At 71.1% G+C, this 56,241-nt stretch carries 59 protein-coding genes, 1 pseudogene and 1 riboswitch (2 of these 61 cut by a window edge); of the genes and pseudogenes, 42 read left to right on the top strand and 18 right to left on the bottom strand.

Annotated elements, in window-relative coordinates; genetic code table 11:
- The 7 genes from pgeF to ileS all read left to right on the top strand — a co-directional run.
- A protein-coding gene (gene pgeF, locus CLV43_RS15585; protein ID WP_106188253.1) for a peptidoglycan editing factor PgeF crosses the window boundary here: on the top strand, window positions 1–464 show its 3' portion. It extends 244 nt beyond the left edge of the window; 464 of the gene's 708 nt are visible here — the last part of the coding sequence; its start codon lies off the left edge, out of view; it ends in the stop codon at window positions 462–464.
- Complete coding sequence (locus tag CLV43_RS15580) at window positions 451–1,158, top strand: YggS family pyridoxal phosphate-dependent enzyme (protein ID WP_106187882.1); 708 nt, start codon at window positions 451–453, stop codon at window positions 1,156–1,158. Before pgeF ends, CLV43_RS15580 begins: the two co-directional genes overlap by 14 nt.
- Before the next feature lie 69 nt (window positions 1,159–1,227).
- Window positions 1,228–1,872, top strand: a complete 645-nt coding sequence (locus CLV43_RS15575) for a cell division protein SepF (RefSeq protein WP_106187881.1) — start codon at window positions 1,228–1,230, stop codon at window positions 1,870–1,872.
- A 19-nt stretch (window positions 1,873–1,891) separates the two neighbouring features.
- A complete protein-coding gene (locus CLV43_RS15570; RefSeq protein ID WP_106187880.1) occupies window positions 1,892–2,176 on the top strand; it encodes a YggT family protein in 285 nt (94 codons plus the stop codon).
- Between the two features lie 46 nt (window positions 2,177–2,222).
- Entirely contained in the window at window positions 2,223–3,047 is an 825-nt protein-coding gene (wag31, locus tag CLV43_RS15565) for a DivIVA-like cell division protein Wag31 (protein WP_106187879.1), read from the top strand.
- A gap of 39 nt (window positions 3,048–3,086) precedes the next feature.
- Entirely contained in the window at window positions 3,087–3,632 is a 546-nt protein-coding gene (locus CLV43_RS15560; RefSeq protein ID WP_106188252.1) for a hypothetical protein, read from the top strand.
- A gap of 339 nt (window positions 3,633–3,971) precedes the next feature.
- Window positions 3,972–7,091 (top strand): isoleucine--tRNA ligase, encoded by a 3,120-nt coding sequence (gene ileS / locus CLV43_RS15550; protein WP_106187877.1) that lies wholly within the window; start codon window positions 3,972–3,974, stop codon window positions 7,089–7,091.
- A 55-nt stretch (window positions 7,092–7,146) separates the two neighbouring features.
- On the opposite strand, the gene CLV43_RS15545 is transcribed toward ileS, so the two are convergent.
- The 3 genes from CLV43_RS15545 to CLV43_RS15535 all read right to left on the bottom strand — a co-directional run bounded on the left by CLV43_RS15545 (window position 7,147) and on the right by CLV43_RS15535 (window position 8,834).
- Window positions 7,147–7,677 (bottom strand): YbhB/YbcL family Raf kinase inhibitor-like protein, encoded by a 531-nt coding sequence (locus tag CLV43_RS15545; RefSeq protein WP_245886482.1) that lies wholly within the window; start codon window positions 7,675–7,677, stop codon window positions 7,147–7,149.
- Window positions 7,678–7,784: 107 nt separating this feature from the next.
- Entirely contained in the window at window positions 7,785–8,207 is a 423-nt protein-coding gene (locus CLV43_RS15540) for a MarR family winged helix-turn-helix transcriptional regulator (protein ID WP_106187875.1), read from the bottom strand.
- Between the two features lie 51 nt (window positions 8,208–8,258).
- Complete coding sequence (locus tag CLV43_RS15535; RefSeq protein WP_106187874.1) at window positions 8,259–8,834, bottom strand: RNA polymerase sigma factor; 576 nt, start codon at window positions 8,832–8,834, stop codon at window positions 8,259–8,261.
- On the opposite strand from CLV43_RS15535, the pseudogene CLV43_RS50320 reads away from it, so the two are divergent.
- Both CLV43_RS50320 and CLV43_RS15530 read left to right on the top strand, forming a co-directional pair.
- Window positions 8,735–9,052 (top strand): annotated as a pseudogene (locus CLV43_RS50320) (TetR/AcrR family transcriptional regulator); the annotation flags it as partial. The gene CLV43_RS15535 and the pseudogene CLV43_RS50320 overlap by 100 nt on opposite strands.
- A complete protein-coding gene (locus CLV43_RS15530; RefSeq protein ID WP_245886609.1) occupies window positions 9,053–9,469 on the top strand; it encodes a TetR/AcrR family transcriptional regulator in 417 nt (138 codons plus the stop codon).
- A gap of 335 nt (window positions 9,470–9,804) precedes the next feature.
- Here the strand turns inward: CLV43_RS15530 and CLV43_RS15525 are convergent, their stop codons facing one another.
- Window positions 9,805–10,761, bottom strand: coding sequence for a M28 family metallopeptidase (locus CLV43_RS15525; protein ID WP_245886478.1), 957 nt, complete (start codon window positions 10,759–10,761; stop codon window positions 9,805–9,807).
- 258 nt (window positions 10,762–11,019) lie between these two features.
- On the opposite strand from CLV43_RS15525, the gene CLV43_RS15520 reads away from it, so the two are divergent.
- The 4 genes from CLV43_RS15520 to CLV43_RS15505 all read left to right on the top strand — a co-directional run bounded on the left by CLV43_RS15520 (window position 11,020) and on the right by CLV43_RS15505 (window position 15,557).
- A complete protein-coding gene (locus CLV43_RS15520; RefSeq protein WP_425445758.1) occupies window positions 11,020–12,510 on the top strand; it encodes a potassium/proton antiporter in 1,491 nt (496 codons plus the stop codon).
- Between the two features lie 48 nt (window positions 12,511–12,558).
- Window positions 12,559–12,672, top strand: a riboswitch (SAM riboswitch).
- Window positions 12,673–12,706: 34 nt separating this feature from the next.
- The gene (locus CLV43_RS15515; RefSeq protein ID WP_106187871.1) at window positions 12,707–14,041 is read left to right on the top strand and encodes an aminotransferase class V-fold PLP-dependent enzyme; all 1,335 of its coding nucleotides are present in this window, start codon (window positions 12,707–12,709) and stop codon (window positions 14,039–14,041) included.
- Window positions 14,042–14,064: 23 nt separating this feature from the next.
- A complete protein-coding gene (gene lspA, locus CLV43_RS15510; protein ID WP_106187870.1) occupies window positions 14,065–14,631 on the top strand; it encodes a signal peptidase II in 567 nt (188 codons plus the stop codon).
- A complete protein-coding gene (locus tag CLV43_RS15505) occupies window positions 14,628–15,557 on the top strand; it encodes an RluA family pseudouridine synthase (RefSeq protein WP_106187869.1) in 930 nt (309 codons plus the stop codon). Before lspA ends, CLV43_RS15505 begins: the two co-directional genes overlap by 4 nt.
- A 12-nt stretch (window positions 15,558–15,569) precedes the next feature.
- On the opposite strand, the gene CLV43_RS15500 is transcribed toward CLV43_RS15505, so the two are convergent.
- On the bottom strand, window positions 15,570–16,397 hold the full coding sequence (locus tag CLV43_RS15500) for an AsnC family protein (RefSeq protein WP_170155852.1): 828 nt from the start codon (window positions 16,395–16,397) through the stop codon (window positions 15,570–15,572).
- 394 nt (window positions 16,398–16,791) lie between these two features.
- Between CLV43_RS15500 and CLV43_RS15495 the strand changes: the two genes are divergently transcribed.
- The 11 genes from CLV43_RS15495 (at window position 16,792) to CLV43_RS15445 (ending at window position 29,036) form a co-directional block, all read left to right on the top strand.
- Window positions 16,792–17,055: a hypothetical protein gene (locus CLV43_RS15495; RefSeq protein WP_146174776.1), complete on the top strand. Its 264-nt coding sequence runs from the start codon at window positions 16,792–16,794 to the stop codon at window positions 17,053–17,055.
- On the top strand, window positions 17,052–17,927 hold the full coding sequence (locus CLV43_RS15490) for a hypothetical protein (RefSeq protein WP_146174775.1): 876 nt from the start codon (window positions 17,052–17,054) through the stop codon (window positions 17,925–17,927). Before CLV43_RS15495 ends, CLV43_RS15490 begins: the two co-directional genes overlap by 4 nt.
- 2 nt (window positions 17,928–17,929) lie before the next feature.
- On the top strand, window positions 17,930–18,742 hold the full coding sequence (locus tag CLV43_RS15485; protein ID WP_170155851.1) for an ESX secretion-associated protein EspG: 813 nt from the start codon (window positions 17,930–17,932) through the stop codon (window positions 18,740–18,742).
- Between the two features lie 26 nt (window positions 18,743–18,768).
- Window positions 18,769–20,082 (top strand): pentapeptide repeat-containing protein, encoded by a 1,314-nt coding sequence (locus CLV43_RS15480; protein WP_146174774.1) that lies wholly within the window; start codon window positions 18,769–18,771, stop codon window positions 20,080–20,082.
- A gap of 120 nt (window positions 20,083–20,202) precedes the next feature.
- The gene (gene dnaE / locus CLV43_RS15475; RefSeq protein WP_106187863.1) at window positions 20,203–23,733 is read left to right on the top strand and encodes a DNA polymerase III subunit alpha; all 3,531 of its coding nucleotides are present in this window, start codon (window positions 20,203–20,205) and stop codon (window positions 23,731–23,733) included.
- Between the two features lie 108 nt (window positions 23,734–23,841).
- Window positions 23,842–25,068, top strand: coding sequence for a cytochrome P450 family protein (locus CLV43_RS15470; RefSeq protein WP_106187862.1), 1,227 nt, complete (start codon window positions 23,842–23,844; stop codon window positions 25,066–25,068).
- Window positions 25,055–26,308 (top strand): adenosylmethionine--8-amino-7-oxononanoate transaminase, encoded by a 1,254-nt coding sequence (locus CLV43_RS15465; RefSeq protein WP_106187861.1) that lies wholly within the window; start codon window positions 25,055–25,057, stop codon window positions 26,306–26,308. The genes CLV43_RS15470 and CLV43_RS15465 overlap by 14 nt, the downstream gene beginning before the upstream one ends.
- Window positions 26,309–26,383: 75 nt before the next feature.
- Complete coding sequence (bioD, locus tag CLV43_RS15460) at window positions 26,384–27,097, top strand: dethiobiotin synthase (RefSeq protein ID WP_106187860.1); 714 nt, start codon at window positions 26,384–26,386, stop codon at window positions 27,095–27,097.
- Between the two features lie 79 nt (window positions 27,098–27,176).
- Complete coding sequence (bioB, locus tag CLV43_RS15455) at window positions 27,177–28,205, top strand: biotin synthase BioB (protein ID WP_106187859.1); 1,029 nt, start codon at window positions 27,177–27,179, stop codon at window positions 28,203–28,205.
- A complete protein-coding gene (gene bsaP / locus CLV43_RS15450; protein WP_106187858.1) occupies window positions 28,202–28,399 on the top strand; it encodes a biotin synthase auxiliary protein BsaP in 198 nt (65 codons plus the stop codon). The genes bioB and bsaP overlap by 4 nt, the downstream gene beginning before the upstream one ends.
- 37 nt (window positions 28,400–28,436) lie before the next feature.
- Complete coding sequence (locus CLV43_RS15445) at window positions 28,437–29,036, top strand: DUF2567 domain-containing protein (protein WP_106187857.1); 600 nt, start codon at window positions 28,437–28,439, stop codon at window positions 29,034–29,036.
- A 490-nt stretch (window positions 29,037–29,526) separates the two neighbouring features.
- On the opposite strand, the gene CLV43_RS15440 is transcribed toward CLV43_RS15445, so the two are convergent.
- The 5 genes from CLV43_RS15440 to CLV43_RS15420 all read right to left on the bottom strand — a co-directional run bounded on the left by CLV43_RS15440 (window position 29,527) and on the right by CLV43_RS15420 (window position 34,493).
- Window positions 29,527–30,375 carry a chitosanase gene (locus tag CLV43_RS15440; RefSeq protein ID WP_281262161.1) on the bottom strand — a complete coding sequence of 283 codons (849 nt, stop codon included), beginning with the start codon at window positions 30,373–30,375 and terminating at the stop codon, window positions 29,527–29,529.
- Window positions 30,376–30,581: 206 nt separating this feature from the next.
- Entirely contained in the window at window positions 30,582–31,337 is a 756-nt protein-coding gene (locus CLV43_RS15435) for a putative hydro-lyase (RefSeq protein ID WP_106187856.1), read from the bottom strand.
- Window positions 31,334–32,611: an MFS transporter gene (locus CLV43_RS15430; RefSeq protein ID WP_106187855.1), complete on the bottom strand. Its 1,278-nt coding sequence runs from the start codon at window positions 32,609–32,611 to the stop codon at window positions 31,334–31,336. The genes CLV43_RS15435 and CLV43_RS15430 overlap by 4 nt, the downstream gene beginning before the upstream one ends.
- Before the next feature lie 487 nt (window positions 32,612–33,098).
- Window positions 33,099–33,779, bottom strand: coding sequence for an LON peptidase substrate-binding domain-containing protein (locus CLV43_RS15425; protein WP_106187854.1), 681 nt, complete (start codon window positions 33,777–33,779; stop codon window positions 33,099–33,101).
- Between the two features lie 9 nt (window positions 33,780–33,788).
- Window positions 33,789–34,493: an NUDIX hydrolase gene (locus CLV43_RS15420; RefSeq protein WP_106187853.1), complete on the bottom strand. Its 705-nt coding sequence runs from the start codon at window positions 34,491–34,493 to the stop codon at window positions 33,789–33,791.
- Between the two features lie 68 nt (window positions 34,494–34,561).
- Here CLV43_RS15420 and nadA point away from each other — a divergent pair, with 68 nt between their 5' ends.
- The 3 genes from nadA to nadC all read left to right on the top strand — a co-directional run bounded on the left by nadA (window position 34,562) and on the right by nadC (window position 38,153).
- Window positions 34,562–35,581 carry a quinolinate synthase NadA gene (gene nadA, locus CLV43_RS15415; protein ID WP_106187852.1) on the top strand — a complete coding sequence of 340 codons (1,020 nt, stop codon included), beginning with the start codon at window positions 34,562–34,564 and terminating at the stop codon, window positions 35,579–35,581.
- The gene (locus CLV43_RS15410) at window positions 35,578–37,197 is read left to right on the top strand and encodes an L-aspartate oxidase (RefSeq protein WP_106187851.1); all 1,620 of its coding nucleotides are present in this window, start codon (window positions 35,578–35,580) and stop codon (window positions 37,195–37,197) included. Before nadA ends, CLV43_RS15410 begins: the two co-directional genes overlap by 4 nt.
- Window positions 37,198–37,322: 125 nt before the next feature.
- Window positions 37,323–38,153: a carboxylating nicotinate-nucleotide diphosphorylase gene (gene nadC, locus CLV43_RS15405; protein WP_245886583.1), complete on the top strand. Its 831-nt coding sequence runs from the start codon at window positions 37,323–37,325 to the stop codon at window positions 38,151–38,153.
- Between the two features lie 52 nt (window positions 38,154–38,205).
- Here nadC and CLV43_RS15400 read toward each other — a convergent pair whose 3' ends face one another.
- Both CLV43_RS15400 and CLV43_RS15395 read right to left on the bottom strand, forming a co-directional pair.
- Window positions 38,206–38,778, bottom strand: coding sequence for a hypothetical protein (locus tag CLV43_RS15400; protein WP_106187849.1), 573 nt, complete (start codon window positions 38,776–38,778; stop codon window positions 38,206–38,208).
- Between the two features lie 97 nt (window positions 38,779–38,875).
- The gene (locus CLV43_RS15395; protein ID WP_106187848.1) at window positions 38,876–39,655 is read right to left on the bottom strand and encodes a carbon-nitrogen hydrolase family protein; all 780 of its coding nucleotides are present in this window, start codon (window positions 39,653–39,655) and stop codon (window positions 38,876–38,878) included.
- 30 nt (window positions 39,656–39,685) lie between these two features.
- Between CLV43_RS15395 and CLV43_RS15390 the strand changes: the two genes are divergently transcribed.
- Window positions 39,686–40,315, top strand: a complete 630-nt coding sequence (locus CLV43_RS15390) for a GntR family transcriptional regulator (protein ID WP_106187847.1) — start codon at window positions 39,686–39,688, stop codon at window positions 40,313–40,315.
- Here the strand turns inward: CLV43_RS15390 and CLV43_RS15385 are convergent.
- Window positions 40,276–41,607 carry an MFS transporter gene (locus CLV43_RS15385; RefSeq protein ID WP_211304373.1) on the bottom strand — a complete coding sequence of 444 codons (1,332 nt, stop codon included), beginning with the start codon at window positions 41,605–41,607 and terminating at the stop codon, window positions 40,276–40,278. The genes CLV43_RS15390 and CLV43_RS15385 overlap by 40 nt on opposite strands.
- 44 nt (window positions 41,608–41,651) lie before the next feature.
- On the opposite strand from CLV43_RS15385, the gene CLV43_RS15380 reads away from it, so the two are divergent.
- The 3 genes from CLV43_RS15380 to CLV43_RS15370 are packed head-to-tail and all read left to right on the top strand — an operon-like array spanning window position 41,652 to window position 45,122.
- A complete protein-coding gene (locus CLV43_RS15380; protein WP_106187846.1) occupies window positions 41,652–42,323 on the top strand; it encodes a DUF2848 domain-containing protein in 672 nt (223 codons plus the stop codon).
- Window positions 42,324–42,357: 34 nt separating this feature from the next.
- Complete coding sequence (locus CLV43_RS15375) at window positions 42,358–43,932, top strand: ABC transporter substrate-binding protein (RefSeq protein WP_106187845.1); 1,575 nt, start codon at window positions 42,358–42,360, stop codon at window positions 43,930–43,932.
- Window positions 43,929–45,122, top strand: coding sequence for an aminotransferase class V-fold PLP-dependent enzyme (locus CLV43_RS15370; protein WP_106187844.1), 1,194 nt, complete (start codon window positions 43,929–43,931; stop codon window positions 45,120–45,122). The genes CLV43_RS15375 and CLV43_RS15370 overlap by 4 nt, the downstream gene beginning before the upstream one ends.
- Here the strand turns inward: CLV43_RS15370 and CLV43_RS15365 are convergent.
- Window positions 45,103–46,389, bottom strand: a complete 1,287-nt coding sequence (locus CLV43_RS15365; protein WP_106188248.1) for a M14 family metallopeptidase — start codon at window positions 46,387–46,389, stop codon at window positions 45,103–45,105. The genes CLV43_RS15370 and CLV43_RS15365 overlap by 20 nt on opposite strands.
- 154 nt (window positions 46,390–46,543) lie before the next feature.
- On the opposite strand from CLV43_RS15365, the gene hisD reads away from it, so the two are divergent.
- From hisD to CLV43_RS47790, 4 genes are read left to right on the top strand one after another with little or no spacing between them, the layout of a single operon-like run.
- Window positions 46,544–47,860: a histidinol dehydrogenase gene (gene hisD, locus CLV43_RS15360; RefSeq protein WP_106187843.1), complete on the top strand. Its 1,317-nt coding sequence runs from the start codon at window positions 46,544–46,546 to the stop codon at window positions 47,858–47,860.
- Complete coding sequence (locus CLV43_RS15355) at window positions 47,857–48,999, top strand: histidinol-phosphate transaminase (RefSeq protein ID WP_106187842.1); 1,143 nt, start codon at window positions 47,857–47,859, stop codon at window positions 48,997–48,999. The genes hisD and CLV43_RS15355 overlap by 4 nt, the downstream gene beginning before the upstream one ends.
- Window positions 48,996–49,595 carry an imidazoleglycerol-phosphate dehydratase HisB gene (gene hisB / locus CLV43_RS15350; RefSeq protein ID WP_106187841.1) on the top strand — a complete coding sequence of 200 codons (600 nt, stop codon included), beginning with the start codon at window positions 48,996–48,998 and terminating at the stop codon, window positions 49,593–49,595. The genes CLV43_RS15355 and hisB overlap by 4 nt, the downstream gene beginning before the upstream one ends.
- Window positions 49,595–49,750, top strand: coding sequence for a hypothetical protein (locus CLV43_RS47790; RefSeq protein ID WP_170155850.1), 156 nt, complete (start codon window positions 49,595–49,597; stop codon window positions 49,748–49,750). Before hisB ends, CLV43_RS47790 begins: the two co-directional genes overlap by 1 nt.
- 1 nt (window position 49,751) lies before the next feature.
- On the opposite strand, the gene CLV43_RS15345 is transcribed toward CLV43_RS47790, so the two are convergent.
- Both CLV43_RS15345 and soxR read right to left on the bottom strand, forming a co-directional pair.
- On the bottom strand, window positions 49,752–50,285 hold the full coding sequence (locus CLV43_RS15345; protein ID WP_106187840.1) for an RNA 2'-phosphotransferase: 534 nt from the start codon (window positions 50,283–50,285) through the stop codon (window positions 49,752–49,754).
- Window positions 50,286–50,328: 43 nt separating this feature from the next.
- Entirely contained in the window at window positions 50,329–50,790 is a 462-nt protein-coding gene (gene soxR, locus CLV43_RS15340; RefSeq protein WP_106187839.1) for a redox-sensitive transcriptional activator SoxR, read from the bottom strand.
- A gap of 53 nt (window positions 50,791–50,843) precedes the next feature.
- Between soxR and CLV43_RS15335 the strand changes: the two genes are divergently transcribed.
- The 6 genes from CLV43_RS15335 (at window position 50,844) to CLV43_RS47785 (ending at window position 54,682) form a co-directional block, all read left to right on the top strand.
- A complete protein-coding gene (locus CLV43_RS15335) occupies window positions 50,844–51,524 on the top strand; it encodes a thiamine pyrophosphate-dependent enzyme (protein ID WP_106187838.1) in 681 nt (226 codons plus the stop codon).
- Complete coding sequence (locus CLV43_RS15330; protein ID WP_106187837.1) at window positions 51,524–52,420, top strand: transketolase family protein; 897 nt, start codon at window positions 51,524–51,526, stop codon at window positions 52,418–52,420. The genes CLV43_RS15335 and CLV43_RS15330 overlap by 1 nt, the downstream gene beginning before the upstream one ends.
- Window positions 52,421–52,429: 9 nt before the next feature.
- Entirely contained in the window at window positions 52,430–52,942 is a 513-nt protein-coding gene (locus CLV43_RS15325; RefSeq protein ID WP_146174773.1) for a hypothetical protein, read from the top strand.
- Between the two features lie 9 nt (window positions 52,943–52,951).
- The gene (gene hisH, locus CLV43_RS15320) at window positions 52,952–53,584 is read left to right on the top strand and encodes an imidazole glycerol phosphate synthase subunit HisH (protein ID WP_106187835.1); all 633 of its coding nucleotides are present in this window, start codon (window positions 52,952–52,954) and stop codon (window positions 53,582–53,584) included.
- Window positions 53,585–53,594: 10 nt separating this feature from the next.
- Window positions 53,595–54,329 (top strand): bifunctional 1-(5-phosphoribosyl)-5-((5-phosphoribosylamino)methylideneamino)imidazole-4-carboxamide isomerase/phosphoribosylanthranilate isomerase PriA, encoded by a 735-nt coding sequence (priA, locus tag CLV43_RS15315; RefSeq protein ID WP_106187834.1) that lies wholly within the window; start codon window positions 53,595–53,597, stop codon window positions 54,327–54,329.
- Between the two features lie 188 nt (window positions 54,330–54,517).
- Window positions 54,518–54,682: a hypothetical protein gene (locus CLV43_RS47785; protein ID WP_170155849.1), complete on the top strand. Its 165-nt coding sequence runs from the start codon at window positions 54,518–54,520 to the stop codon at window positions 54,680–54,682.
- 8 nt (window positions 54,683–54,690) lie between these two features.
- Here the strand turns inward: CLV43_RS47785 and CLV43_RS15310 are convergent, their stop codons facing one another.
- Both CLV43_RS15310 and CLV43_RS15305 read right to left on the bottom strand, forming a co-directional pair.
- A complete protein-coding gene (locus CLV43_RS15310; RefSeq protein ID WP_106187833.1) occupies window positions 54,691–55,428 on the bottom strand; it encodes a Clp protease N-terminal domain-containing protein in 738 nt (245 codons plus the stop codon).
- 32 nt (window positions 55,429–55,460) lie between these two features.
- Entirely contained in the window at window positions 55,461–55,841 is a 381-nt protein-coding gene (locus CLV43_RS15305; RefSeq protein ID WP_106187832.1) for a PPOX class F420-dependent oxidoreductase, read from the bottom strand.
- 175 nt (window positions 55,842–56,016) lie between these two features.
- On the opposite strand from CLV43_RS15305, the gene hisF reads away from it, so the two are divergent.
- Window positions 56,017–56,241, top strand: the 5' portion of a protein-coding gene (hisF, locus tag CLV43_RS15300; RefSeq protein WP_106187831.1) for an imidazole glycerol phosphate synthase subunit HisF. 549 nt of this gene lie beyond the right edge of the window; only the first 225 of its 774 coding nucleotides appear in the window; the start codon lies at window positions 56,017–56,019; the stop codon falls past the right edge of the window.

Raw genomic sequence — 56,241 nt, 5'->3', positions numbered from 1 at the left:
TGACGGGGGAGGCGGGGTTGGCGTTGGTGGTGTTGACGGCCGACTGCGTGCCGGTGCTGATGGGGGATCCGGTGGCCGGGGTGGTCGGGGCCGTGCATGCCGGGCGGGTGGGGGCGCGGGTCGGGGTGGTGCCCGCGGCGGTGGAGGCGATGGTGGGGTTGGGGGCGCGGGTCGAGCGGATCGAAGTGCTGTTGGGGCCCGCGGTGTGCGGGAAGTGCTACGAGGTGCCGGCGGCGATGATGGCGGACGTCGAGAAGCACCTGCCGGGCAGTGCGTCGAAGTCGCGGGCGGCGAAGCCGGCGTTGGACCTGCGGGCCGGGTTGTGGGCGCAGCTCGCGGGGCTCGGGGTGGGGAAGCTGGGGATGGATCCGCGGTGCACGTTCGAGGAGCGGTCCCTGTTCAGCCACCGGCGGGAGCCCGGTACCGGTCGGTTGGGAGGGGTGATCTGGGTTGACCCGTCGTGAGGAGCTGAGCGAGAACCTGCGCGAGGTGCGGGAACGCGTCAAGGCGGCGTGCGAGGCCGTGGGGAGGTCGCCGGAGGACGTGGAGCTGCTGGCGGTCACGAAGACCTTCCCCGCGTCGGACGCGGCCCTGCTGAGCGATCTGGGACTGGTGGCGTTCGCGGAGAACCGGGACCAGGAGGCGTCGGCCAAGGTCGTGGAGTTCGCGGAGCTGCGGCCGGAGGCGTCGGTGCGGTGGCACATGGTGGGCAACGTGCAGCGCAACAAGGCGCGGTCGGTCGTGTCGTGGGCCGACCGGATGGACACGCTGGACTCCGTGCGGCTCGCCGACGCGTTGGCGAAGGCGGCGAGCGGGCGGGAGCGGCCCCTGGAGGTGCTGCTCCAGGTGAGCATCGACGGTGACCCGGCCCGCGGGGGCTGTCCGGTGCCGGAGCTCGCGGGGCTGGCTGAGCATGTCGCACGATCGAGTGAACTTGCCCTGAGGGGTGTGATGGCTGTCGCACCCCTCGGAATGAACCCGCGGGACGCGTTTTCCGTGCTCGAAGAGGTGGTATCCCGGTTGCGCCGTGATCATCCCGCTGCGACTGTTGTTTCAGCGGGGATGAGCGGGGACCTGGAAGATGCGATAGCGCGCGGTTCGACCTGCGTGCGTGTCGGAACGGCGCTGCTGGGAGGCCGAAGGCTAGCCTCGCCGTAACTGTATGGAACCTCAGGGGTGGCCGCACCGTCCTTGCTGGTGGGTGTCGCGGAGGAAGGGTCCCTGGCAATGAGCGGATTTCACAAGCTGAAGGCCTACTTCGGGATGGTGCCCGCCGAATACGCGGACGACCCTGGGGCGTACGAGGACGAGCGGGGCCGCTACCAGGCGGACTACCGGTCCGAGTACGGCGCGGAAGCCGAGGAGTACGACCCGTACCCTGAGCGCGGGGGCCGTCGCCGCGTGTTCAGCGGGACGAGGTCGGAGTACCGGTCGGAGCTGGACGAGTCCGACGACTTCGAGCCGGAGACCCGCTCGCGGAGCACTCGCCGCAGCTGGAACACGGACGCACCCGTCCACGGTGCGCTGGCTGTCGAGCCGGTGCGCGAGCCGATCAGCAGGCCCAGGCCTGCGGCAGAGCAGACGGGCCACCCCTTGGGGCGCATCACGACGCTGAACCCGCGCAGCTACAACGAGGCGCGGACCATCGGCGAGCACTACCGCGACGGCACCCCGGTGATCATGAACCTCACCGAGATGGACGACGCGGACGCGAAGAGGCTGGTCGACTTCGCCGCCGGACTGGCCTTCGCGCTGCGCGGCTCCATCGACAAGGTCACCAACAAGGTGTTCCTTCTCTCACCGCCCAACATCGACGTCACCGCGGAGGATCGCAGGCGTCTCGCCGAGGGTGGGTTCGGAAGTCTCACCTGAGTGGTGGCACAGTTGAGGGGTGGAAGCCCTCCTGTTCGTGCTGTACTACCTGCTGTTCTCGTTCTGGCTGCTGCTCACGGCGCGAGTCGTGGTCGAGCTCGTCCGGTCGTTCGCCAGGGAGTGGCGTCCGGCTGGAGGGGTCGCGGTGGCCCTGGAGACCGTGTACACAGTGACCGATCCACCGATCCGCTTGTTCCGCCGGGTCATACCGACGGTGCGGATCGGGGGCATCGGGCTGGACTTGTCCATTATTGTGCTGTTGCTGCTCGTTATCATTCTGATGCGAACGGCAGATCCCAGGTGACGGGGACCAGGGATGCCAACAGCCCAGGAGTGCGTGAGGTGATCTGATGCCGTTGACCCCCGCTGACGTGCACAATGTTGCATTCAGCAAGCCGCCGATTGGCAAGCGGGGCTACAACGAGGACGAGGTGGACGCGTTCCTCGACCTGGTTGAGGGCGAGCTCGCCCGCCTGATCGAGGAGAACAACGAGCTGCGTCAGCAGGTCGAACAGCTCGACCAGCAGGTCGAGACTGCTCGTGCCGACCTCGATGACGCCCGTGCCAAGATCTCGGCCGGTCCCGTCGGCCCGACCCGTGTCGTGGAGGAGCCCCGTCGCCTGGCGCCGGTGCCGCCCCCCTCGGTCATGGAGCAGACATCCCCTGGCGGCGGTGGTGACCACCACGTCCAGGCGGCGAAGGTGCTCGGTCTCGCCCAGGAGATGGCGGACCGGCTGACCGGTGAGGCGAAGGCCGAAGCCGACGGCATGCTGTCGGAGGCCCGGACCAAGTCCGAGCAGCTGCTGTCCGAGGCGCGGGCCAAGGCGGACACCATGGTCAACGAGGCGCGCACGCGTGCCGAGACCATGCTGAACGACGCCCGGACGCGTTCGGAGACGCTGGAGCGCCAGGCCCGTGAGAAGGCCAGTGCGCTCGACCGGGACGCCCAGCGCAAGCACGCCGAGGTGATGGGCAACATCACGTCGGAGAAGAACGCGCTGGAGAAGCAGATCGACAAGCTGCAGACGTTCGAGCGCGAGTACCGCACGAGGCTCAAGACCATGCTGGAGTCCTCCCTGCGCGACCTCCAGGACCGCGGCCCCGCCGCGCCGTCCGACGGTCGGGCCGGTGGCCAGCAGGGCTACTCGTTCGGGGCGCGCGCCGAGGCGGGCTGATCCACGTTCGACGTACCGCGCTGAACTAAGGTGCGGGACGTGCTCTACATCGTCCTACTGCTGGTGCTGGCAGCCCTCGGGTTGCTCGTCCCCGCGCTCACCACGTCCCAGCACGTCTGGGCGTGGCTGTCCGTGGGAGCGAGCGGAGCGGCCGCGTTCGTCCTCGTGCTCGACTGGTGGCTGCGCCGCCGCTCGACCGACGACCGACCGGCCGCTCCGACGGCTGTCAGCACCACCGCGGTGGTCGCCGACCCCTCCGATCTTGATCACCAGGTTAGCGCCGATGATCACGACAGGCCGGACCAGGGGGGTGTCGACACCCCCGTTTCGCCCGATCAGGGCATCGAGCCGCCCGAAGAGGACACCGACGCGGCCGACCTCCTCATCGTCACCGACCTGACGGCCGAGGTCCGGGTGCTGGACGAGCGCCCCCGGTACCACCTGGCCGCGTGCTCCTGGCTGGGCTCCCGCGCCTCCCTGGCGCTGCCCGTCGACGAGGCTCGCCGGCTCGGCTTCACCCCGTGCGCCACCTGCCGTCCGGACAACACCCTCGCCGAGGCGCACCGGACCTCCATCGACTCCTGAGTCCCGTCGTGGGCCCACCTGCCTTTCCGCGTGTTCGTGGTGAACACGGTTCCGGGGCGCGGTCGGTTCACCCGACGTGCGAACTCCCCCGCGGGCACCTCCGGGAACAACTGGTTTGCACCTGAGCGTTACGCTTGGACCAAGAGCGACGATCCGGCCATCACCGGGGAGCCTCCGGAAGAACGGGCCCGCGAGGGCCCCAGTAGAACCGGACGGGTGCGGCCCGTCACAGCCGTTGACGAGTGGCCGTCGCGCGAGCGTCGGCAAGCGGGGTGGTACCGCGGTGCGCCTGTCCGGCGCGTCGTCCCCGTGAGCCGGACGACCGCGAGGAGTTGCACGATGGCCTATCCCAAGGCGGGCGAGGGTTCGGTCCCGTCCCAGCCGTCCTTCCCGAAGGTCGAGGAACAGGTCCTCGACTACTGGAAGACCGACGGCACGTTCCAGTCCAGCGTCGAGCTGCGCCCCGCCGGGGACAACGGCGCGAACGAGTTCGTCTTCTACGACGGCCCGCCGTTCGCGAACGGCCTCCCGCACTACGGGCACCTGCTGACCGGCTACGCCAAGGACGTCGTCCCGCGCTACCAGACCATGCGCGGCAAGCACGTCGAGCGCCGGTTCGGCTGGGACACGCACGGCATGCCCGCCGAGATCGAGACCGAGAAGCAGCTGGGGATCACGCACAAGAGCGAGATCGAGGCGATGGGCATCGCCGAGTTCAACGACGCGTGCCGCGAGTCCGTGCTCCAGTACACCGACCAGTGGCGCGACTACGTGACGCGCCAGGCCCGGTGGGTCGACTTCGACAACGACTACAAGACCCTCGACCTGGACTACATGGAAAGCGTCATGTGGGCCTTCAAGTCCTTGTACGACAAGGGTTTGATCTACGAGGGCTTCCGGGTGCTCTGGTACTGCTGGCGGTGCGAGACGACCCTGTCCAACACCGAGACCAAGATGGACGACGTCTACCGCGACCGGCAGGACCCGGCCGTGACCGTCGGCCTGCGCCTGGAGACCGGTGAGCTGGCGCTGGTCTGGACGACGACCCCGTGGACGCTGCCGAGCAACCTGGCCGCGGCCGTGCACCCGGACGTGGATTATGTGGTCGTCGAGTCTCGTGTCGTTCCTGGCGAGCGCTACCTGCTCGCCGAGGCCCGCGTGGCCGCGTACGCCCGCGAGCTGGGCGAGGAGCCGCCGGTGGTGGCGCGGGTCAAGGGCTCCGACCTGGTCGGCCGCAAGTACACGCCGCCGTTCGACTTCTTCCTGGGCCGCGAGAACGCCCACCAGGTGCTGGCGGCGGACTACGTCACCACCGAGGACGGCACGGGCATCGTGCACATCGCCCCCGCCTTCGGTGAGGAGGACAAGGTCGTCACCGACGCCGCGGGCATCGAGGTCGTCGTCCCGGTGGACTCGCGCGGCGAGTTCACCGAGGAGGTCCCGCCCTACCGGGGCGTGCACGTCTTCGAGGCGAACAAGACGATCATCCGCGACCTCAAGGCCGCGGGTCTGCTGCTGCGCCACGAGACCTACGACCACCCGTACCCGCACTGCTGGCGCTGCGACAGCCCGCTGATCCAGCGCGCGGTGTCGGCGTGGTTCGTCGCGGTCTCGCAGTTCAAGGACCGGATGGTCGAGGTCAACCAGCAGATCAACTGGGTGCCCGAGCACATCAAGGACGGCCAGTTCGGCAAGTGGCTGGAGAACGCGCGCGACTGGAACATCTCGCGCAACCGGTTCTGGGGTTCCCCGCTGCCCGTGTGGGTGTCGGACAACCCCGAGTTCCCGCGCGTCGACGTGTACGGCTCGCTCGACGAGCTGGAGCGCGACTTCGGCACCCGCCCGACGGACCTGCACCGCCCGCACATCGACCTGCTGACCCGCCCGAACCCGGACGACCCGTCCGGGGAGACCACGATGCGCCGGGTGCCCGAGGTGCTGGACTGCTGGTTCGAGTCCGGCTCGATGTCGTTCGCCCAGGTCCACTACCCGTTCGAGAACGCCCAGTGGTTCGACGACCACTTCCCCGGCGACTTCATCGTCGAGTACAACGGCCAGACGCGCGGCTGGTTCTACACGATGCACGTGCTGGCCACGGCGCTGTTCGACCGGCCCGCGTTCACCAACGTGCTGGCGCACGGGATCGTGCTGGGCGACGACGGGCAGAAGATGTCCAAGTCGCGCAAGAACTACCCGGACGTCAACGAGGTGTTCGACCGCGACGGCTCGGACGCCATGCGGTGGTTCCTGATGTCCTCGCCGATCCTGCGCGGCGGCGACCTCGTGGTGACCGAGCGCGGCATCCGCGACGCGGTGCGCCAGGCCGTGCTGCCGCTGTGGAACTCGTGGTACTTCCTGGCCCTGTACGCGAACGCGGCCGGGCACGAGGGCGTGTCGCGGGTCGATTCCGAACACGTGCTCGACCGCTACGTCCTAGCAAAGACGCACGACCTGGCCCGCGACGTGCAGGCGGCCATGGACGTCTACGACATCTCGGGGGCGTGCGCGCAGATCCGCGAGTACCTGGAGGTCCTGACCAACTGGTACGTGCGGCGCTCGCGCGACCGCTTCTGGGCCGGTGACGTCGACGCGATCGACACCCTGCACACCGTGCTGGAGGTCGTGACGCGGCTGGCCGCGCCGCTGCTGCCGCTGACGACCGAGGTCGTGTGGCGGGGGCTGACGGGTGGACGTTCGGTGCACCTGACCGACTACCCGGACGCCGCCTCGCTGCCCGCGGACGCGGCGCTGGTGACGGCGATGGACCGGGTGCGGCAGATCGCGTCCACGGCGTCGTCGCTGCGCAAGGCCAACAAGCTGCGGGTGCGGCTGCCGCTGGCGAAGCTGGTCATCGCGGCCGACGAGGTGGCGTCGCTGGAGCCGTTCGCGGGGATCCTCAAGGACGAGGTCAACGTGAAGGCGGTCGAGCTGACCACCGACGTGGACGCGCACGGCCACTTCCAGCTCGCGGTGAACGCGCGCGCGGCCGGTCCGCGGATCGGGCGCGAGGTGCAGACCGTCATCAAGGCCGTGAAGGCCGGTGACTGGACGACCACCGAGTCCGGCGCGATCGTCGTCGCGGGGATCGAGCTGTTCCCCGAGGAGTACGAGCAGCGGCTGGTCGCCACCGACCCCGCGGCCACGGCCGCCCTGCCGGGTGGCGGCGGCCTGGTCGTGCTCGACACGGTCGTCAGCCCCGAGCTGGCCGCCGAGGGCGTCGCGCGCGACCTGGTCCGCGTGGTCCAGCAGGCCCGCAAGGACGCCGGTCTGGACGTGTCCGACCGGATCGTGCTGACCGTGCAGGTGCCGGAGGAGACCGGTGACGCGGTGCGGACGCACGAGGCGTTCATCGCGGGCGAGACGCTGGCGGAGTCCGTGGTCCACGGCGACGTGGAGGACGGGTCCGACGGGGTCGTCGGCGACGGCGTGAAGGTCCGGGTCCTGGTCGCCAAGGTCTGATCGAACGCCCGACAAGGGGCCTCCTCCGGTTTCGGCCGGGGGAGGCCCCTTTCGGCTACTCGCCCGCGACCGGCACGAGCGTCGCCCGTGCCAGGGTGTGCGGCAGGAGGGCGACCGAGAGCATGGCGGGCGTCGCCGTGGCCGGGAGGCCCAGCGTCTCCACGTCGACCGCGTGCACCACGACGAACAGCCGGTGCACGCCGGTTCCGGGCGGCGGCGCGGCGCCGACGTAGCGGGGCATCCCCGCGTCGTTCGGCAGCTGGAAGGCCCCCTTGGGGAGGTCGCCGTCGGGCGCGCCCGCGCCGGTGGGCAGCGAGGTCACCTCCGCCGGGACGTCCACCACCGCCCAGTGCCAGAAGCCGCTGGGGGTCGGGGCGTCGGGGTCGTACACGGTGACCGCGAAGCTCCGCGTGCCCTCCGGGAAGCCGGACCAGGAGAGCTGCGGCGACACGTCGGCGCCGCCCGCGCCGAAGATCCCGCTGTGCTGGGCCGTCGGGACCTGCCCGCCGTCGCCGACGTCGGTGCTGGTCAGGGTGAACGACGGCACCGGTGGCACGCGGTCGTACGGGTTGTGGGTGTGGGGCACAGGACTTCCTCTCGCGCGGCTGGGTGTGCCCACAACGTACAGTCTTACTGTACAGCATTGCTGTATAAATCGATCGAGTGTGACGCCCGTCATGGTCGGGGGGGTGGTTACGGCTGGAGCTTGCGCAGGACCTCGGGGATCCGCCGGACGATCTCGCGCTCCTCGTCGTCGAGGTCGTCGGCCAGCGTGCGGGCGATGTTCGAGGCGCGCAGCCGCCGCACCTCCGCGATCCGCCGGGCCCCGGTGTCGGTGATCGTGACGACGACCTGCCTGCGGTCGGCCTCGGCGGCCTGCACGGTGACGAGCCCCTGGTCCTTGAGCAGGCCGACCGTGCGCGCCATGGACTGGTGCTTGACCTGGTCGAGGCGGGCCAGCTCCGCGATCGACAGCGGCCCCGTCCGGTCGAGGTACCCGAGCGCGGCTGCCTGGCCCGGCGGCATCGAGTGGTGCACGAGGACGCGGCGCACGAAGTCGCCGACGGCGGCGCGGAGGTCCTCGGCGGCGGACAGCAGGTCGGGGTCGTCGGTCACGGGGCAATCATTCCCCAGGGGGCGCCCCGGTCGTTCTCGGGCGAACCCCCGTCAGCCCTGTTCCAGCTCCGTCCGCAGGTTCTTCAGGCACCGGCCCCGAGTGGGCCCGATGCTCCCCCTCGGCATGGTCAGGGCGGCGGCCACGGCCTCGTACTGCGCGCGCCCCTCCAGCACCGTCAGCCTCAGCAGCTCCTGGCACCGCCGCGGCAGCCGCCCGAACGCGGCCCACAACGTCCGGTCCCGCTCGTCCCGCAGCGCCTCCGGTTCCGGCAGCCCGAAGTCCGACGGCACGTCCTCGGTGGTCTCGGCCGAGACCCGCTTGGCCTCGGGCCAGGTCCTCCGCGCCTCCCGGCGGGCCGTCACGATCAGCCAGGCCACCAGCGCGCGGGGCTCGCGCATCCGGTGCAGGTGCCGCAGGAAGCCGAGCCAGACGTTCTGGGCGACGTCCTCCGCCGCCTGCCTGTCCAGGCCGTTCCCCCTGGCCACGTGCCAGATCAGCGGTGTCAGGTCGGACACCAGGGCGGCCAGTGCCTTGCGGTCCCCGTCGCGGGCGGCCAGCAGGCAGGCCGCGTGCCGGTCTGTCCCGGTCAGGTCTTCCCACGGGGTGTCGGGGTTGTTCTCGATCAACGTCCACCACCATCCGAACGGCGCCGTGCGGAGCCGACCGTACGGTAGCGTATGGACTTGTGGCCGAGCGCAGACGACGGACTCGGGACGACTGGACCCGAGCGGCGCTCGACGCGTTGGCCGAAGGCGGAGTGGCCGCGGTCGCGGTAGAACCGCTGGCAGCGAGGGTCGGGGCGTCCAAGGGCAGTGCGTATTGGCATTTTCCCAATCGTGATGCGTTGCTGCTGGCGACGGTCGAACGCTGGGAACGCGAACACCTCGAGGAGATGGCGGAGCTCGTCAGCGGCGAGAGCGACCCGGTCGGCAGACTGCGGCTGATCTTCGGGCGGGTGCTGGAGGAGTGGGGCGGAGGGTGCTCGGTGGAGTCGGCGCTGCTGGCGGCCGCCGACGACCCGATCGTGGCGCCGGTGCTGAAGAGGGTGACGGACGGGCGGCTGCGGTTCCTGGAGGAGCTGTTCGAGGCGCTGGGGTTCACGCGGGAGGCTAGTTGCCGGAGGGCTGTGCTGGCCTATTCGGTGTATTTGGGGCAGGCGCAGTTGAGGGCTACTACGCCTTATGTGGTTTGTGAGCATCGGGCGTTGTTGGACGACACGTTGGGGGTGTTGAGTTCGGGTGGGGGTTTCGTTGTGGGGTAGCCGAGGGTAGAGCTGGGTGTCGCTGCCGAGGTGAGCTGGGTGTCGCCGTCGAGGTAAGCGGGGTGTCGCTGCGGCCGTGGGGGGTGCGGCCGGCTTGACTTGGGGCCCCTTTTTTGGGCTTCGTCGGGCGAAAAAGGGCAGGTGGTAGAGCCTGCCCGCCGCCGCAAGTCTAAGCCCAAAAACCCCAAGTCAAGCCGGCCGCTGGCGGACGAGCTTGCTCGCTTCCAACTTCGTTGCTCGGTTTGCTCGCTTTCAGCTTTGGTGAGCGGCTTGTTCGCTTTCAGCTTTGTTGTTTATTGCCTGTTGCTGGTTGTTGGTTCTTCTTTGTTTTGGGTTTAGGCGCCTAGGGTCCAGACGGTGTAGGCGATGGCGTCTGCTTGGCGGTCCAGTGAAGTGGCGTTGATGTTGGACGTGGTGTCGCAGGAGCGGTGGTAGCAGCGGTCGAAGGCGGTGCCGGAGGTGCCGCCCCACTTGGCTGCCTGTGCTGCTGTCTTGATGACCTCGGCGCCGCTGAACGTGCCTCCGGTGGCGATGCCGGCGCGGGCGAAGGCGGCGTGGTCGGAGCGGCCGCCGACCTCGGTGAGCTCGGTCTGGACGCCGATGGAGGTGAAGTAGCCGGTGAGGGTCTGCTGCACGGCGACGGAGCCGGTGGGTTGGCTGGCGCCCGAGTAGACGAAGTAGCCGGGGTTGGGGGAGCCGGTCATGTCGAAGTTCAGGTAGGTCTTGATCTTCGACTTCTCGGTGGAGGACAAGGAGTTCACGTAGAACGTGGAGCCGACCAGGCCGAGCTCCTCGGCGCCCCACCAGCCGAAGCGGAGGTGCCTGGTGAAGGCGACGCCGCTGGCCTTGGCGGCGAGGGCGACCTCGAGGATGGAGGAGGAGCCGGAGCCGTTGTCGTTGATGCCGGGGCCGGCGGTGACGCTGTCGAGGTGGCCGCCGGTCATCAGGATGTTGTTGGTGTCGCCGCCGGGCAGGTCGGCGATCAGGTTGTAGCCGGTGGCGCCGCTGCTGGTGAACGTCTGGACGCGGGTCGTGAAGCCCGCGGCGTCGAGCTTGCCCTTGATCCAGTCGACGGACGCCTTGTGGCCGGGGCGGCCGTGGGCGCGGTTGCCGCCGTTGGCGGTGGCGATGCTCTGCAGCTGGGCGAGGTCGGCCTGGACGGCGGCGACCGAGATGTTGGGGGCGGCCAGTGCGGCGGGGGCGGGTGCCGCGGTGGCGGAACCGGTGCCGATCAGGGTGCTGGTGATCATCAGGGCCGGGATCGACCGGCCGAGGAAGGGGCGCAGCTTCACTGTGTCAACTCCATGCAGGGAGGAGTGGGTGGAACGGGTCGCCGCCGGACAGGGTGTGGCGGGTGGCCCGCTGATCAACATGCCCTGTCTCACATGGGTGCCGCTAGGTTCGTTCGGCTGGTTCGTCCCCCGCGGTGGGTTCGTCCGTGACGCTGCGCACTGAACGTCGATCAGTTCACCTGTCTGATTAGTCCAATTCGGTGGCGGCAGGGGAGAATGGCGTCACCGTCGAGTGCCGTCCGGGAGGTCGCGTTGGGAATCACGGCCATCCTCGGCCTCGGCGCGGCGGTGTTGCTCGTCTCGGTCATCGCGGTCCGGGTGTCGACCAAGGTCGGGTTGCCCTCGCTGCTGCTCTACCTCGGCATCGGTGTCGTGCTCGGCGAGAGCGTGCTGGGCATCCAGTTCGACGACGCCGACCTGACCCGCTCGCTCGGCACGGTCGCGCTGGTCCTGATCCTCGCCGAAGGTGGTCTCACGACCCGGTGGACCGCGGTGAAACCCGCGCTGGGCCTGGGGATCGCACTGTCCACAGTGGGCGTCTTCGTCAGCGTGGGGGTGACCGGGGCGGCGTTGCACCTGCTGCTGGGCCTGGACTGGCGGATGGCGCTGCTGTGGGGCGCGGTGCTGTCGTCGACGGACGCGGCGGCGGTGTTCAGCGTGCTGCGCGCGGTGGGCGTGAGCAAACGGCTGACCGGTGCGCTGGAGCTGGAGTCCGGCATCAACGACGCGCCGGTGTACATCGCCGTCGTGCTGCTGGCCTCACCCGACCCGATCAGCTGGACCGCCCCGCTGCTGCTGGTCTACGAGCTGCTGGTGGGCGGCCTGATCGGCGTCGCGCTGGGCTGGCTGGGCGCCGCGGCGCTGCGCCGGGCCGCGCTGCCCGCCACCGGCCTGTACCCGTTGGCGACGGTCGCGGTCTGCGTGTTCGCCTACACGGCGGGCGACCTCGCGCACGCGTCCGGGTTCCTCGCCGTGTACACGGCCGCGCTGGTGCTGGGGAACTCCCGGCTGCCCCACCGCTCGGACACGCTGTCGTTCGCCGAAGGGCTCGGCTGGCTGGCCCAGATCGGGCTGTTCGTGCTGCTCGGCCTGTTCGCCTCGCCCTCCAGCGTGCTGCACGCGCTGGTCCCGGCGCTGGTCGCGGGCGCCGTGCTGGTGCTGCTGGCCAGACCGCTGTCGGTGGCGCTGTCGGCGATCCCGTTCAAGGTGCCGTGGCGGGAGCAGGTGTTCGTCGCCTGGTCCGGGCTGCGCGGCGCGGTGCCCATCGTGTTCGCGCTGATCCCGGTCATCCAGGGGGTGCCCGGCGCGCAGGACCTCGTCGACGCGGTGTTCGTCCTCGTGGTGGTGCTGACGCTGTTGCAGGGCAGCACGCTGCCCGCGTTGGCCAAGCTGCTCGGCCTGGTGCGGTCGGGCGAGGCGCAGGAGGTGCAGGTGGACTCGGCTCCGCTGGATGAGCTGGGCGCCGAGCTGCTCCAGGTGCGGATCCAGCCGGGGTCGAAGCTGCACGGCGTGTACCTGTCCGAGCTGCGGCTGCCGCCCGGCGCCACGGTGAGCCTCGTCGTGCGGCTGGACAAGGGGTTCACGCCGCAGCCGACGACCCGGCTCCAGGTCGACGACCAGCTGCTCGTGGTGGCGACCGAGCAGGCCCGCGACGCGACCGAGAAGCGCCTGCGGTCGATCGACAAGGCCGGTCGGTACGCCCGCTGGAAGGGCGAGGACGGCGGCAAACCCGCGTTTCCCACCATCTGAGCGGGGCTCGACGGTGGTCGGAGACGTCCGCTACCGTCGTCTGCGAAAGGTCATGAGCGCCAGCGCGAAGCCCGTGCTAGCTGGCCGGCAACCCTCCTCCGCGGTGGGGTGCCCACGGTGAGGACCTGGCCCGGCGCCACCGCGTTCGGGCAAGCGCGGGCCCCGTGGGGTCCCTCGGACCCGAAGGGCCGTTGTCATGACGATCGCCATCCCCCGCAGCACCACCCCCGCCGTCCCCGGTGTCGTCGGCGCCTCGCTGCGCGTGCCGCTGGTGACCGGTGAGCGGGTGGAGTACGCCAACCTCGACCACGCGGCCAGCGCCCCCTGCCTCGAACAGGTCCGCGACGCGGTGGACGAGCTGCTGCCCTGGTACGCCAGCGTGCACCGCGGCGCCGGCTTCGCCTCCCAGGTGTCCACGCGGGTCTACGAGCAGGCCCGCGACTCCGTGCGCCGGTTCGTCAACGCCCGCGCGAGCGACGCCGTCGTCTTCACCCGCAACACCACCGACGCCCTGAACCTGCTGGCCCGCAGCGTGCCGAAGCACACGGCGGTGCTGCTGTTCGACGCCGAGCACCACGCGGCGCTGCTGCCCTGGCGCGGGCCGAACGTGCGGCGGATCGCCACGCCGTCCTCGGCCGCCGCGGCGGTGGCCGTGCTCGACCGCGAGCTGGCCGCCAGCCCGGTCGGCCCGCGGCTGGTCGTGGTGACCGGCGCGTCGAACGTGACCGGCGAGCTGTGGCCCGTCGCCGAGCTGGCGCGGGTGGCGCGCGGGCACGGGGCGCGGATCGCGCTGGACGCGGCGCAGCTCGCCCCGCACCGGCCGGTGGACCTGCGGGCGCTGGACGTGGACTACGCGGTGTTCTCCGGGCACAAGGTCTACGCGCCCTTCGGCGCGGGCGTGCTGGTCGGCCGGTCGGACTGGCTGCAGGCCGCCGAGCCGTACCTGGTCGGCGGCGGGGCCACGAAGAAGGTCATCGACCACGGCGACCGGCTGGGCGTGGCGTGGTCGGCGGTGCCGGAGCGGCACGAGGCGGGCTCGCCCAACGTCGTCGGCGTGCACGCGCTCGCGGTGGCCTGCGACGTGCTGGGACGGCACTGGGAGCAGACCGTCGAGCACGAGCGGGTGCTGCTGGAGCGCCTGCGCGCGGGCCTCGCGACCGTCCCCGGCCTGCGCGAGCTCAGCCTGTTCGGCACCGACCACGAGCGGGTCGGCGTGGTCAGCTTCACCGTCGGCGGCCACGACGCCGGCTACCTCGCGGCCGCGCTGTCGGCCGAGTACGGCATCGGCGTGCGCGACGGGGCGTTCTGCGCGCACATCGCGGTGACCCGGCTGCTCGGCGAGGTCGGCGCCCACGAGGAGCGCGCGCTGCGGGCGAGCCTCGGCCTGGGCAGCACGGTCGACCACGTCGACCGGCTGGTCGCGGCGCTGCGGACCCTGGTGTCGGAGGGGCCGAAGTGGAACTACGTCCAGCGCGACGGCCGCTGGGTGCCGGAAAACGACGAGCGCCCGCTCCCGCCGTTCCTGTCCTGAGCAGGTACTGGGACAATGGCCGGGTGAGCACCGAGCACGACACCGAGCCCTCCGTGCCGGAGGCACCCGCGACACCCCCGCCCCGGCGGGTCGTGCTGCTCGCGGTGGTGGCCGTGCTCGTGCTCGCGGCCGACGTGTCCAGCAAGATCGCCGCCGTCGCCGCGCTGGAGGGCCGCGAGCCCGTCGAGCTGCTCGGCGGCGTGCTCTACCTCCCGCTCATCCGCAACCCCGGCGCCGCCTTCGGCCTGGCCGAGGGCGCGACCGCCGTGCTCGCGCTGATCGCGCTCGGGGTGGTCGCCTTCATCATCTGGATCGCGCGCAAGCTGCGGTCGGTGGGGTGGGCGGTCGGGCTGGGGCTCGTGCTCGGGGGCGCGATGGGCAACCTGGGCGACCGGATCTTCCGGGCGCCGGGGCCGTTGCGCGGGCACGTCGTGGACTTCCTCTCGCTGTTCGACCCCTACGGCCGGGTGTGGCCCGTGTTCAACCTCGCTGACTCCGCCATCTGCGTCGGCGGCGCGCTCATCGTGCTGATGGCGTTGTTGCAGCGCGACTACGACGGCACCCGTGCCGTGAAGAAGGACAAGAAATGAGCGGGTATCGCACCCTGCCCGTGCCGGACGGCCTCGACGGGATGCGCGTCGACGCCGGGTTGGCCAAGCTGCTGGGCCTCTCGCGGACCGCGGTGGCCGCGCTGACCGAGTCCGGTGACGTGGTGCTCGACGGGCAGCCCGCCGGGAAGTCCGACCGGCTGGTCGCGGGGATGACCCTGGAGGTCACCCTGCCCGCGCCGCCGCAGCCCGTGCAGATCCAGGCCGTGCACGTCGAAGGCCTCGTCGTCCTCCACCAGGACGACGACATCATCGTGGTGGACAAGCCGGTCGGCGTGGCCGTGCACCCGAGCCCCGGCTGGACCGGGCCCACCGTCGTCGGCGGGCTCGCGGGGGCGGGGATCCGGATCGCCACGTCCGGCGCGGCCGAGCGGCAGGGCGTCGTGCACCGGCTCGACGTCGGCACCACCGGCGTGATGGTGGTGGCGAAGAGCGAGCACGCGTACTCGGCGCTCAAGCACGCGTTCAAGGAGCGGACCGTCGACAAGCTCTACCACGCGCTGGTGCAGGGGCACCCGGACCCGATCAAGGGCACCATCGACGCCCCCATCGACCGGCACCCGAAGCACGACTACAAGTTCGCCGTGATGGCCAACGGGCGGCCCAGCATCACGCACTACGAGGTCGTGGAGGCGTTCCGCGCGGCGTCGCTGCTGGACGTGCACCTGGAGACCGGGCGCACCCACCAGATCCGGGTGCACTTCTCGGCGCTGCACCACCCGTGCGTCGGCGACCTCACCTACGGCGCCGACCCGACGCTGGCGAAGCGGCTGAACATCACCAGGCAGTGGCTGCACGCCCGCACGCTGGGCTTCCACCACCCGGCGGACGGGCAGTGGGTGTCGTTCACCAGCGAGTACCCGGCTGACCTCGCCAACGCGCTGGAGAAGCTGCGCACCGAGGACTGAGGGCGGGCCCGGTCAGTCGTCGATCGTCCACACCAGGGTGTTGAGGTCGATCTCCGGCCGGGCGCTCCAGCGCACGGCGGTGATCGACGTGTCCTCCGGCAGCACGTACACGGTGTGCCCGCCCGCCGTCTCGCCCGGCTGCACGCCGATCTTGTGCGGCGGCCGGGACGACAGCGACACCGGGGCCTTCGCCACCGGCTCGCCGGTGCGCGCCATCAGCACCAGGTACATGTCCGGCAGCGAGTTGAACGGGATCGCCCCCGTGTTCGTCAGCTCCGTGTGCACGACCACCGCCCGCTCGCCGTCGGCCAGCTTGTAGCCCGCCGCGGTGAACAGGAAGTCGGCCGGGTCGACCACCTCGATCAGCTGGATCGAGAACGTCGCCCCCTCCAGGCCCTCGGTCTCCAACGAGGTCCCGATCTTGCCCGTGCGCTGCCCGCTGGCGCCCTTGCTGCCGCCGAACATCGGCTGCTGGTCGCCGCGCGCCCAGCCCGCCGTCTGCGGCGGCCCCCACGTCTGCTGGGGCTGCTGGGCGGCGGGCTGCGCCGGGAACGGCACGCTGGGCGGGGCCTGGTAGGGCGGGTACTGGCGCTGCGCGGCGGGCGGCGGACCGTTGTAGTTCCCCCACGCCATGCTGTTGGCCAGCGCCTTCCGGATGCCGTTGGGGTCGCACTCCACCCCCACCAGCAACGGCAGCCCGCTGCCCGACAACGTGATCAACCTCGCCGCCGCCTCCCGCGGGTCCATGCCCAGTCTTGCGGCGACCTCGTGCACGGCGGCGCGACCCATCTCCGCGATCATGGCGAGGAGGCGGGCGTCAACGGGATCAGGCGATACCACGTCTCGAACGCTACCTGGCCTGGGCGATCACCGGGGCGGCGCCACCCCGGCCGCGGGCCCGGTGGTCTTCGCCGCGCGACACGGCACCGCGTCTCGTGATCTGGATCACCAGTACCGGGATCGGGCGGCCCTGTTCTTGGACCTGTCGGCAGAGGTTGTGCGAGGTAGACCGCTGGTGTCCGTGAATTGGGTTAGAGAACATTTTCTTGATCATTTCGAGTGTGGTGCCAAGTTGTCTTGAAGTTGGTCGGCTTATCGTTCTGGTGCGGTTACGCTTCGGCTCCCCTTTCAGGACATGGATCTCAGGAGTGCATTGGTGCACCACCAGGACGGCTCTGACGGTTACGGGGTCGACCTCGACGACTTCGATGGTTTCGCGACTTTTTGGCGATCCTTGGTCGACCCGATCGACCAGGTCCGATGGCTGGGCAAGTGGGCGGGCGAGATCGTCATCCCCGCCAGGGACCAGGTCTCGACCCAGTTCCGGGACGTGCTGTCGTACATGGCCGACAACGGCCCCGGATCGCTCACTTTCGCTCTGGCGCAAGCGATCGTGGTGGTCAACCGGCACGCGGCCCTCATCGAGGCGACCGGTCGGAGCTACCGCGCCGACCAGGAGTCCGTTCGCGACACCTTGAGGCGCGAGGAGGGCCGATGAACCCGTGGCGGCCGTACGGCATCGAGCCGACGAGGTGGGAAGGCGTTTCCCACGAGAAGATCTTCAAAGATCTGAATCCTGAACATGGGGATTCCTCAAGATTGCACGCTGTCGGTGCGGAGTGGGCGATGATGGCCGACCTCCTGGACCAGTTGGTCAAGGAGGGGAAGGAGAAGCTCGCCGCTTTCTCCCGCAATAATGCGGGAGAGGCGGTCAACCTTCTGCGAATTCGTCTGAACCAATTCCTGGAATGGCTCGAACGCGTGGCCTCGACATGCCGCGACGCGGGCAACGTCGTCTACCAGAGCGCGGAGCAGTTCGACGACCTGCGCAGGCGGGTAGACCCCGCTGTCGTCGCGCAGAGCGGGGACGGCGGGCGTGCTTCGTTGGGCTGGATGTACGCCGCGGCGGCCGAAGGGCGTGAGCACGACGCCAGGGACCTCCAGCAGCGCGCACGGGACATCATGCGCCAGTGGGAGTCGTCGGCGAGCAACATCACGCGGTCCATCCCCACCTTCCCGACACCGCCGGACGTGACCGGAACGCCGGTGGCGCAGTCGGCGGGTCCCCCGGCGCCCGTCCCGGACGCGGTGGCGCACCACCCCGTCCCGGTCGACGACCAGACCGCGATCCGGCCGGGCGCGGGGGCGGGAATCATGCCGGGGCCGTCGCAGCAGCAGGCCCAGGACGTCGAGCACCACCGGCGCGGGCCGACGGAGGAATCCGCATGGGTCGGGCCCGACCCGATGGCGCCGACGGAGTTCCTCGAGCAGCCGGAACGCCAACCCGACTGGCTGGGGGCGGCCGAGGCGTTGCCGCCGTCGGTGATCGGTGATGACGACCAGCGGTCGCCATCGGCCTGGAGGGGGTAGTCGTGCTGCTGGCGAAGCACCAGAAGCAGCTCTGGCGGCCGATCTCCGAGGATGCTTTCGACGTGCTGTGGCGGTACCGGTACGGGCAGGCCAGGCCGAAGCCCGTGGTGCTGGAGTGCCCGTCCAGGGGCACCACGGAGGCCGAGCGTCGCGAGATCGAGAGGGTGGCCTGGGACGAGCTCGCGTTCGCGGGCTTCGGCAGACCCAACAGTCTGTCCCCGCGTGTGGCGGACGCGCTGGCGATGCTGCTCGACGCGGACATGGAGCTCGACCTGAGGGCCGTGAGCCGTGGTCGGACGTTGAGGGCGCTCGCCGTCGCCGAACGTGACGTCGGCCTCCTCGCCGTGCTCTCCGACGGGAGGTACACGCTGGTCGGCACGTCCAGGTGGCAGCTGGCGCAGGACCTCGTCGCGCTGCTGCCCGCGCACCGCCCCGGCAACCCCAAGCAGAGGTCCGTGCCCGTCGCGGTGCTCGCCCAGGCGGACACCGCTCTGCGCACCGACCGGGTCAGGGTGGCCGACCAGCCGTTCACCGCGGTCACGGCCGCGCTCGCGGCTGCGGGCTGCCAAGGCGACGCGACGCGCGCTTGCGCGCGGCTGGTCGAGCAGCCTCCGCTGGGACGCGCCGAACTGGGCGGTGCGCTGAGGATCCGCGGCGAGCGGAAGCGGCACAACTGGTTCCTGACCGTGCACGACACGCCCACCGAGCGCTACCTGGTGACCCATCGCGTGGAGGACGTGACAGTGGTCGGTGCCACCCCGGAGGTGATCGTGGCCGCGTTGCAGGAGCTCGTGCGGTCGCGGGCGCCGTGGTGACGGCCGCCGTGTTGCCCCCGCCCGGGATGGTGATCACGACACTGCTCACGTCGGCGGCCATCTGCGTCGTGCTGCTCGTCGCGGTTCTTGGCACGTGGGCCGTCAAGCGGACGTGGCTGACCGCTCAGAGCCTGCTGCTGGTGTGCGCCGCGTTGCTCGCGGTGATCGCGATGTCCGGCGCGACCGCCTGGCTGCTGTGGGTGGACGGCCCACGCGGCCCCGGTGAGGCGCTCAAGAGCGGCGCGCTGACTGCGGGGGCCGTGCTCGCCCTGTACGGACTGTGGCTCAACCACCGCAGGCACCAAGTGGAGGAGGACCGTCGGGACACCGAGCGCGCTCGGTACGAACTGGAGGCGCTGCGCAGCGACCACGACCGGGAGCGCGGTGCGGCGGAGCGCTTCGCGCGTGCCATCGAACTGCTGGGCGATGACGCCGACCAGGTCAGGGTGGGTGCCATGCACTCGTTGGTCGGGTTGGTCAGGGGATGGCCCGACCTCACCCAGACGGTGCTCGACGTGCTGTGCTCCTACCTGCGCAGGCCGTTTGACCACCCGTCCCTGGTCAGCGCGGGCGGGCGGGTCAGGGACTGGAGCGACCCGGAGCACGTCGAACTGGCCGATCGCGAGCGCCAGGTGCGGCTGACGGCGCAGCGGCAACTCCAGGAGGTCCTCTCCTTCCGCGCCGATGAGGAGGCGGATGCCCGTTCACTGGACCTGACCGGTGCGACGCTCGACCAGTTCACCCTGCGCGACGTCCACATCGGTTCGCTGCTCGCCGACGGGTCGCGGTGGTTCGGGGGCACCGTCCTGGAGCTGGTGCGCGCGTCCGGATCGGTGTCCCTGCGCCGGGCCGCGGTGACGGGCCACTTCGCCATGCTCGCGTGCCTGGCGACCGCCACGGTCCTGGACGACGCGGAGTTCGACCGGGTCGACCTCACCGACACATCGCCTGGCAGGCTGGCCGCGGTCGACACCAAGGTCCGCGGCGAACTGGTGGCGGACCGCGTGCGCTGCGCGGGCGAGGCGCACGGTCAGCTCTTGGTCGAGGGGCGCACCAGCTTCCGGGACGCTGTGTTCGTCGGCCCCGTCAACCTGTCGGGCAAGTTCGAGGGCCGGGTGGACTTCGAGCGCGCGCAGTTCCACAACGCCCTGCGCTTCGACGACTTCAAGGCTCACGGAGGCCTGCGGTTCCGGCCCGCCCGGCTGCCCCAGGACTTCAACCCGACCCGCTTCTTCGCGATGTCCGGCCAGGAGGCCGTGCTGCCCGACGGGTTCGAGCTGCGCCCGATGGGCCCGGGGATCGGGCTCGGCAGGGTCCAGCGGACGGTCGTGCGCAGGTGACGGTGGTGAGACCGGACACGGGCGCGCCCGCGTGAGAACGCCGGATCGGAGGACTAGGCTGCTTGCTCTCGGGCGGTGTCCCGCTCAGCCCAGGCCGTCCGCGATCTCCAGGGGGTTTGTGTGTCTGACTCGTTTGTGCACCTCCACGTGCACACCGAGTACTCGATGCTCGACGGTGCGGCGAAGCTCAAGGACATGTTCGCCGAGTGCGAGCGACTTGGCATGCCCGCGGCGGCGATCACCGACCACGGGAACATGTACGGCGCGTACGACTTCTACCGGCAGGCCACCGCGGCCGGGGTCAAGCCGATCGTGGGCATCGAGGCGTACATGGCGCCGGAGTCGCGCTTCAACAAGAAGCGCGTGCTGTGGGGTGAGCGCCACCAGAAGGCCGACGACGTGTCGGCGAGCGGCGCGTACACGCACCAGACGATCTGGGCGCGCGACAGCGACGGCCTGCACAACCTGATGAGGGTGTCGAGCAAGGCGTCGACCGAGGGGCAGCTGGGCAAGTGGCCGCGGATGGACGCGGAGCTGCTGGCCGAGCACTCGAAGGGCCTGATGGCGACCACCGGGTGCCCGTCGGGCGAGGTGCAGACGCGGTTGCGGCTCGGGCACGACGACCTGGCGCTCGAGGCGGCCGCCAAGTGGCGGGACATCTACGGGGCCGACAACTTCTTCGTCGAGATCATGGACCACGGCATCGAGATCGAGAGCCGGGTCCGCGACGGCCTGCTGGTGATCGCGGACAAGCTGAAGATCCCGTTCGTGGTGACGAACGACTCCCACTACACGTACAAGGAGGACAAGGAGGCCCACGAGGCGCTCCTGTGCGTGCAGACGGGCAAGACGCTGCAGGACCCGTCGCGGTTCAAGTTCGACGGGACCGGCTACTACCTGAAGTCGCCCGACGAGATGCGGGCGATCGACTCCTCGGACGCGTGGCAGGAGGGCTGCCGCAACACGCTGGTCATCGCCGAGAGGGTCGACACGACCGGCATGTTCGCGTTCCAGAACCTGATGCCGCGGTTCCCGGTGCCCGAGGGCAAGACCGAGAACGAGTTCTTCCGCGAGCAGGTCTGGGCCGGCATGAAGCGCCGGTTCCCCGGTGGCGTCGACGACGTGCACACCAAGCAGGTCGAGTTCGAGATCGACGTCATCCTGCAGATGGGCTTCCCCGCCTACTTCCTGGTGGTCGCGGACTTCATCAACTGGGCCAAGGCGAACGGCATCCGGGTCGGTCCCGGCCGAGGCTCCGCCGCGGGGGCGCTGATCGCGTACGCGATGGGCATCACCGACCTCGACCCGCTGGCGCACGGCCTGATCTTCGAGCGGTTCCTGAACCCCGACCGCGTCAGCCCGCCCGACATCGACATCGACTTCGACGAGCGCAGGCGCGGCGACGTCATCCGGTACGTGACCGACAAGTGGGGCTCCGACAAGGTCGCCCAGGTCATCACGTTCGGCACGATCAAGGCGAAGGCCGCGATCAAGGACTCCGCGCGCGTGCTCTACGGCCAGCCCGGCTACGCCGTCGCGGACCGGATCTCCAAGGCCATGCCGCCCGCCGTGATGGGCAAGGACATCCCGCTGTCCGGCGTGTTCGACCCGCAGCACAAGCGGTACACCGAGGCCTCCGAGGTCCGCGCGCTCTACGACACGGACCCGCAGGTCAAGGAGATCATCGACACCGGTCGCGGCCTGGAGGGCCTGATCCGCAACGCGGGCGTCCACGCCTGCGCGGTGATCATGTCCGCGGAACCGCTGATCGACCACGTGCCGGTGTGGATGCGCCCGCAGGACGGTTCGATCATCACGCAGTTCGACTACCCGACCTGCGAGACGCTCGGCCTGCTGAAGATGGACTTCCTGGGCCTGTCCAACCTGACCACGATCGACGACACGATGCGCAACATCGAGCTGAACGGCAAACCGCCGGTCGACCTGGACGCGTTGGAGCTGACCGACAAGAAGACCTACGCGCTGCTGTCCAAGGGCGACACGCTCGGCGTGTTCCAGCTGGACGGCGGGCCCATGCGCGACCTGCTGCGGCTGATGCGACCCGACAACTTCGAGGACATCTCGGCGGTCGGCGCGCTCTACCGGCCGGGTCCGATGGGCGCGAACTCGCACACGAACTACGCGCTGCGCAAGAACAAGCAGCAGGAGATCACGCCGATCCACCCGGCGCTGGCCGACGCCCTGGAGGAGATCCTGGGCAAGACCTACGGCCTGATCGTGTACCAGGAGCAGGTCATGGCGATCGCCCAGCAGCTCGCCGGGTACACGCTGGGCCAGGCCGACCTGCTGCGCCGCGCGATGGGCAAGAAGAAGAAGGAGATCCTCGACAAGGAGTACGAGGGTTTCGCGGCGGGCATGAAGAACAACGGCTTCCCGCCGGACGCCATCAAGACGCTGTGGGACATCCTGGTCCCGTTCGCGGACTACGCGTTCAACAAGGCGCACTCCGCCGCGTACGGCCTGATCTCGTACTGGACGGCGTTCCTCAAGGCGAACTACCCGGCCGAGTTCATGGCCGCGCTGCTCACCACGAACTCCGACAACAAGGACAAGTCCGCGATCTACCTCGCGGAGTGCCGCCGGATGGGCATCACCGTGCTGCCCCCCGACGTCAACGAGTCCGAGCGCGAGTTCGCCGCCATCGGGCAGGACATCCGCTTCGGCCTGGGCGCGATCCGCAACGTCGGCGCGAACGTGGTCGACTCGATCATCAAGTCCCGCAAGGAGAAGGGGAAGTTCGTCGACTTCTCCGACTACCTGCGCAAGGTGGACGCCGCGGCCTGCAACAAGAAGGTCGTGGAGTCGCTGGTCAAGGCGGGCGCGTACGACTCGCTCGGCCACCCGCGCAAGGGCCTGCACATGATCCACGTCGAGGCCGTCGACGCGATCATGGACACGAAGAAGGCCGAGGCCATCGGCCAGTTCGACCTGTTCGGCGCCGGTGACAGCACCGGCGAGTCGACGGGCGCCTTCGACGTGAAGATCCCGGACGAGCAGTGGGAGTCCAAGCACCAGCTGGCGCTGGAGCGGGAGATGCTCGGCCTGTACGTCTCCGGGCACCCCCTCAAGGGCGTCGAGCACGTGCTGGAGTCCTACTCGGACACCTCCATCGCGCGCATCCTGGAAGGCGACGTGCCGGACGGCACGCAGGTCACGCTGGGCGGCATCCTCGCGTCGGTCACCAGGCGGGTGAACAAGAACGGCGAGCCGTGGGCGTCCGCGCAGCTGGAGGACCTCGCCGGTGGCATCGAGGTGCTGTTCTTCCCCAAGAGCTACATCGTGCACGGGATGTCGGTGATCGAGGACGCGATCGTGCTGGTCAAGGCCCGCGTGGCAAAGCGCGACGACCGCACGTCCCTGATCGCGAACGACCTGGTGGTGCCGGACCTCAGCGAGATCGGCAACCAGGCCATGCGGCTCAAGGTGTTCGCTGCCAAGTGCAACAAGACGCTGGTGACGTCGTTGAAGGAGGTGCTGGTCGGCCACCCCGGCACGACCGAGGTGCACCTCAACCTCGTCAACGGCAGCCGCAGCACCATCCTGAAGCTCGACGACGCCCTGCGGGTGACCCCTACGCCGTCTCTAATGGGTGATCTAAAGGCGCTGCTAGGCCCCGGATGCCTGGGATGACCTGTCCGTTTTGACTACTCCGTTCGAGTGACGTGACCACGATGGTGTGATTCTTCGGGCCCCTCCCGCGTTCAGTTAACAGGGTTAACTCAACGAGGGAGGGGCGTCATGCAGACGACCGAGGCGCGGTTCGAGAAACTCGGGCCGGAGTACCAGCAGGAGCCGCACGCCGTGCACGAGAGGCTGCGCGCGGTGGGGCCGGTGTCGGAGCTGGTGCTGCCGCGGGGGCTCAAGGTGTGGGTCGTCACGCGCTACGAAGAGGCGCGGATCGCGTTGTCCGACAACAGGTTCAGCAAGGACTTCAGCAAGGCGGGCGACCTTTTCGGCAGGCACCTCCAGCCGGGGGCGCCGCGCCGCGAGTTCGACCAGTCGTTCGCGTCGCACATGCTCAACAGCGACCCGCCCGCGCACAACCGGCTGCGCAAGCTGGTCAACAAGGCGTTCACCGCGCGGCGGATGGAGGCCCTGCGGCCGCGCATCCAGGAGATCACCGACCAGCTCCTGGACGAGATGGTGGGCAAGTCCGAGGTGGACCTGCTGGACGCGCTCGCGTTCCCGCTGCCCATCACGGTGATCTGCGAGCTGCTCGACGTGCCGATGGACCAGCGCGACGACTTCCGGGTCTGGTCGGGCACGCTGCTGACCGACTCGAAGCAGGAGGACGTCGACGCGGCGGCGGCCTCCATGTACGCCTTCCTGGCTGCGCTGATCGAGAGCAAGCGCGCCACTCCGGGGGACGACATCTTCTCCGCGCTGGTGCACGCCAGCGAGGACGACGACCGACTCGACCAGACCGAGCTGATCTCGATGGCGTTCCTGCTGCTGGTCGCGGGCCACGAGACCACCGTCAACCTGATCGGCAACGGGGTGCTCGCGCTGCTGCGCAACCCCGACCAGCTGGCCGCGCTGCGCGCCGACCGGTCGCTGCTGCCGGGCGCGGTGGAGGAGTTCCTGCGGCTGGACGGGCCGATCAACCTGGCGACCTTCCGGTACACGTCGGAGGACGTCGAGCTGGGCGGTGTGACGATCCCGGCGGGCGAGATCGCGCTGGTGTCGCTGCTGGGCGCGAACCGCGACCCGGAGAAGTTCCCCGAGCCGGACCGGATGGACATCACCCGGCAGACCGGCGGGCACGTCGCGTTCGGGCACGGCATCCACTTCTGCCTCGGCGCCCCGCTGGCCCGGCTGGAGGGCGCGATCGCCGTCGGCTCGCTGCTCGACCGGTTCGACATCGAGCTGGCGGGCGAGCCGGAAACGCTGCGGTGGCGGGAGAGCACGCTGCTGCACGGCCTGGAGCGGTTCCCGGTTAGCCTCTCGGACCGTGGACCACGATGAGCTGCTGAAGCTGGACCGGGCGCACGTCTGGCACCCGTACGGGCCCATGCCGGGCACCCGCGCGCCGCTCATCGTCGAGTCCGCGCGGGGAGTCCGGCTCACGTTGGACGACGGCCGCGAGCTGGTCGACGGCATGTCGTCCTGGTGGGCCGCGATCCACGGCTACCGGCACCCCGTCCTGGACGACGCGGTGCGCGGGCAGCTCGACCGGATGAGCCACGTGATGTTCGGCGGCCTCACCCACGAGCCCGCCGTGCGGCTGGCGGCCAAGCTGGTGGACATCACGCCCGAGCCGCTGCGGCACGTGTTCCTCTGCGACTCCGGCTCGGTGTCGGTCGAGGTCGCGGTCAAGATGTGCCTTCAGCACTGGCGGTCGCAGGGCAGGCCGGAGAAGCGGCGGCTGCTCACCTGGCGCGGCGGCTACCACGGCGACACGTTCCAGCCGATGTCCGTGTGCGACCCGGAGGGCGGGATGCACTCGCTGTGGCAGGGGGTCCTGCCCGAGCAGGTGTTCGCCGACGCGCCGCCCGCCGAGATGGACACCGCCTACGTCCAGCACCTCGCGGACCTCGTCGAGCAGCACGCGGACGAGCTGGCCGCCGTCATCGTCGAACCGGTCGTGCAGGGCGCGGGCGGCATGCGCTTCCACGACCCGCGCTACCTGCACGTGCTGCGCGAGCTCACGCTGGCCAACGACGTGCTGCTGGTGTTCGACGAGATCGCGACCGGGTTCGGCCGCACCGGCGAGCTGTTCGCCGCCGACCACGCGAACGTCAGCCCGGACGTGATGTGCGTCGGCAAGGCCATGACCGGCGGGTACCTGACCATGGCGGCGGCGCTGTGCACGGAGCGGGTCGCGGACGGCATCAGCAGGGGAGAGGTGCCGGTCCTGGCCCACGGGCCGACGTTCATGGGCAACCCGCTGGCCGCCGCCGTGGCGTCCGCGTCGATCGACCTGCTGCTGTCGCAGGACTGGCGGGGCGAGGTGCGGCGGATCGAGGCGGGCTTGCGGGCCGGGCTCGCCGGGGCGCCCGGTGACGTGCGGGTGCTCGGCGCCATCGGGGTCGTGCAGCTCGACCACGAGGTCGACATGGCCGCCGCGACGGCCGCCGCCGTCGAGCACGGCGTGTGGCTGCGGCCGTTCCGCGACCTCGTCTACACCATGCCGCCCTTCGTCTGCACGGACGACGACGTCGCGGCCATCACCGCCGCGGTGGTGGCCGCGGCCACCGCGGGGTAACGATCCGGGCATGTCCCGAAAAGGTGACACCGGCCGACCTGTCTCACGCTCCGTGTCGCCGTAGGGTGTTTTTCCGTGAGCGTCCTCGTGATCACCGGTACGGGTACCGAGGTCGGCAAGACGGCTGTGACGGCCGCGCTGGCCGCAGTCGCCGTCGCCGACGGCAGACGGGTCGCGGTGCTCAAGCCCGCGCAGACCGGTCTGCTGCCCGGTGAGCACGGCGACCTCGACGAGGTCGTCCGGCTGGCGGGCCCCGTCACCACCCGTGAGCTGGCCCGTTACCCCGACCCGCTGGCACCGGCCACCGCCGCGCGCCGCTGCGGTACCCCGACCGTGTCCCCGGCGGACATCGCCGCGGCCGTGACCGAGCTGGCCGAGGCGCACGACCTCGTGCTGGTCGAGGGCGCGGGCGGGCTGCTGGTGCGGTTCGACGAGAAGGGCACCACCATCGCCGACGCGGCGTGGGCGCTCAACGCCCCGGTGCTCGTCGTCGCGGAGGCGGGCCTCGGCACGTTGAACACCACCGCGCTGACCGCCGAGGCGCTGCTCCGACGTGGTCTGGAGTCCCTCGGGGTGGTCGTCGGCCGCTGGCCCGGCGCGCCCGACCTCGCGTCCAGGACCAACCTCGCCGACCTCCCCGAAGCCGCGGGCGGCCCCTTGCTGGGCGTGCTGCCCAACGGCGTGACCCGGCTGCCCCCGCACGACTTCCTCGACGTGGCCAGAGGGGCGCTCTCGCCGTGGTTCGGAGGCACGTTCGACCCCGACTCGTTCGCCTCGCACTACGTTTGACGAGTGACGTTCGTCGCGCCGAGGTGGCCCGTCCGGTGCGGCACACTTGCCCGAGCGCCCGTCTGCCGAAGGAGAAGTCGTGACCGCAGCACCCGAGCAGGTCGACCGCAGCACCGACGTCGTGGACGTGGCCCGCGAGCAGGTCCTCGAACGCGGTGTCGGCCTGACCGAGGCCCAGGTGCTGGAGGTCCTCGAGCTCCCCGACGACCGCATCGAGGACCTGCTGGCGCTGGCCCACGACGTGCGGATGCGCTGGTGCGGCCCGGAGGTCGAGGTCGAGGGCATCGTGTCCCTCAAGACCGGCGGCTGCCCCGAGGACTGCCACTTCTGCTCGCAGTCCGGCCAGTTCCCCTCGCCGGTCCGCTCCGCGTGGCTCGACATCCCCGGCCTGGTCAAGGCCGCCCGCCAGACCGCCGACACCGGCGCGACCGAGTTCTGCATCGTCGCGGCCGTGCGCGGCCCGGACAAGCGGCTGCTGTCCCAGGTCCGCGAGGGCATCAAGGCCATCCGCGACGACGGCAACGACATCCAGATCGCCTGCTCGCTGGGCATGCTGACCCAGGAGCAGGTCGACGAGCTGGTCTCGATGGGCGTGCACCGCTACAACCACAACCTGGAGACGGCCAGGTCGCACTTCCCGAACGTGGTCACCACGCACTCGTGGGAGGAGCGCTGGGACACCCTGCGGATGATCCGCGACGCCGGCATGGAGGTGTGCTGCGGCGGCATCATCGGCATGGGCGAGTCGCTCGCCCAGCGCGCCGAGTTCGCCGTCCAGCTCGCGTCGCTGGAGCCCGACGAGGTCCCGCTGAACTTCCTCATCCCCAACCCCGGCACCCCGTACGAGGACTACCCGGTCGTGGAGGGCCCCGACGCGCTGCGCGCCGTCGCGGCGTTCCGGCTGGCGCTGCCCCGCACCATCCTGCGCTTCGCGGGCGGGCGCGAGCTGACCTTCGGCGACCTCGGCGCCAAGCAGGGCATGCTCGGCGGCATCAACGCGATCATCGTCGGCAACTACCTCACCAACCTCGGCCGCCCGGCCGTGCAGGACCTGGAGATGCTGGACGAGCTGAGCATGCCCATCAAGGCGCTCAGCCAGACGCTGTGAAGGTCGACGTGGCCTACTGCTCCTACTGCGGCAAGCCCGCGGAGGGCGACCACGAGGTCTGCACCCGCAGGCTCGCCGTGCTCGACCCGCCGCGGTACTGCGCCGAGTGCGCGAGGCGGATGGTGGTCCAGGTGACCCCGGCCGGGTGGACGGCGCGGTGCAGTCGACACGGTGAGATCACCTCGGCGCGGTAATCTCGCGGCCGGAGCGCAGGCAACGAGGAGGTCGCGGGTGGCGGAACAACCGGTGGAGGACAGGGCCGTCCCGGTCCGCGTCCCACCCGTCCTACCCGAGTGGGTCTACGACTACCGCCCACCACGCCCGAAGGTCGTCGTCAAACGCGACCTCCTCCCCGCCCTCTGCCTGCTCGGCGCCCTGTCCGCCCTGGCCATCCCCTTCGGCTGGCTCTGGTCCCGACTGGCACCCGGCCAGAACAAGGTCGTCCAGGACGGCGCCGAGCTCATCCCCGTCGGCGGCGAGAGCTACCACCGCCTGGACGACCTCATGATCTTCGTCCTCCTGGGCCTGGCCGCCGGCCTGCTCACCGGCATCGCCGTCTGGATGCTCCGCGAACGCCGCGGCCCCGTCATCATGCTCGCCGCCGTAGCCGGCTCAGCCCTGGCCGCCTACCTGGGCCAGAAAACCGGCGTCGGCATGGCCGCCGACCACTACGCCACCACCACCCAGCTCACCATCGGCGACATGATCATGACCGCCCCCGTCCTGGAAACCACCTGGGGCGCAGTCGCCTGGCCCCTCGCCACCGCCCTCGCCTACGGCTGCCTAGCCGCCTGGAACGGCCTGGACGACCTAGGCCGCCGCCTAGGCTGACAAGGGCAAGAGCAAGGGCAAGACCAAGGCTCCAGGACCGGCGCAGCCGCCACCTCGCACCCGGCGCGGAGCGCCCGCCAGCTTTGTCCGGCGAAGCTCGGATGCCTCGTCCGATGGCGAAGCCCAGGATGCTTTGTCCGACGCGCAGCGAGGATGCCCTGTCCGATGGCGAAGCCGAGGATCCTCACGATGGGCGCAGCCCGCCAGCGCGCATCCGGCGCGGAGCGCCTGGGGCCTTGTCCGCCGCGCAGCAAGGATGCCTGGTCCGACGGCGAAGCCGAGGATGCCTGGTCGGGCGGAGCCCGATGCTTGAGTCGGACGTAGTCCGATGCTGGCGAAGCCAGATCCCCTCCCGCCCCCGATAAACAGCGCCCTCCTGCCCCACCCCCGCTTGTCAAGGCAGCTTTACCGTCTTGACAAGCGGGGGTGAAGCATTGAGACAATCGCGCTGCGGGGGCTGGGCTTCGCTGTCCCCCACCAGCATCAACCCCTAGCTGATCTCAAAACTATCCCCGTACACCTTCCACCTCAGCGGCGTGTTCAGGTCGAAGTTCCCCGCGTTCAGGAACACCCTCTGCGCCGTGTCCACCCGGCTCGTGTCCGAGTGCGCTTCCTCCTGCTGCATCGCCCACTTCCGCGCGTCCAGGAACGCGTTCAGCCAGGCCGTCTCCGTCCCGCCCTGCGATGGCGGCTTGGCCTTCGTCAGCGCCCGCTTCCGGATCCCCCCGAAGCTGGTCCCGTCGTTCCCGTCGCCGTGCATCACGATCGCGTCGTAGTAGATGAACTGGCCGAGCGTCCGGACGCCGTCCGACTTGGCCCGTGACACGGCCGGGTTGAAGTACACGCGGTCGCGTTCGGATTCCTGGGCGTTCTTGAACGCCTGGTCCTTGGCGGCGGTCTTCCAGTCCTTGGTGAAGTTCGGATCCAACCCCTCGTGCGAATCCGACCCGTCCACCTCCCGCAGGGCGGGCAGGTACTTCGCCAGCACGTTGTTGGGGGACGTGGCCGTGTAGGCCTCGACCAGTTCGAGCATGTCGTGGGTTCCGGAGCAGAACCCGATGATGCCGCCGGTGTAGCCGCGGCCGTCGTCGATGTCCTCGATGTAGCCGAACTGGGCCCTCCAGTCGAGCGAGGAGTTCTCCGCGCTCGACACCAGCTGCATGGCGATGTCCTTCTTGACCGGGTCGTTCAGGTCGACGGCCTGGACGCGCACGTCGGCGGCTTTCGCGCCGTCCGCGGCCATGGGTCGGGCGAGCGCGGCCGTGGTGGCACCGGTGGAGACGAGTGCGACCGACATGGTCGTGACGGCGGCCAGGCGCAGGAGCCTGCCTGAGTTCAACACGAGAACCTCCGCGGAACAGGGGATGGGACACACGGCTGCGGCGGCTGGTGTCTGCATCTTCGGAGCGGTGCACCGCGGGAGGGACCGCGGTGGTGGCGGTCACCGTATCCGGGGACCCCTAATTAGGCAACCTTCTTGCCTTATTCGTCTGCGGCGGGGGTCCGGACCACCCGGTACCCGCCCGTCGGGGTGAACCGGCTGGTCTACCCCGCGCGGTACTCGTCGTCGGGCACGTCGGTCACGAACATGTGGCCGGGCGCGTGGGTGATCGCGAACGGCGGCCGGGACGCCATCAGCGCGGCCTGCGGCGTCACCCCGCACGCCCAGAACACCGGCACGTCGCCCTCGGCGGCCTCGACCGGATCGCCGAAGTCCGGTGCCGCCAGGTCGGCGATGCCGAGCGCGGCCGGGTCGCCCGCGTGCACGGGGGCGCCGTGCACGGCGGGCATCAGGCCGCTGACGCGGGCCGCGGTCTCGACCTGCGCGGCGGGGATCCAGCGCATCGAGACCACCATGGGCCCGTGCACCCGGCCCGCCGGGCGGCACTCGCGGTCCGTCGCGTACATCGACACGTTGCGGCCCTGCTCGACGTGCCGCAGCGGCACGCCCGCCGCGGTCAGCGCGCCCTCGAACGTGAAGCTGCACCCGATCAGGAACGCCACGAGGTCGTCGCGCCAGAGCGCCGCCACGTCGGTCGGCTCGTCGGTCAGGACGCCGTCGTGCCACACCCGGTAGCGCGGCAGGTCGGTTCGCAGGTCCGCGCCCGGCGCCAGGACCGTGCGCGGGTCGCCGGCGTCCGTCACGTCCAGCACGGGGCACGGTTTCGGGTTGCGCTGGGTGAACAGCAGCACGTCGTACGCCCAGTCCGCGGGCACCGCGATCAGGTTGGCCTGCGCGAACCCGGTCGCCAGACCCGCGGTGGGCCCGCTCGCGCGGGCCCTGACCTCCTCGGGTGTCACGTGAGCTCCCGTCCCAACGTCTCCGGCAGGCCGAGCAGCGCCAGCACGGCGACCCCGTACGCGGCGGCGCCGAAGACCATCGCGCCGCCGACGCCCATGCTCTCGGCCATGAACCCGACACCTGCCGGGAACAGGGCCCCGACGGCGCGGCCGAAGTTGTAGGTGAAGCCCTGGCCGGTGCCGCGCACGGCCGTCGGGTACAGCTCGGCCAGGAACGAGCCGAAACCGCTGAAGATGGCCGACGCGCAGAAGCCGAGCGGGAAGCCGAGGAAGAGCACGGCGGTGTTCGCGCCCACCGGGATCTGCGTGTAGAGCATGATCAGCACCGCGGACAGGACGGCGAAGAGGGCGAAGGTCTTCTTGCGCCCCAACCGGTCCGTGATGAACCCGCCGCAGACGTAGCCGATGAAGGCGCCGGAGATCAGGAACGCGTAGTAGCCCGTGGTGTTGATGACGGACAGGCCGCGCTCGGTCTTGAGGTAGGTCGGGAGCCAGGTGGCGAGGGTGTAGTAGCCGCCCTGGACACCGGTCGCCAGCATGGCGGCGAAGAACGTGGTGCGGCCGAGGCCGTGGGTGAAGATCGCCCGGAACGACCCCTTGTCGCCGCTCTGCCGCCGCTGCTCGGCGGTGCCGGGCGCGTCCTGGACGGTGCGGCGGACGTAGAGGACGAGGACGGCGGGCAGCGCACCGGTCCAGAACATGACGCGCCACGCGAAATCGGGGCCCGCCAAGGAGAAGACGACGGTGTAGACGACCACCGCGAGACCCCAGCCGACAGCCCAGGCGCTCTGGATGAAGGCGACCGCGCGACCCCGGTACTGCGGCTTGGAGTACTCCGCAACGAGGATCGCGCCCGCGGCCCACTCGCCGCCGAAACCGAGACCCTGCAGGCCGCGGCAGACCAGGAGCATCTCGTAGCTGGTGGCGAAACCGCACAGGACGGTGAAGACGGCGTAGGTGATGACGGTGATGAGGAGCGTCCTGACCCGCCCCACGCGGTCGGCGAGGACGCCCGCGGCCGCACCGCCGAGAGCGGAGAGGACGAGGGTGGCGGTGTTGAGCAGACCCGCCTGGCCCTTGGAGATGCCGAAGAACGAGGAGATGGCGACGAGGCTGAGGGGGAGGATCCAGTAGTCGTAGGAGTCCAGGCCGTAGCCGCCGAAAGCGCCGATGAAGGCTCGTCTGCCGTTGCGGGAGAGGGTGCGGAACCAGGCCAGGGGGCCTGGGGTGGTGTCTTCGGTGTCGGCCGTGGGCTGGGTGGGTGTCGTGCTCATGGGCACCTCGCTGGGGGTGGTGAGCGGTGGGTGTGGTGAGGGACACGTTAGAGGATTGTTGAACAATCCTTCAAGGGGGCAATTGGTGGAAGTTTCCGGTTGAGGGGGGTGGTGGGGGTCCGCTGGGCGCCGTTGGGTGTTGTTGGGCTCGCGGGTTCAGGGAGGGGGGCACCCCGGTCGCCGAGTGTTCTACAGCCGTCGAACCTTGTCAAGACGGTGGATCTGTCTTGACAAGGTTCGACGGCTGTAGAGGTGGCTTCTCGTCGGGGTGCGTGGGGGGAGTATGGGTGGGAGGGCATCCGACGCTCCGCGACGGACAGGGCATCCTCGCTGCGCGTCGGACTGAGCATCCTTGCTGCGCGGCGGACAAGGCCCCAGGCGCTCCGCGCCGGATGCGCGCTGGCGGGCTGCGCCCAATGGGTCGCTGGCGGGCTCGCTGCGCTTCGGGTTGGGGTCCTTGGTGCGTTGGATGTAAGGGCTTGCCTGGTTAGTTCGGGTTGGAGGCGTGGCCGAATTCCGAGAGGGGGACCGGGACGGCGTGCAGGGCGTCGAGGATGCCTGCTTCGAGGTGGAGGAGGCGGCGGATGAGGCGTAGGCGGCGGGCTGGGGAGGTTTCTTCGAGGAGGTGTTGTTTGTCTTCGAGGGCTAGGAGGCAGTCGCCTGCCAACAGGTATGAGAGGAGTTCGTGGGTGGTTTCCTCGGGTGGGGCGGACCAGTCTTCGCGGTGCCAGGCGGCGGCGCAGTAGCGCTGGTGGGCGGCGCGGGCGGACTTGGCCATGAGGGGGAGGACGTCGGCGATGGGGGGTGGGGTGGGGGTGTCGGGGAGGTATTCGACCTCGCCGACGAGGTACGGGGCGGCCTTGTGGTCGACGGAGATCAGTTTGAAGCGGCGTTCGCCCTTGGTGACGATGTCGAAGCGGCCGTCGTTGAGCCTGCGGGCCTCGCGCAACAGGGCTGTGCAGCCGATCTGGCGCAGCGAGCCGACGTTGTCGGAGCCGAGCTCCCAGCCCTCGCGGATGGACACGACGCCGAACTGGCGGTCGGGCAGGACGCCGGTGACGAGGTCGACGGTGAGCTGGCGGTAGCGGGGCTCGAAGATGTGCAGCGGCAAGGACGCCCCGGGCAGCAGCACGGTGCCCAGCGGGAAGAGCGGGAGCGTCTCGGTCACACGTCCACGTTACGACGTGGCGCCCGCGCCTGCTGGACGGCCGCCCGACGGCGGGCGGAGGACGGCGAACTGGTCGGTCACCAGGATTCCCCTTGCGCTGAAACGGAAAAGCGCGGCGGGCCTGCCGCCGGTGGGGCCGGGGGGAGAGGTGTCGCCGGTGGGTTCGAGCAGGCCGCGGCGGGAGAGCACGCGTTGCAGGTTGGTGGCGGAGACGCGGTAGCCCAGTGCCGCGGAGTAGAGCTCGCGCAAGGCGGAGATGGTGAAGTCCGGCGGGGCCAGCGCGAAACCGAGGTTGGTGTACGACAGCTTGGAGCCGAGCCGGTGGCGTGCCTTGTGGATGATCGAACGGTGGTCGAACGCGGTCTCGGGGAGTCCATCCACTGGGAACCAGGCCGTGTCGGCGGGGATCTCGGGATCGATGTCGGAAGGCACCAGGCCCAGGAAAGCGGTCGCGACGACACGGGGGCCGGGGACGCGGTCGGGGGCGCTGAAGACGGACAGCTGCTCGACGTGGGAGAGCTGCCTGACGTCGACCTTCTCCGCCAACTGGCGCTTGATGGAGGCCTCGATGTCCTCCCGGTCGCCCAGCGCCCCGCCGGGTAGTGACCAGCGGTGGGCGTGCGGTTCCTGGGCGCGCTGCCAGAGCATGACCTGGAGTGATCCGGCTCTCACCTGGAGTACTGCGGCCAACACCTCATGTCCCGCGAGACCCACGGGCTGATAGTATCGACCACGTTTTCGACCCAAAGGCGAAAACCTCGGAGAGTCGCGAGGAGGACCCCATGGTCGCTACCGCATATGTGGAGCGAACCTCAGACGGCGCGTACGACGGCATCGAGGCCGACGCGTCCTGGCGCGCGGAGGTGCTCGAGCTCGCACGTCAGCGCGACGCGGTCATCCTCGCGCACAACTACCAGCTGCCCGAGATCCAGGACATCGCCCACCACACGGGCGACTCGCTCGCGCTCAGCCGCATCGCCGCGGCCAGCGACGCGTCCACGATCATCTTCTGCGGCGTGCACTTCATGGCGGAGACGGCGAAGATCCTGGCCCCGCAGAAGACCGTGCTGATCCCCGACGAGCGGGCGGGCTGCTCGCTGGCCGACTCGATCACCGGTGAGCAGCTGCGCGCCTGGAAGGCCGAGCACCCCGGCGCGGTGGTCGTGTCGTACGTGAACACGACCGCCGAGGTGAAGGCCGAGACGGACATCTGCTGCACGTCGTCGAACGCGGTCGACGTGGTCGCCTCGATCCCGGCGGACCGCGAGGTGCTGTTCCTGCCCGACCAGTTCCTGGGCGCGCACGTGAAGCGCGAGACGGGTCGGGAGAACCTGCACATCTGGGCGGGCGAGTGCCACGTGCACGCGGGCATCAACGGTCCGGAGCTGGCCGCGCGCGCGGCCGAGGACCCCGAGGCGGACCTGTTCATCCACCCGGAGTGCGGCTGCGCCACCTCGGCGCTCTACCTCGCGGGCGAGGGCATCGTGCCCGCGAGCCAGGTGCGCATCCTGTCCACCGGCGACATGATCACCGCCGCGCGCGGGACGACCGCGAAGTCGGTGCTGGTGGCGACCGAGATCGGCATGCTGCACCAGCTGCGCAAGGCCGCGCCGGAGATCGACTTCCGGGCGGTGAACGACCGGGCGTCGTGCCGGTACATGAAGATGATCACGCCCACCGCCCTGCTGCGCTGCCTGCGCGAGGGCCTGGACGAGGTGCACGTCGACCTGGAGACCGCGAAGCGGGCGCAGGCGTCGGTGCAGCGGATGATCGAGATCGGCAAGCCCGGCGGCGGCGAGTGAGGCCCCGCTGGGAGGCCCGTGCCGACCTCGTCGTGGTCGGCACGGGCGTGGCGGGGCTGACGGCCGCGCTGCGCGCCCACGAGCTGGGCCTGCGGGTCCTCGTCGTCACCAAGGCCAGCGGGCCGGACGGCAACACGCGCTGGGCGCAGGGCGGCGTGGCCGTCGTGCTGCCTGGTGAGCACGATGAGGGCGACACCGTCGGCGCGCACATCGGCGACACGCTCGTCGCGGGTGCCGGTCTGTGCGACGAGGACGCCGTCACGGCGGTGATCTCCGGCGGTCCGGCGGCGGTGGAACGGCTGCGCGAGCGCGGCGCCGTCTTCGACGCCAAGCCCGACGGCCACCTGGCGCGCACCCGCGAGGGCGGGCACACGGCGTTCCGCGTGGTGCACTCCGGCGGTGACGCGACCGGCGCCGAGGTCGAGCGGGCGCTGCTCGCGGCGACCGCGGACGGCAGGCTCCCGGTGCTGGAGCAGCACGTCGCGGTCGACGCGCTGCGCACCCCGCTCGGCGTGGTCTGCGGGCTGCTGGTGCTCGACGGCAACGGCGTGCCCGGCGCGATCGGCGCCCCCGCGGTGCTGCTCGCCAGCGGCGGCCTGGGCCAGCTCTACCAGGCGACGTCCAACCCCGAGGTCGCGACCGGCGACGGCCTGGCGCTGGCGATGCGGGCGGGCGCGATGGCGGCGGACGTCGAGTTCGTCCAGTTCCACCCGACCGTCCTCTACACCGGTCGCGGCGCGCGCGGCCGGTGCCCGCTGGTCACCGAGGCGGTGCGCGGCGAGGGGGCGGTGCTGGTCGACGCGACCGGCGCGCGGGTGATGAAGGGCGTGCACCCGTTGGAGGACCTGGCTCCCCGCGACGTCGTCGCGGCGGCCATCACCCGGCACATGGCGACCGAGCCCGGTGGGATCGACGACCACGTGTTCCTCGACGCCACCAAGCTCGACCGGATGGCGACCCGGTTCCCGACGGTCCACGCGGCCTGCCTCGCGGCGGGGATCGACCCGGCGCGCGACCCCATCCCGGTCGCCCCGGCGGCGCACTTCGCCTGCGGCGGCGTGATGGCCGACGTGGACGGGCGCACCGCGATCACCGGGCTGTACGCGGCGGGCGAGGTCGCCAGGACCGGTCTGCACGGCGCGAACCGGTTGGCGTCCAACAGCTTGCTGGAGGGGCTGGTCGTGGGGACCCGCGCGGCGGAGGCCGTCGCGGCGGACCTCGCGCTCGGCCTGCTCGCCGACCCGAAGACCGCTCTCGAACCGGTGCTGCCCATCGCCCCGGTCGCCGACCGCGACTCGTTGCAGCGGGTCATGAGCCGGTACGCGGCCATCGGCCGGGACGCCGAGGGCCTCGCGGTCGTCGGCTCGGTGCTCGACCTGTCCACTGTGGACCGGGTGCTCGACACCCGGCGCCTGGTGGAGGACGCGGCGCTCACGCTCGCCGCGCGGGCGCTCATCGCGGCCGCCGCCGAGCGCACCGAGTCCCGCGGCTGCCACGTGCGCACGGACTTCACCGTGCGCGACGAGGTCCGCTGGCACCGGACCCAGGCCGTCCGGCTCACGCCCACCGGCCAACCCGTTCTCGCCGATCCCGTGATGGTTTGGGGTGCAGCATGACCGAAGATCTGCTTGCAGGGTCGAGCATTGGACACGAAGATCTGCTTGCAGGGTCGAGCATCGGACACGAAGATCTGCTTGCAGGGTCGAGCATCGGACACGAAGATCTGCTTGCAGGGTCGAGCATCGGACGCGGCCTCGACCTGGACGACGCCCGCCGGGCGATCGCGTTGGCGTTGGCGGAGGACCTGCGGTACGGCCCGGACGCCACGACCGAGGCCACCGTGCCCGCGGACGCGGTGGCGGTCGCCGAGCTCACCCCGCGCGCTCCCGGTGTGCTGGCGGGGATCCCGGTGGCGCTGGAGGTGTTCGGCGCCGACGTGGAGGTCCTGTCCCAGCGTGCCGACGGCGAGAAGGCCGTTCCCGGTGAGCCCGCGCTCGTCGTGCGCGGCCGGGTGCGCGACCTGCTCACCGCCGAGCGCACGGCGTTGAACTTCCTGACCCACCTGTCCGGGATCGCGACCGCCACGGCGGCGTGGGTGGACGCGGTCGCGGGCACCGGCGCGCGGGTCCGCGACTCCCGGAAGACGTTGCCCGGCCTGCGGTTGCTGGAGAAGTACGCGGTCCGCTGCGGCGGCGGCGTCAACCACCGCATGGGGCTCGGCGACGCGATCCTCATCAAGGACAACCACGTCCTCGCCGCGGGGTCGGTGAAAGCGGCGATGGCGGCGGTCCGCGCCCACGCCCCGCACCTGCTGTGCGAGGTGGAGGTGGACAGCCTCGACCAGCTCGACGAGGCCGTCGCCGAAGGCGCGGAACTGGTGCTGCTGGACAACTTCACGCCCGAGCAGTGCGCCGAGGCCGTCCGCCGCGCCAACGGGGTCAAGCTCGAGGCGTCCGGTGGTCTCACGCTCCCGGTCGCCCGCGCCTACGCCGAGACCGGCGTCGACTACCTGGCGGTCGGCGGCCTGACGCACTCCTCACCGGCGCTGGACCTGGGGATGGACCTGCGCTGACGGCACGGGTGGTGGTGGCGCCGGGCGACCGGCGCCACCACCACCGGGCTCATCACACCGGGCCCAAGGCGAGCGGGGCCAGGTACGGCAGCCTGCCGAGCGAGTCGGCACCGTAGAGGAAGTAGCACAGCAGCACCGACAGCCACGGCGTGCTGAACCCCGCCAGGCACAGCGGTTCCGCGGCCGAGAAGTTCAGGAAGCACACCCCGCGCGGCGGGTCCGCGGTGAACTCGACCACCGCGTCGTGGTCGAACGCCAGCCACTGCTGACCGGTGAAGCACAGCGTGCGCCGGTCCGTCACGACCGTGCGCGCCGCGCAGTGCTCGCGCCACTGCGGCGCAGCCATCGCCTCCGCCCGGTTGCGCGCCACCGAGTTGCCCACCGCGTTCGCGGCCAGCCCGGCGGCGACGAACAGCGGCGACCCGAAGAAGCCGCTGTTCTGCTGGTAGGACACGTCCATGCCGTAGTACCGCGAGTACGTCACCGTCAGGTCGCAGAACGACGTCTCGCCGGGTTGCAGCCGCACCGGCGTGAACAGCGGCTGCGGTGCCCCGCCCTTCGTCAGGTGCGCGTAGAGGTGCGTCGCCGATCTCCACGCGGCCGTCCACTCGTCCCAGTCCGTCACGTCGACTCCCCCTTCGTCGCGGTAGAAGTGTTCCGCCGCTACGACAGGAGATCAACCGGGTTGGTTCCCGCCCACGCAGTCCTGCGGGGGCCGGTCGTCAGAGCCGCCGGTTCGCCAGCACCGGCAACGTGCGGCGGGCGTTCTCGACCGCCTCCACGTCGATGTCCACCACCAGCAGGCCGGGGTCGGCGCCGAGGCTGTCGACGACGGTCCCGAGCGGGTCGGCGACGGTGCTGTGGCCGACGCCCGTCGGAGCCGTGGTCCCCAGGTCGCCGGGGTCGGCCTGGCCGCACGCCAGCACCCACGAGGTGCAGTCCAACGCCCGCGCGCGGACCAGCAGCTCCCACTGGTCGACCTTGCCGGGGCCCGAACCCCAGGACGCGCCGAGCAGCACGGCCGTGGCGCCCGCGTCGGCCAGCGCCCGGAACAGCTCGGGGAAGCGGATGTCGTAGCAGGTGGCGATGCCGAGGGTCACGCCGTCCACCTCGACGGTGACCGGCTTCGCCCCCGGCGCGACCGTGCTCGACTCCTGGAAGCCGAAGGCGTCGAACAGGTGGATCTTGTCGTAGCCGAGGTGCACGTCGGCGCCCGTGACGAGCAGCGTGTTGGTCACCCGCCCGTCCGACGTCGGCGTGAACATCCCCGCCACCACGACCACGCCGTGCTCCACGGCGACCTCGCGCACGGCGGTCGCCCACGGCCCGTCCAGCGGCTCGGCGACGGGCTTGAGCGACACCCCGAACCGGCACTGGGTTGCCTCCGGGAACAGCACGACCCGCGCCCCGGCGGCGGCGCCCCGGCGGACGCCGTCGCGCACGAGCTCCAGGTTCGCGGACGGGTCGGTGGACGAGCTGATCTGGCTGAGAGCGACGCGCACGGCGTGATCCTCCTCTGGTATACACACAGTATGCAGGTGTCCGGTCGCGACAAGGCCTACGAGTTCCTCAAGGACACCATCCTGGCCGACCCCGAGATGCAGGGTCGCTTCATCAGCGAGCAGGACGTCGCCGACCGGATCGGCGTGTCCCGCACCCCCATCCGCGAGGCGCTGCTGCTGCTCGCGGCCGAGGACATGGTCCAGCTGGTGCCCAAGAAGGGTGCTTACGTGGCACCGGTCTCCGGTCGCCAGGTCGCCGAGCTCATGGAGCTGCGCGGCATGGTCGAGAGGTTCGCCGCCGAGCACGTCCTGAAGGCGGGCACCGCGCCCGTCGCGGAGATGCGCGCGGCGATCGAACGGCAGACCGGGCTGCGCGGCATGGCCGACGCGCGGGACTTCATCGACGTCGACCGGCAGTTCCACGCACTGCTCGTCGCGGCGACCGGCAACGAGCTGCTGACCAAGGTGTACGAGGGCCTGCGCGCCCGGCAGATCAGGGCCGGTGTGGTGGCGCTGTACCGCTCGGAGGGCAGGCAGGACGCCGTGCTGCTGGAGCACGAGGCCATCGTGGCCGCGCTCGAGTCCGGGGACGTCGAGGCGGCCACGGCGGCGATCAGCTCTCACCTGGAGTCCACGCTCAAGGTGCTGCTCGGCGCCTGATCGACCTCGTCCACCTCCGGGTCGCGACCCAGGTAGAGGCCGGTCACCGTGACCGCGCAGGCGACCGCGACGTACACCGCGACCAGCAGCCACGTGTCGAACCCCGCCAGCAGTGCGGTGAACACCAGCGGCGCGACGGCCCCGCCGATCACGCCCGCGAGCGTGTAGGCCAGCGAGCTTCCGGTGTAGCGCAGCCGCGGCGTGAACTGCTCGGCGATGAACGCCGCCTGCGGGCCGTACATGAACGCGTGGAACGCGAGCCCGACCACGACGCCCAGCACCAGCAGCGACCGCGACCCGGTGTCGACCAGCGGGAAGAACACGAACGGCCAGATCGCGCCGCAGACCGCCGCCCCGGCGTAGAGGACCCGCCGGTTCACCCGGTCCGACAGCCAGCCCGCCAACGGCATCAGCACCAGCTGGCAGCCCGACGCGATGAGCACCGCGGTCAGCCCGGCGTTGCGCGGCAGGCCGAGCCGGGTGGTGATGTAGGTCAGCACGAACACGGTGAACAGCGCGTAGAGCACGTCCGGCCCGACGCGGCACAGGACGGCGGCGACCAGCGGCCTGCGCTGGGTCCGGAACACCTCGCCGACCGGCGCCTCCGGCCGGTCGCCGCGCTCCTGGATCGCCTTGAACACCGGCGTCTCCTCCAGCTTCAGCCGGATCCACAGGCCGAACCCGACGAGCACCGCGGACAGCAGGAACGCGACCCGCCAGCCCCACGACAGGAACTGCTCGTCGCTGAGCAGCACGCCCAGCAGCGCCAGCACGCCGTTCGCCATCAGGTTCCCCGCCGGCGGTCCGATCTGCGCCGCCGAGGCCCAGAACCCGCGCTGCCGCGGGTCGCCGTACTCGCTGGACAGCAGCACCGCGCCGCCCCACTCGCCGCCGAGCCCGACGCCCTGCGCGAAGCGCAGCACCACCAGCAGCACCCCGGCGAGCCCGCCGATGGCCGCGTGCGTGGGCAGCAGGCCGATCAGCATCGTGGCGATGCCGGTGATCAGCAGCGTGGTCACCAGCACGCGCTTGCGGCCGAGCTGGTCGCCGAGCCTGCCGAACAGGAACCCGCCCAGCGGCCGCGAGAGGTACCCGACGGCGTAGGTGGAGAACGCCAGCAGCGTCGCGGTCAGCGGCTCGGAGCTGGGGAAGAACAGCGGGCCGAGCACCACGGCGGCGGCCACGTTGTAGATCGCGAAGTCGTACCACTCCAGCGCGGTGCCGGAGAGCGACGCGGCGAACGCGCGGATCAGGGCGGGCCCGCGCACATCGGGAGGTGTGGTTGACGGCATCGTGTAATACTGGCTGTATACAACCCGTATGCGCAAGGAGCGGCATGTCGACTCTTCGTTTCGAACTGCCCGACGGCGCCCGTGTGGCGGTCACCGTGACGACCCTGCTCAACGGCGGCTACGCGGGGCGCAGCCAGGAGGACGTGGCCGCCCACGTGCGGGAGCTCGCCGAGCTGGGCGTCCCCGCGCCGAGCGAGACCCCGAGCCTCTACCCGGTCGCGCCCTACCTCGCGCAGCAGACCGACGAGGTGGCCGTGCAGCACGACCGCACGTCCGGCGAGGCCGAGTGGGCGCTCGTGGTGACCGAGGACGACCTGCTGCTCACGGTCGCCTGCGACCACACCGACCGCGCGCTGGAGGTGCACGGCGTGGCGTGGAGCAAGCAGGCGGGGCCGGACGTGCTGGGGCGCGCGGCGTGGCGGCTCGACGAGGTGGCCGACCGGCTCGACGGGATCGAGCTGACCGCGTGGGCCGACGGCGTGGAGATCCAGGTCGGCACGCTCGCGGAGCTGCTCGCCCCGGCGTACTGGGTCGAGGTGCTGCGGGCCCGTGACCTGCTGCGGCCCGGCACGGTGCTGCTGTCGGGCACCATCCCGATGCGCGAGGGCGTGAACCAGTTCGCGCGGGAGTGGCGGGTGGAGCTGCGCGATCCCGCGACCGGCCGCACGATCGACTGCGCGTACGCGGTGCGCCCCCTCCCGGCCGCAATCGGCTGACGGTGCCGGAGCGCACGGACTAGGGTCGGGTGTCGTGCGCTTCCTGTTGCCCCCTGTTCTGCTCGTGGCCGCCGTCGCCGCCTCCGCGTGCACCGGCACGACCACACCCAGTGCGGAGGGCACGAACGACAACAGCTCCATCGTGCTCGCCGACGCGGTCGAACCGACCACGCTGAACCCGTTGCTGGGCTACGCGCCCGAGGGCGTGTCGAAGATCTTCGACGGTCTGGTGGAGCACCGCGCGGACCGCACGCTGCGGCCCCAGCTCGCCGCGAAGGCGCCGAAACCCGCCGCGGACGGCCTGTCCTGGACCGTGGAGCTGCGCGACGACGTGAAGTTCACCGACGGCAGCACGTTCGGCCCCGAGGACGTCGTGGCGACCTACCGGGCGCTGCTCGACCCGGCCTCGGGGGCGACGGTGCGGCCGGAGTTCGCGATGCTCACCGGCGTCGAGCAGCTCGACGTGCGGACCGTCCGGTTCACCCTCTCCCAGCCCTACGCGCCGTTCCCGGACCTGCTGGTGCTCGGCATCCTGCCCTCCGAGGCGCTGGCTGCCGGTGGGCCGCTGGCCGCCAGCCCGGTGAACACCGCCCCGGTCGGCACCGGCCCGTACAAGCTGACCGAGTGGACCAAGGGCGACAAGATGGTCCTGGAGGCGAACCCCGCGCACCTGGAGGGCGCTCCCCGGATCAAGAAGCTGACCGTGGTGTTCGTGCCCGACGACAACACCAGGGCGCAGCGGATGCAGAAGGGCGAGTTCGACGGCGCCGAGCTGCCGCCGAGGCTGGCCGCGGGCTTCGCCACCGCCGACGGCCTGCGCGTGCTCGACCACAGCTCCGCGGACCTGCGCGCGATCACGCTGCCCACGGGCAACCCGGTGACCGGCGACCCGGCGATGCGGCTCGCGCTGAACCTCGCCGTGAACCGCCAGGGGATGATCGACAACCTGCTGGCGGGCAAGGGCACGTCCGCGAGCACGCCCGTGCCCGCGGTGCTGCCGGAGTTCGTCGACCCCGACGCGGTGTTCCGCTACGACAAGGCCGTCGCCGAGTTCACCCTCGACCAGGCGGGCTGGGTCCGCGGCGCGGACGGGCTGCGCGCGCGCAACGGCGTGCGGGCCTCGTTCACCCTCATGTACCCGATCGGCGACGTGGTCCGCAGCGACCTGGCGACGGCGTTCGTGGCCGACGCGAAGGCGGTCGGCGTCGACGTGCAGCTCGCCGGGCTGAGCCGCGAGGCGATCGTCCCGCGGCTCGCGCAGGACGCCGTGCTGGGCGGCGGCGGCGACCCGTTCGACCCGGACCAGGCCCTGTACCGGACGCTGCACACCGGCGCCGACGGCAACCCCGGCGGGTACACCGACGCGGCCGTGGACGCGGCGCTGGACGCGGGCCGCAAGCTGCTCGACCCGGCCCAGCGCGCCGCCGCCTACCTCCAGTTCCAGCGCTCCTACGTGGCCGCGCCCGGACTGGTGACGATCGCGTTCGTGGCGCACACCTACGTGGTGCGCGAGAACTGGAACGGCTACCAGCAGGTCGTCGACCCCGCCGTGCACGGGGGCCTCTCCTGGGGGCCTTGGTGGAACCTGCAGAAGTGGACCCCGAAGTGACCAGTGGGAATCGGGCGCAGTCCTTCGAAGCCGTGCGGGCCGACACGCCCGCCGCCGTCGACCGGATCTTCCTGGACAGCGCGGGCTCGTCGCTGCCGCCCACGCCGGTGCTGGACGTCCAGCTCGCCCACCTGCGCCGCGAGGCGGAGATCGGCGGCTACCGGGCCGCGTACGAGCGCGCCGACGACCTGGAGGCGGGCTACGGCGTGTTCGCCGAGCTGCTCGGCGCCGCGCCGGACGAGATCGCGTTCACCGACAGCGCCACGAGGTCCTGGCTGACCGCGTTCGACGCCGTGCCGCTGGCCGACGGCGACCGGGTGCTGATCACCGAGGTCGAGTACGCGGGCAACGCCGTGCCGCTGCTGCGCCGCGCCGAGGAGACCGGCGCGACCGTCGAGACGATCCCGTCGGACGAGCACGGCCAGGTCGACCTCGACGCGCTTCGCGGACTGCTCGACGAGCGGGTGAAGCTGGTGTCGGTGGTGCACGTGCCGACCAACGGCGGCCTGGTGAACCCGGTCGCAGGCATCACCGCCGCCGCGCACGAGGTCGGCGCGCTCGTGATGCTGGACGCCTGCCAGTCGCTCGGCCAGTTCCCGGTCGGCCTGCACGACCTCGGCGTGGACGTCCTGTCCGGCACCGGCCGCAAGTGGCTGCGCGGACCGCGCGGCACCGGCGTGCTGGCCGTGCGCCGCGAGGTCCTGCCGCGGCTGCGCCCCCGGCTGGTCGACCTCTACAGCGGCCGGTGGACGTCGGCCTCGGACTACGAGCTGCGCGACGACGCGCGGGTGTTCGAGCTGTGGGAGAACTCGATCGCGGCCAGGCTCGGGCTGGTCGAGGCCGCCCGGTACGCGCTCGGCCTGGGTCTGGAGGCCATCGCGGCCGAGGTCGACGACCGCGCCAAGCGCTTGCGCGCGGGCCTGGCCGACCTGCCCGGCGTGCGGGTCCGCGACCTCGGCGAACGGCAGTGCGGGCTGGTCACGTTCACCGTCGACGGGGTCGCCGCGGCCGAGGTGAAGCAGCGGCTGGTGAGCCAGGAGATCACCGTGACCACCAGCTCGCTGTCCTCCACCAGGGTCGACATGACCCGGCGCGGGCTCGACGAGGTGGTGCGGGCGTCCCCGCACTACTTCGTCTCGCCCGAGCAGGTCGACCAGGCGATCGCCGCGGTCAGCAGGATTGGCCGATGACCCGCGGCACGCAGTCGGAGTAGCTCAGGAACAGGTCCACCGCGGTGTCGTTGCGGGTGGTCTGCGTCGCGATCTGGGTGTCGCGCGGGTAGAAGCCGTTCAGCCCGCTGCCGTCCTTCGGGTACATCTCGAAGGTGTAGCTCCAGATCTTGTGCGTGGCCCACATCCAGTCGTTGATGCCGCCGTCGGTGATGTAGAGGTCGCTGGACTGCTGCGGCGTGTAGCCGTTCTTCGCGGCCATCTGCCTGCCCAGCGTCGCGAACGCGTTCGCCTGGTCGGCGTTGAGGCCCGTCGCGGTGTCGTTGTAGGTGTAGCCGTAGGGCCACAGGATCAGCTCGGAGTAGGTGTGCCAGTCGATGTGCGACTTGATCTGCTGCACACCGCCGACCACGCGGGAGTTGACGAAGTCGCGCACCCGCTGGGTCTCCGGCGCGGAGAACGCGCTCGTGCCGCGGTAGGTCTCGCTCGACCCGGTGCCGCTGGAGCCGCCGCAGCAGCCCCACTGGTAGCCCCAGTTGCGGTTGGTGTCGGTGCCGGTGGACGTCGAGTTCGGCTGCCGGTTCTTGCGCCACCCGCGCAGCGTGCCCGCCGCGATGTCGTACTCGGCGCCGTCGGGGTTCACGCTCGGCACGACCCAGATCTCCCGGCTGTCCACCAGCGCCTTGATCGCGGTGTTCGTGGCGTAGCCGTCGGTGAGCCGCTGGATGATGTGCAGGCACATCTCCACGGTCAGGTGCTCGCGGGCGTGCTGGTTGCAGGTGAACAGCACCTCCGGCTTCGCCTGGTCGACGGACGGGTTGTTGCTGATCTTCATCGCGTACAGCGCCCGGCCCTGGTAGGAGTTGCCGATCGTCGACAGCTTCACGAGGTTCGGGTGGTCGGTGACGGTCTGGTTGAGCTCGGCCGTCGTCTCGGCGTAGTTGTGGTAGCCGGTGTAGCCGGACGGGAAGTCGAACGTGCCCACGTCGGCGGTGCCGAGCCGGGCCAGCTGGGCGTCGGCGTCGCCCTTGGACTTCACCGTGAGCCCGGTCGCGCGCAGCGCCCGGAGCTGGGACTTCTCGGCGATCACGGTGAGCTTGTCACCGTCGAGGCCGAGCACGTCGACACCGGTGTCGGCGACCTTGGTGCGGGACACCGGGTCGGCGGCGGTGACCTCGTACACGGTCCGCTCGCCCCGGACGGCCGTCGGCTCGGCGGATCCGGGCAGGGCGGTGGCTATCAGGGCCAAGGACGCCAGGGCGACCAGGCCACGTCGTTTCGCGAACATGTGCGGCTCCATCATCAGCAGGGTTTTGCGACGGAGTGGTGCCGCTCCAGCGTGACTGCGCCCGATCTGTCCTGATAGCGCCGTTCGCTGGCTTCGCGGTGGTCCGCACCGGGCTGACAGTTGACGGAATTCGCCTTCGCCTAGGCTTGGGGGCATGCTCACCCGCACCGACCTGCGAGGCAGTGTCCCGTCGTCCAGCGAGCTCCGAGCGGTCCTGCCGCGCGCCGAGGTCGACGTGGAAGCGGTCCTGCACCAGGTCCGACCGGTGGTGGAGGCGGTGGCCGACCGCGGTGTGGACGCGGTCATGGAGTTCACCGAGCGCTTCGACAAGGTGCGCCCCGCGTCCGTGCGGGTGCCCGTCGCCGAGCTGTCCGCCGCGCTGGAGTCGCTCGACCCGACCGTGCGCGCCGCGCTGGAGGTGTCGGTCGAACGGGCCCGCAAGGTGCACGCCGAGCAGCGCCGCACCGACACCACCGTCCAGGTCGTGCCCGGCGGCACGGTCACCGAGCGCTGGGTGCCGGTCGCCCGCGTCGGGCTGTACGCGCCGGGCGGCCTCGCCGTGTACCCGTCCAGCGTCGTGATGAACGTCGTCCCCGCGCAGGCCGCCGGGGTCGAGTCGCTGGTGGTCTGCTCGCCGCCGCAGGCGGAGTTCGGCGGACTGCCGCACCCCACGATCCTGGCCGCGGCCGCGCTGCTCGACGTGACCGAGGTGTGGGCCGTCGGCGGGGCGCAGGCCGTGGCGCTGCTGGCCCACGGCGGCGTGGACACCGACGGGTCCGCGCTGGAGCCGGTCGACCTGGTCACCGGGCCCGGCAACCTGTACGTGACCGCCGCGAAGCGGATGCTGCGCGGGCTGATCGGGATCGACGCCGAGGCGGGCACGACCGAGATCGCGGTCCTCGCCGACGCGACGGCCGACCCGGTGCACGTGGCCGCGGACCTGATCAGCCAGGCCGAGCACGACCCGGCCGCCGCCAGCGTGCTGGTGACGGACTCGGTGGAGCTGGCCGACGCCGTGGACGCGGAGCTGGTGCGCCAGGTCGGCGCGACCAAGCACCACGAGCGGGTGCGGACCGCGTTGTCCGGCAAGCAGTCCGGCACCGTGCTGGTGTCCACTGTGGACGACGGCCTGCGGGTGGTGAACGCCTACGCCGCCGAGCACCTGGAGATCCAGACCGCCGACGCCCGCGCGGTCGCGGCCCGCGTCCGGTCCGCGGGCGCCGTCTTCGTCGGCCCGCACTCGCCGGTCTCGCTCGGTGACTACTGCGCGGGTTCCAACCACGTGCTGCCCACCGGCGGCTGCGCCCGGCACTCGTCGGGGCTGTCCGTGCAGACGTTCCTGCGCGGCATCCACGTCGTGGACTACTCCGAGGAGGCGCTGCGCGGGGTCGCCGACCACGTCGTCGCCCTCGCCAACGCCGAGGACCTGCCCGCGCACGGCCAGGCCGTGACCGCGAGGTTCCCGCGATGAAGGCGAACGAGGCCCACCGGCGCAATCCCCTCGGCGGAGGCGGCATCGGGAACAGGGTCGAGCTGTCCGACCTGCCGCTGCGGGAGGACCTGCGCGGCCGCACGCCCTACGGCGCGCCGCAGCTGGACGTGCCGGTCCGGCTCAACACCAACGAGAACCCGTACCCGCCCACGCCCGAGCTCGTCGCGGACGTCGTGACGGCGGTCGCCGAGATCGCGGGCGAGCTGCACCGGTACCCGGACCGCGACGCCGTGGCGCTGCGCTCCGACCTGGCGGCGTACCTGGCCGACGCGACCGGCGTGCCGCTGACCGAGCGGAACCTGTGGGCCGCCAACGGGTCCAACGAGATCCTCCAGCAGATCCTGCAGGCGTTCGGCGGCCCCGGCCGCACGGCGCTGGGCTTCGAGCCGTCGTACTCGATGCACCCGATCATCGCGGCGGGCACCCGCACCGAGTGGTCGCCCACGCCCCGCCGCGAGGACTTCTCGCTGGACACCACGCGGGCGGCCGAGATCGTCGCCTCGCTCAAGCCGGACGTCGTGTTCGTGACCAGCCCCAACAACCCGACCGGGCAGAGCGTGCCGCCGTCGGACCTGCGCGAGCTGATCGAGGCCGCGCCCGGCGTGGTCGTGGTGGACGAGGCGTACGCCGAGTTCTCGCCGCACAGCAGCGCCGTGGAGCTGATCGAGGAGTTCCCGGCGAAGCTCATCGTCAGCCGCACCATGAGCAAGGCGTTCGCGTTCGCCGGCGGCCGCCTCGGCTACCTCGCCGCGGCCCCCGCGGTGGTCGACGCGCTGCTGCTGGTCCGGCTGCCCTACCACCTGTCCGCGTTGACGCAGGCGGCCGCGCGCGCGGCGCTGCGGCACTCGGTGGAGACGCTGGGGTCGGTCGCGAAGCTGGCCGCCGAGCGCGACCGGGTCGTGGAGGCGTTGGCGGGCCTGGGTTTCCGGGTCGTGCACAGCGACGCGAACTTCGTGCTGTTCGGCTGGTTCGCCGACGCGCACGCGACCTGGCGCTCCTACCTGGAGCGCGGGGTGCTGATCAGGGACGTCGGCATCGCAGGGCACCTGCGGGTCACCATCGGAACGCCCGAGGAGAACGACACGTTCCTCGCGGCCAGCAAGGAGGTCGGTCGGTGAGTCGGGTCGGCAAGGTGGAGCGCGCCACCAGCGAGTCGTCGGTGTACGTCGAGATCGACCTCGACGGGACCGGCCAGGTCGAGATCGACACCGGGGTCCCGTTCTACGACCACATGCTCACGGCCTTCGGCGTGCACGGCAGCTTCGACCTGAAGGTGCGCGCCACCGGGGACGTGCACATCGACGCGCACCACACCGTCGAGGACGTCGCCATCGTGCTGGGGCAGGCGCTGCGCGAGGCGTTGGGGGACAAGAAGGGCATCCGCCGCTTCGGCGACTGCTGGATCCCCATGGACGAGACCCTCGCGCACGCCGCGGTGGACGTCTCCGGTCGCCCGTACTGCGTGCACACCGGGGAGCCGGAGCAGTTCACCACCTTCACCATCGGCGGCAACTACCCGTTCGTGCTGAACCGGCACGTGTTCGACTCGCTCGCCTTCCACGCGCAGATCGCGCTGCACGTGCGGGTCGAGTACGGGCGCGACCCGCACCACATCGCCGAGGCCGAGTTCAAGGCCATCGCCCGCGCCCTGCGCGCGGCCGTCGAACCGGACCCCAGGGTGGCGGGCGTGCCGTCCACCAAGGGCGTCCTGTAATGCCGAAGGAGTACGTCGGGATCGGGCTGCTCGCGCTGGCCGGGTTCCTGCTCGGCGGCGTGTACAGCACCTGGAAGACGGCCAAGGCGGTCGCGGCGGTGCTGGGCGTGCTGGCGCTGGTCGCCGTCGGCGGCGCGGTGGCCTGGCTGCTGTAGGTCAGCCCTGCTCGGACAGGTACCGCGGTGGGACGTGCGGCACCAGCCACACGCCGTTCGCGCTGACCCGGAACTCGTGGCCGTCGGCGCGCATGGCGGCGGCGTCGACGGTCAGCACCACCGGCTTGCCCCGTCGTGCCCCGACCCGTTGCGCGGTCTCGACCGTCGGGGAGAGGTGCACGTCGTGGCGGTTCATCGGCTTGAGGCCGTCCCGGTGGATGGCGGGCAGCGAGCTGCCCACCGTGCCGTGGTAGAGCACCGGTGGCGGTTCGCTCACCGGTAGGCCCAGGTCGACCGGGACGCTGTGGCCCTGGTTGGCCCGGATGCGGTCGCCGTCGATCGTGAACCGCTGCTTGTCGTTGCGGGCCACGACCTCGTCGAGCTGCGCGCGGGTGACGCCGCCGCCGAGCGCGGCGAGCAGGTCGTCGACGCCGACCCAGCCCTCGGGGTCCAGGCGCAGGCCGATGGCCTCCGGCGAGTGCCTGAGGCGTTTGGAGAGCCGCTTGGACAAGCGGATCATGTCCTTCTCTTGCATGCGGCACAGCTCAGCACGACCGGTGCCGTTCACGCCACCGAGTTCAGGTGCCGCCCTCGGTGGCCGCTTTCAGCTTCGGGGCGCCGGGGCCGTCGGCGGACTGGGCGTCGTCGAAGTTGTGCAGGAAGCAGCTGCGCAGCGAGAGGCAGCCGCAGCCGATGCAGGAGGTGAGGCGGTCGCGCAGGCGGTGCAGGGCGTCGATGCGGGCGTCCAGCTCCTCCTGCCAGGACTGGGACAGGCGGCTCCAGTCGGCCTTCGTCGGGGTGCGCCCGTCGGGCAGCGTGGCGAGCGCGGCGTGCACGTCCTCCAGGCTCAGGCCCACCCGCTGCGCGGTGCGGATGAACGCGAGCCTGCGCAGGACGGACCGGGGGTACCTGCGCTGGTTGCCGCTGGTGCGGTGCGAGGCGATCAGGCCGCGGTCCTCGTAGAAGCGCAGCGCGGTGTGCGGTACGCCGCTGCGCTCGGCCACCTGCCCGATGGTCAGGTTCTCCGGTAACTTCGTCACCCGCCCAGCCTACGTCTTGACCTCCACCTTGGTCGAGGTTGGATGGTGGTCGCATGACAGCGACGAGGGAGACGGGGTTCGCGGGCATCCCGGCGTTGTTCGCCAGGATGACGGGGGACGAGAAGCACGAGTGGGCGGCGGCGTCGACGCTGGACGTGCTGTGGGTGCTCTACGACCGGGTGCTGGACGTGTCGCCGGAGCGGGTCGACGATCCGGGGCGGGACAGGTTCCTGCTGTCCAAGGGGCACGGGCCGATGGCGTACTACGCGGTGCTGGCGGCGAAGGGGTTCGTCGAACCGTCGCTTTTGGACGGCTGGACGAAGTGGGACTCGCCGCTGGGGCAGCACCCCGACCGGGTCCTGGTGCCCGGTGTGGAGATCAGCAGCGGGTCGCTGGGCCACGGGCTGCCGATCGCGGTGGGGATGGCGCTGGGGCTGGACATCCAGCGCGGGCACCAGCGGGTGGTGGTCCTGGTCGGGGACGCGGAGCTGGACGAGGGCAGCAACCACGAGGCCATCGCGCTGGCCGGTCGGCTCGGGATCGAGCGGCTGACCACCGTGGTCGTGGACAACCGGTCCGGCACGCACGGCTGGCCCGGCGGGATCGCGGCGCGGTTCGCCGTCGAGGGCTGGGAGGCGACCACTGTGGACGGTCGGGACCAGGACGCGCTGCACGACGCGCTGACCCTGCCGCACGTGGGCGCGCCGCTCGTCGTAGTGGCGGAGGTGCTGTGATGACCACGATGCGGGAGGTGTTCGCGCGGACGGTCACCGAGGTGATGGCGACCGACCCGCGGGTCGTGGTGGTGCTGGCGGAGATCTCGCGGGACGTCTTCCCGACCACCGATCGGGTGATCAACGTGGGCATCCGGGAGCAGGCCATGGTCGGTGTCGGCGGGGGACTGGCGCTGAGCGGGCTGCGGCCGGTGGTGCACACCTACGCGCCGTTCCTGGTGGAGCGGCCGTTCGAGCAGATCAAGCTGGACTTCGGCCACCAGGACGTCGGCGGGGTGCTGGTGAGCGTGGGGGCCTCCTACGACGACCCGGTGTGGGGGCGGACGCACCAGGCACCCGGCGACGTGGCGCTGTTCGACACCCTGCCCGGCTGGACCGTGCACGTGCCGGGGCACCCGGACGAGGTGGAGCCGCTGGTGCGCGCAGCGCTCGCCGCGGATGACCGGGTGTACCTGCGGCTTTCCTTGCGCACCAACGCGCGCGCGTACCCGGTGGCGGAGGGGTTCACCGCGGTGCGCGAGGGGCGGGCGGGGGTGGTCGTGGCGGTCGGGCCGGTGCTGGACCGGGTGCTGGAGGCCACGCGGGGCGTGGACGTGACGGTGCTCTACGCCTCGACGGTCCGGCCGTTCGACGCCGAAGGGCTGCGGCGGGCGGTGCGGGCGGCCGACCGCGCGGACGTGCTGCTGGTCGAGCCGTACCTGGAGGGGACCTCGGCGCACCTGGTCAGCGAGGCGCTGACCGACGTCCCGTCCCGGCTGCGATCCCTTGGCGTGCAACGGGAAGCCGAGCTGCGCGCCTACGGGACGGCCGAGGACCACGACTCCGCGCACGACCTCGACGTGCTCGGGATCTCGGCGGCCGTGCGGCGGATGTACAACCACGGGAATCAGGCATGATCTAGTGCTGTGAGAGTGCCGAGAACCCTGATCTGGACCGCAGCACCCACCGCCGCGCTGCAACGGGCCCTGCACAAGGAGGGCTCGGGGCCCGCCGCGCTCGTCCCGGTGACCTCGGGCACGGTGCTCCTCCCCGCCCGCCAAGGCGGTTTCCCGTCCGCCGTGCGGCTGGCCGAGCGGTGCCGGGAGATCGGCGGCACGGCGCTGGTCCTGCGGTGGGCCGGTGGCACGCAGGTCGGCTCGGACGGCACCCGCACGACCTACCGGGGGTCGGTGCTGTCCGCGATGCGGCTCACCGGACCCGTCGCGTGGTGGCGGCTCAAGCGGCGCGAACGCGGCGACGCCGAGCTGACCGCGGACGTGACGCAGGTCGTCGGGCTGGTCGAGGAGGGCAGGGCGGACGCGCACGTGGCCGGGCTGCCGTCGACGCGCACCGGGCTGGCGGGCCTGCCGATCAACACGCTGCTGCCCGTGGTGCCGGTCACGCAGGGCGCGGCACCGACCGAACCACCCCTGGCCTAGCCTGGTCACGTGGCACGCGTCGTCGTCTTGGACTACGGATCCGGCAACCTCCGCTCGGTCGAGCGCGCCCTCCAGCGCGTCGGCGCCGAGGTGGAGGTGACCGCCGACCACCGCGCCGTGCGCGAGGCGGACGGCCTGTTCGTCCCCGGCGTCGGCGCGTACGCGGCGTGCATGGAGCAGCTCAACGCCATCCGCGGCGGCCGGATGATCGGCGAACGCCTCGCGGGCGGCCGCCCGGTGATCGGCGTGTGCGTGGGCATGCAGGTCCTGTTCGACCGCGGCATCGAGCACGGCGTGCTCACCGAGGGCTGCGGCGAGTGGCCCGGCACGGTGGAGCGGCTGGACGCGCCGATCGTGCCGCACATGGGCTGGAACACCGTGCGCGCGCCGGGGGGCACGGCGCTGTTCGCCGGGCTCCCCGCCGACACCCGCTACTACTTCGTGCACTCCTACGGCGTGCGCGACTGGGTGCTGGAGCCCTCCGACGTGATCAAGCCGCCGCTGGTGACGTGGGCCGAGCACGGCAGCGACTTCGTGGCCGCGGTGGAGAACGGGGCCCTGTGGGCGACCCAGTTCCACCCGGAGAAGTCGGGCGACGCGGGCGCGCACCTGCTGGAGAACTGGCTGAAGAGCTTCAACTAGGCTGAATGGCGTGACATTCACGCTGCTCCCGGCCGTCGACGTAGCCGACGGCCTCGCCGTCCGGCTCGTCCAGGGCGAAGCCGGTACCGAGACCAACTACGGCGACCCGCTGGAGGCCGCGCTCGCCTGGCAGCGCGACGGCGCCGAATGGGTGCACCTGGTCGACCTCGACGCCGCGTTCGGCCGCGGCAGCAACCGCGAGCTGCTGGCGCGCGTCGTCGGCGAGCTGGACGTGAACGTCGAGCTGACCGGTGGCATCCGCGACGACGAGTCGCTGGCCAACGCCCTGTCGACCGGCTGCGCCAGGGTCAACCTGGGCACGGCCGCGCTGGAGGACCCGGCGTGGTGCGCCAAGGTCGTCGCGGAGCACGGCGAGAAGGTCGCGGTCGGCCTGGACGTGCGCATCACCGACCGCGGCCACCGGGTCGCCGCGCGCGGCTGGACCACCGACGGCGGCGACCTGTGGGAGGTGCTGGAGCGGCTGGACCGCGACGGCTGCACCCGCTACGTCGTGACCGACGTCGGCAAGGACGGCATGCTCCAGGGCCCGAACGTCGAGCTGCTGCGCGAGGTCTGCGCCCGCACCGACGCACCGGTCATCGCCTCCGGCGGGGTGTCCAGTGTGGACGACCTCATCGCGCTGGCCGCGCTGTCCCGCGACGGCGTCGAGGGCGCGATCATCGGCAAGGCGCTCTACGCCGGCTCGTTCACCCTCCCCGAAGCCCTCGCCGCTGTCCGGGGTTAGGGCGTGTTTCCCGGCTACCGCGGACACGGATCCGGGAAACACGCCCTAGTCCTTTCAGGACCGGGCGGTCTACCGGACCGTCCGGTCCGAGTACCCCCGACGGGTGCTCGTTGTCATCCTTTGGGCTGGTGCCCGAGCCAGACCGCGGGATGATGCCCGCCTAGCGGGTGCCTGGGCACGGTGTGTCCATGTCCTTCCTCAGCTCAGAGATGCCCACGCCCCGCGTCGACGTGCGCCGCACGCCGCGGTTGGAACCGCTGGTCCGCGGTGCTTCCGACGCGGACACGCCGTCCTGGCCGCACGCCCCGCAGGGCGGTTTCGACTGGTTCGAGCCGGATCGGAGAGCGTCGTGAGCGACTGCTCAGGTCCCCGGAAGCGACCGAAGCCGTGCCCGCCCGATGGCCGCGTCGATCTCGCCGATGACGTGGGCCTCCGCGGCCTCCCGCGCGATCCCCGCCCCGGCGAGCACCTCGGCCGCGGTCCCGGCGCCTTCGGCCAGCACGCCGAGCAGCAGGTGCTCGGTGCCCACGAAGTTGTGCCCGAGCCGTAGCGCCTCGCGCACCGCCAGCTCCAGCGCCTTCTTGCAGTGCGTGGTGAACGGCTGCTGCTCGGACGGCTGCCTGCTGGTGCTGTCCAGCTTGAGCAGCAACGCCATCCGGGTGCTGCCCTCCGACGCCTCCAGGTAGTGGATCGTCTTCGCCCCCAGCCCACCCGACTCGTCGAGCAGGCCGAGCAGCAGGTGCTCCGTGCCGATCCGCTCGCTGAACCGCGCGTGGTGGCGGGCCAGCACGACGACCCGCCGCGCGCGCTCGGTGTACCGGTCGAACGACGGCTTGCTCAACGCCTCGGCGTCGGGCGACTCCCTTGGCACGAACCGCTTCTGCGCCGCCTGCTTGCTCACGCCGATGCTCTCGCCGATGTCCGTCCACGACGCCCCGGACCGCCGCGCCTCGTCGACGAAGTGCCCGATCAGGTGGTCGCCGAGCTCGTCGAGCTGCGCGCTGAGCCCGACGGCGGCCGACAGCCGGTCGAGCACGGCCTTGTGCTCGGCCGCGACGACGACGATGAGGTCCGTCAGCTGGACCGGTGACGTGAGCATTCGTCAATTGTAGGTTGACGATTCTCGTGCCGTCAACCGCCGGTTGACGGCACGATCGAGATGCCGATGGACCCCGTCCGACCCCGGCGCAGCCTGCTGCCGAGCAGCGTCAGCCTCCCCGCGATGCCGTACTTCTTGGCGATCAGCCCGCGGATCCGGTCGCTGCCGCTCTCGTCCAGCAGCTCGGCGTGCGCCTGCACCGACTCGCCGGTCGGGTTGCCCCTGATGTCGCACGGCCCGATCGAGACCTTCCCGTCCCGCCGGATCCGCTTCACCTTCCCGCTGTCGGTGGCGCTCCACGCCGCCAGCCGATCGCCGTCGGCCACCACCCAGACGGGCGTGGCCACCGCACGCCCGTCCTTGCGGTAGGTCGTCAACAACAGGTACTTGCCGTCGCCAAGTCCACTGGTCATCGGCCGACTTTAGTGCGCCGGACCACCTGCCCAGCAGTCCCGCGCCCAACTCCGCCACCTTGGCCGTCATCGCCGTGCACTGCGGCGCCTTGGTCTTCGCGTCCGGCGATCCGGCCGGACCGCCGACGTCCGAGGCACGTCCTCGCCGGTGTCGCGTGGTCCGTAAGCTGGGCGCATGTCCGTCGCGGTGCGTGTGATCCCCTGTCTCGACGTCGACCGCGGCCGGGTGGTGAAGGGCGTCAACTTCACCAACCTCGTCGACGCGGGTGATCCCGTCGAGCTGGCTCGGGCCTACGACGCCGAGGGCGCCGACGAGCTCACCTTCCTCGACGTCACGGCGTCCTCCTCCGACCGCGAGACCACCTTCGACGTCGTGCGCCGCACCGCCGAGCAGGTGTTC

The sequence above is a fragment of the Umezawaea tangerina genome, from assembly GCF_003002815.1.
In the GTDB taxonomy this organism is placed as follows: Bacteria; Actinomycetota; Actinomycetes; order Mycobacteriales; family Pseudonocardiaceae; genus Umezawaea; species Umezawaea tangerina.
This window is presented reverse-complemented; position numbering and strand designations above follow the sequence as displayed.

Coding starts and splice junctions, on each gene's coding strand:
- wag31 (WP_106187879.1), top strand. CDS start 2,223: ATGCCGTTGACCCCCGCTGACGTGCACAATGTTGCATTCAGCAAGCCG.
- CLV43_RS15470 (WP_106187862.1), top strand. CDS start 23,842: ATGCAGACGACCGAGGCGCGGTTCGAGAAACTCGGGCCGGAGTACCAG.
- CLV43_RS15430 (WP_106187855.1), bottom strand. CDS start 32,611: ATGAGCACGACACCCACCCAGCCCACGGCCGACACCGAAGACACCACC.
- CLV43_RS15330 (WP_106187837.1), top strand. CDS start 51,524: ATGACCACGATGCGGGAGGTGTTCGCGCGGACGGTCACCGAGGTGATG.
- hisD (WP_106187843.1), top strand. CDS start 46,544: ATGCTCACCCGCACCGACCTGCGAGGCAGTGTCCCGTCGTCCAGCGAG.
- CLV43_RS15380 (WP_106187846.1), top strand. CDS start 41,652: ATGTCGACTCTTCGTTTCGAACTGCCCGACGGCGCCCGTGTGGCGGTC.
- CLV43_RS15305 (WP_106187832.1), bottom strand. CDS start 55,841: ATGACCAGTGGACTTGGCGACGGCAAGTACCTGTTGTTGACGACCTAC.
- CLV43_RS15365 (WP_106188248.1), bottom strand. CDS start 46,389: ATGTTCGCGAAACGACGTGGCCTGGTCGCCCTGGCGTCCTTGGCCCTG.
- CLV43_RS15490 (WP_146174775.1), top strand. CDS start 17,052: ATGAACCCGTGGCGGCCGTACGGCATCGAGCCGACGAGGTGGGAAGGC.
- CLV43_RS15345 (WP_106187840.1), bottom strand. CDS start 50,285: ATGCAAGAGAAGGACATGATCCGCTTGTCCAAGCGGCTCTCCAAACGC.
- CLV43_RS15310 (WP_106187833.1), bottom strand. CDS start 55,428: ATGCTCACGTCACCGGTCCAGCTGACGGACCTCATCGTCGTCGTCGCG.
- CLV43_RS47790 (WP_170155850.1), top strand. CDS start 49,595: ATGCCGAAGGAGTACGTCGGGATCGGGCTGCTCGCGCTGGCCGGGTTC.
- CLV43_RS47785 (WP_170155849.1), top strand. CDS start 54,518: ATGTCCTTCCTCAGCTCAGAGATGCCCACGCCCCGCGTCGACGTGCGC.
- CLV43_RS15515 (WP_106187871.1), top strand. CDS start 12,707: ATGACGATCGCCATCCCCCGCAGCACCACCCCCGCCGTCCCCGGTGTC.
- nadA (WP_106187852.1), top strand. CDS start 34,562: ATGGTCGCTACCGCATATGTGGAGCGAACCTCAGACGGCGCGTACGAC.
- CLV43_RS15390 (WP_106187847.1), top strand. CDS start 39,686: ATGCAGGTGTCCGGTCGCGACAAGGCCTACGAGTTCCTCAAGGACACC.
- CLV43_RS15480 (WP_146174774.1), top strand. CDS start 18,769: ATGGTGATCACGACACTGCTCACGTCGGCGGCCATCTGCGTCGTGCTG.
- CLV43_RS15385 (WP_211304373.1), bottom strand. CDS start 41,607: ATGCCGTCAACCACACCTCCCGATGTGCGCGGGCCCGCCCTGATCCGC.
- CLV43_RS15505 (WP_106187869.1), top strand. CDS start 14,628: ATGAGCGGGTATCGCACCCTGCCCGTGCCGGACGGCCTCGACGGGATG.
- ileS (WP_106187877.1), top strand. CDS start 3,972: ATGGCCTATCCCAAGGCGGGCGAGGGTTCGGTCCCGTCCCAGCCGTCC.
- CLV43_RS15575 (WP_106187881.1), top strand. CDS start 1,228: ATGAGCGGATTTCACAAGCTGAAGGCCTACTTCGGGATGGTGCCCGCC.
- CLV43_RS15335 (WP_106187838.1), top strand. CDS start 50,844: ATGACAGCGACGAGGGAGACGGGGTTCGCGGGCATCCCGGCGTTGTTC.
- CLV43_RS15355 (WP_106187842.1), top strand. CDS start 47,857: ATGAAGGCGAACGAGGCCCACCGGCGCAATCCCCTCGGCGGAGGCGGC.